Origin of the sequence: Luteimonas salinisoli, from assembly GCF_013425525.1 — a bacterium.
In the GTDB taxonomy this organism is placed as follows: domain Bacteria; phylum Pseudomonadota; class Gammaproteobacteria; order Xanthomonadales; family Xanthomonadaceae; genus Luteimonas; species Luteimonas salinisoli.
Genome location: NZ_JACCKA010000086.1, coordinates 1 through 57671, shown reverse-complemented (window position 1 = coordinate 57671; position 57671 = coordinate 1). Strand labels below are relative to the sequence as shown.

Below are 57671 nucleotides of genomic sequence, written 5' to 3'. Positions count from 1 at the left end.
TCTGACATATCATTCGGGACAGGCCCGCCGCGCGGTCCGCCTGGTTCAGGCGTCGGGCGCCTGATCAGGACTCACAGCAACGGGGGAGGCTATGGGCAGCTTCGACGTTTGGCACTGGATCGTCCTGCTTTTCATTCTTGGCGTTCCGGCTGCAATCATTGGTCTGATCGTCTGGCTGGTCGTTCGCGCTTCAAGAAGGCCGGTGTCCGCTGCAGGAGCTGCAGCACCGCCGGTCGGCCCGGCCGGGTCACCCTCGTCTGCGGAATCACGCCTCCAGGAGCTCGCTTCGTTGCGAGCCAGGGGGTTGATCACGGAATCCGAGTATGGGCAACGGCGCACCGCCATACTCGATGGCATCTAGGCGCATGGCTCACGATTGGTCGGCTCATCTCCAGGGTTGGAGCCTATGGAGCTGTCGGCATGAGCGCAAAGTTCGAAAGAAAGCTACTTCGGCGTTTGCTGGACCAGCGAGACCATCCCCCGCGCAAGCAGTGGTGGGGCGAGCTTCTTGGTCAGTCTCATCCTCTGGACACTATCGTTCTGCGTGCTGATGGTCCTTTTTTCGCTTCGGTCCGGATGCCCATTGGACGGATGCGCTGCTCGCGGTCTTCTGCATTGGCGTCGGGTTCTTCATTGCCCACGGAGCGTACAAGTCGATCTACGCGGCTCAATGGCCCTTGGTCTCGAGCTATCTGGACCGCGGTCGCATTGAGGAGCGACTTCGTGAGCTCGACATCTAGCATGCATTCCAGCCGAACGCGCTTCGCGGCTCCGCAAAAAGCATCGCGTTAGGGCGTTCTATGCGACCGTCTTGCCCCCACTGCAGAGAATCCGCGTTTTCGTACCGCGCTCTGCTTTCCGTACACCCCTACCCCGGAGAGTTCACTCCAGCATCCGTGGCCTGTCCTGCTTGCGGCAGCGCATTACGAGGCCGAGCGGATCCAGCTTGCCGAGGACATCTGGGGCAGTATCGTGGCTGAAAACCCCGAAGCCGCGACCCTGACACCCGCTCAGCTGCAGGAGGTTCGGGCGCGTTTGGGTGCTCACGAACAGGACCCGTCCTCAGCCGTACCGTGGGATCAGGTTCGTTCGGAGCTTTTTCAGCGCAATCGTTGCCGTGCTTCTCCATCGGCGTGATCCATTCAAGCTAACCCCTACTGGGGGAGTGACATGCCCACCCTCTCCGAGCTAGAAGCGCGTCTCGACGACCTGCAGAACAGGTTGCCCAGCATGATCGAGCAGCACCCGGACCCGGGCGCGTTCTGGATGGCCTTCATCGCCGAGGCGGACCCCATCGTGGAACAGGCCGGCGCGCACGCAGCGCTGGCATCCAGGCGCATCCAGGCCATGCTCGCCGAGCACGACCGCTACCTGGTCGACACCCAGCTCGACGATCCGGACGCGAGTTGACCGGCCATCGCGGCGGCCAGCCCGCCGCCCACACGCGCGGTGAGAAACGGCTCGCAACAGCAGGGAACACGGCGTTGATCAACTACGGGGACATCTTTTGGGTGGCGGCGGACGAATCGATCGGTGCCCTGTCCGGATCGCCGCATCCGCAGGTCGTGGTGCAGAGCGACGTCTTCAACCATTCCAGGATCGCGACGGTCGTGGTCTGTTCGCTCAGCTCCAACCTCAAGCGGGCGTCCGAGCCTGGCGTGGTTGTGCTGGAAGCGGGGGAGGGCGGCCTGGATCGGCAAAGCGTGGTGATCGCATCGCAAGTGTCGAGCATCGCCAAGGATCGCCTGGGGGAGCGCATCGGGTCGCTTTCCAGTCAGCGAGTGGACCAGGTGGTGGCCGCGTTGCGCTTCCTGCAGGCGTCGCACTTCCGCGGCCGCTGAGCTTCGGCCTTGCAGCGCATTTGCGCGGACCCGAGTTGCTTGCAAGCAGGCGGTCTGGTCTCGTGAATAAATGACACTAAAAAGATCCCTTTAGTGTCATTGATGATGTTCTGCCAACGGCCCGTGGCCGGTGTTTGCCTGGTGGCCGAACACCTGCCGTCCTGCCTGCGGAGGCGCCTGGTCGAGCTCGGCCAGCCCTTCGTCGTGCCCGGGTCACAGCTGTGCTGGCCCGCGATCGACAGCGGGAACGGCAGTCCCCCGTAGGAGCGGCCCATGGCCGCGAAAGCCGCGGTCGTCTCCGCCGGGAGCGGCGGTGATTCCTAGCATTGCCGACCGCGCGGGCCTTCGCGTGCATGGCATGCTCCTACAGGTAACGGCTCACCGCCAAGCACACCCGGTTTCACGCAATAAGCGCGACCTCCGGTCGTGCGCCCCCGGGGGCGCGACAGGATCAGTGTAGGCGCAAGCTGCGCGGTCGGCCGGTGCGTTCCGGCCGCCACACTGCGGGCAGTGGGCACGTCGGGTCGGGCCTGGCGCCCGTCGCCTGGCGCCCGGCAACGGCGCCGTACGCGGCGCGCGCTTCGCCAACGCCCACTCGCGGCTCAAGGCCGTTCCCCAGCCGCTGCGCCTCCACGTCGTCCAGAAGCGCGCGCACGGTGGTGGCCGCATCGTGGATCGCCTCGCCCAGGAACGGCACGGTGGGGTCGGCCAGGTCGGCGGCGCGGCCGGCCGCCAGCACGTCGCCGTGGGCGGCGATGGCCTGGACCAGGCGCTCGAGCGCGTCGATCTGCTCCACGGTCACGCCGTAGGCGAAACGTTCCGCGGCGGGACCGTAAGGCGCCGGCGCCGCGGACACGGCATCGCCCTCGCGCGCAGCCGCCTCCGCAGGCACGGCATCGCCCTCGCGCGTCTCCGCCGCCGCGGTGTGCAGGGCATTGCCCGCGTACGCCCGCGCCGCCGGCTCGCGCCGCGCGGGCCAGGTCACCTCGGCCAGCACCCGGTCGGTCTGCTCGGCCAGTAGCTCCAGGCAGAACGCCAGTTCGCCCATGTGCACCTCGGGTGCGGTTTCCCGCGTTTCGTCCGCCACGCGCGGCTGCGCCAGCCGTGCCAACAGCCTGATGTGATCGCCCAGCCGCACCAGCCGGAACTGGGCGTCCTCCGGCAGGAAATAGCCGGGCACCTGCGCATCGTTCGATTCTTGGTTCGACATCGTCGCCTCCTCCTTCCATGAAGTGGCCGCCCGCCGCAACGCGGCCGACGGGAAGTCGGGAGGCTAGAAACCGCAAACAGACGGCGGGCTTATTCCCCTTGCGGGTGTTGTATTCACCGCCCTCCCGACGCAGGCATCGCGTCGGTCGTGCCCCGGAACGTGCGGGCACAAAAAACCCACCGGGTTTTCGGAGGTGGGTACCGCTGTTTGAGGAGTTTCTAGGCTCCGTGACTCGAATTTGCTCCCCGCGCTTGCGCATGTCAAGCGTGCGGATCGCTGGCTGCGCCCGTGCCCGGCGGCGGCCGTCAGGCGCAGCTTGAGTGTCGGGTATTCGTCAGGTACGCAGCTTCAGCGTCGGCTCTTCGTCGAGGGTGCCGTCCTCGCGGATCACCACGTGGCGCGTCTCGTCCTGGTCCAGCAGCACCGGGATCGGCGCCTGGAACAGCGGCCGGCGCACGAAGGCCAGCCGCCAGCGAAAGATCTCCATCGCCTCCAACGTGACCTGCTGCGGCGGCGTGAGGCCGGTGCGCAGCGCAACCGCGCCTACTGCCGGTGCGCGCTTGCGGCGCTCCGGGGTGCGTGATGGCGCGGCGGGCCGGGGCGACGACCAGGGGCCGGCGACGACGGTACTGGCGCGTTGTTGGCTGTGTGGCATGTCGTAACTCCAGAACGGACCTTCCCGGGGCCCGACCTTGCGGGCGCGCCGGTCGGCAGGCACCTGTCACCGGCAAACCATGCAAAGCCCGTGCCCCAGCTCCGTGGGCTTCACCTTTCCCCCGAGCACGCGGAACGGGAATAGAGCGCGCAAGAAGTACCGGTTGCGTCACGAAAAGCACGCCACGCCCGGCCCGGGCGCCCCGCGCGAATGACAAGCGGCCCGCCGCTGCCTACAGTGCAGGCGCCCCTATTCACGAGGACGGCATGCGCCAGCGCCCGACCCTGCCACGCACCTACTGGGCCGACCGCAGCATCCTGGCGGTGCTGATCGCCAGCACCGCCTGGCTTTCGCTCACGCTGGCGCGCGGGCCGGGCGAACTGGCGGCGATCTGGGTGGGCAACGGCATCCTCACCGGCTGGCTGCTGTCGCGGCGCACCGCCACCTGGCCGGCCTACGTGCTGGTCGCGTTCGTGGCGGAACTGCCCGCGCGCATGCTGGCCGGCGATGAAGCCCTGTATGCCGTCGCCATCGCCGCCAGCAACCTGCTGGAAGCGCTGATCGTGGCCGGCGCGGTGCGGCGCCTGGTGCCGGACACCCGCGACCCGCGCAACTGGATGCGCCTGGGCGGCATCGCCACCGCGTCCACGCTGCTGGCCGCGGCGGCGGCCGGCGCGCTGGCCGCGGGCGTGGCCCACACCCTCAACGCGCAACCGTTCCTGCCCGCGTTGGGCAGCTGGTTCGCCGCGCACGTGGTGGGCATGGTGGTGGTGGCGACGATGACCCTGGTGGCGCTGCGCGAACGGCTGCGCGTGTTCGTCGCGCCCCACCGGCGGTGGGACCTGGTGGCCACGCTTGCGCTGCTGGTGGCGGTGGCGACTGGCGTGTTCCTCAATTCCCACGCCGTGCTGTTCCTGGCCTATCCGCCGCTGTTGCTGATGGCGGTGCGCCACCGGTTCGTGGGCGCGGCGCTGGGTGTGATCGCACTGGCGCTGGTGGCCGCCATCGCCACCACCCTGGGCCACGGCCCGCTGTGGCAGCAGGGCCTGGACGATGACGGCCGCATCGCCGTGATCCAGCTGTACATCGCCGGCGGCTGCCTGCTGACCATCCCCGTGTGCCTGGCGATGGCCGAACGCGACCGCCTCGCCGCCCGCCTGCGCGACAGCGAACGGCGCTACCGCATGCTGGCCGATCATTCGCACGACGCCATCACCCGCGTGCGCGCCGATGGCGAACGCACCTACGTCTCGCCCTCGGTCACCGAGATGCTGGGCTGGCAACCCGACCAGATGCAGGGCCCGCACTGGGCCATCGTCCACCCCGACGACCGCGAGCGCCAGCGCGAGGCGATGGCCGACGCGCTGGCCACCGGCCAGCCGCGCACCGACATCTACCGGCTACGCCACAAGGACGGTCAGTACGTGTGGGTGGAAGCGGTGTCGCGCGCCATCCCCGCCGACGACGGCAGCGGCCGCATCGACCTGATGATCACCGCGCGCAACATCGACCGCCGCGTGGCCACCGAACAGGCGCTGGAAGAAAGCCGGCGCGAGCTGGAACGCCAGTCGCGCGTGGACGCCCTGACCGACCTGGCCAACCGCCGCCAGTTCGACGAGCGCCTCTCGCTCGCGTGCAGGCGCCTGCAGCGCCACGGCAACCCGATCGCCCTGCTGTGCCTGGACATCGACCACTTCAAGGGCATCAACGACGGCCATGGCCACGCCACCGGCGACATCGTGCTGCAGGTCTTCGGCAAACGCCTGTGCGACAGCGTGCGCGACACCGACCTGGTCGCCCGGCTGGGCGGCGACGAGTTCGTGATCCTGCTGGAAGACGCCGCACCCGCCAGCGCCGAAACGGTCGCGCGCAAGATCTTGGACGCGATGGCGCGCCCGGTCGAGGCCGGCGACGTGCAGCTCACCGTGAGCACCAGCATCGGCATCGCCTGCACCGCGCAGCCCATCGATCCGGCCACCCTGCTGGCCCAGGCTGATACGGCGCTGTACGTGGCGAAGAATGCGGGGCGCAACCGGTATCACGTTGCTGGCGTGCCCTCATAACAAGCCCCCCACACTGGTGGACGACCGAACCGAACCGAGCCCGCCCCACCCCTCTCCCGCTTGCGGGAGAGGGGCAGGGGTGAGGGCAGCAGGTCAGGACACCGGCCGAGAGGCACTGACCAAGGGCGGTGAAGTGCACATGAGCCGAATAACGGAAGTATTCAGCTCACATCCATAGCGAAACGCGCGCCAGCCGGACGGGCTCCACCCTACCTGGTCAGTTTCCTGGCCGCTAGCCGCTCAACGCGCATCCCTGCGATGCGTTGCTTCAGCAAGGTGCGTACCTCCTCCCACGGGATGGCCTCCCCGGTCTCCAGGAACTGCGCATAGCGTTGCTCTGCAACCGCATGGAAATCGGCGCGCTGCTCGGCCAGCGTGATCTTCTCGGCGATCGCTTCCAGAATGAAGGCTTGTGAAGTGGTGCCGGCCGCCTTCGTCGCGCGGGCGAGGCGGGCCTTCAGTTCCTCGGGCAGGCGGATGGTGATCGTGCTCATTCATCTATCCCCAATCGCGTCGGGACGGTTCGCGCGCAGCCAGGTTTCGGTATGCGCCAGAAGCTTCGCCGCTTGCACCAGGGCTTCTGCCAGCGTGGCCTCCGACACCGGATCGCCCTCGTAGTCGGTCACATTGCGCTGCCGGCGCAAGGCGTCGAGCACGATGATGTCATCCCTGGCCACGCCCATCGTATGTCCCAGGCACTGGATCGCCGTCTGGTGGTGGCCCGGCTGGCTGGTGGAGGTGCGGTAGCCCCGTACCCACAGCCCGAGCATCGCGCACTGCATCACGCATTTGTATGCCGCATCGAAACGGTTGTCGGGGCTGATGCGGTCCACCCGCGCATCGGCCAAGTTGCGGCGAGCCGCCTCCAGCAGCTTCCGGATCGCCGCAGGATCAGCCGTGTGCGGCTGCAGCCGGCGGATCGCCAGCAGGTTCTCCAATGTCATCCTTGTCTCCGATCACCATCAGCTTCGGTCCGTCCAACAGCTGCCTGGCGAATGCATCGCCCGCTGCCAGCTTCCGCCTGAACTCCGTGGCCGAATACACCACGGGATTGATCTCCCGACCCAGCTCCGCCTGCGCCGGGTGGATGGCCCGGACCACGTCCGCGAACCCCGCTTCCCCGATCACGAACAGGTCGACATCGCTCCCCGCCACCTCCGCACCCCGGGCCACCGAGCCGAAGATCCAGGCTGCCTTGAGGGCAGGCGCCAGGGGCGCGAGCGCCTCTCGCAGCACAGGTACGGCACCATGGGTCTTGCGGAACATTGCTGCCAGCTCGCCGTAGAGCGCGGACGCCCGATCGGCCTGGTAGCGCACCTGGTTGCCCTGCTCGCGGCGCAGCACCAGTCCGGCGGCAACCAGCTTGTCCAGCTCCCGTCCGAGGGTGCCGGCATGGCTGCCGGTCAGCCGCGCCAGTTCGCGCAGATGGAAGCTCGCCTCCGGCTGCAGCAGCAGCACGGCCAGCACCGCCTGGCGGGCCTGGCCGAAGAGGAGATTCATCAGGGCGGTGTTGTTGCTCATTCGGCAATGATTGTTGCCCGTATGGCAACATCAAGCAACTGCCGTCAGCCGAGCACTCCGGCCGAACGCCCGAGATCTCACGCCCGATCCGCTCGTTGCGGTACAAACGGTCGCTGCCCTCGCCGGCATTCCTCCGGAGTCTCTGTCACGACTCGAGCGCGGCAAGCGGGCCGAACTCGGCTCCCGCAAACTCTTGCCCCTGCAGGTTGTACTAGGCGTGGAACTCCAGTTCGGCACAATCCGGGCGTTTCGCTCGCGGGACGCGCCTCGCCGCTCTGAGCGCGGTGGTGGTGCGTGAGCCCGTCCGGTCTACGTGTTCGGCCGCGAAGTTGCCTCACTGGAAGCGGAAGGCGACTTCAAGAGTTCGATGCCGTATCACCACGACGCCGCGGAAAGGGCCGCGCCAGAACGCGGCCATCTCGCTAGTTGTCGCGCGACACGCGATCCTGGCGCAGCAAACTTTCTAGTAGCGTACGATCACTGTGGCCAGCAGGCCACTGCCATCTCCCCTAGACGACGTCCGCGCGCAGAAATCTCTTCTTGTGTCCACACTTCTGCTTCAAGAATGTCTCGACTCAACTCCAGATGAGTGTTTCGCAGCTTCTCCTTCTTGGTGGAGAAGGGAAGATTGCCGAGCTCAGAGTTGTAGCCCGTCAACGTCAGATTTCCGAGGGTGTCGAGCCAGCGTTCGTGGATCGAGACATAGTCAGGACCCAAGTCATTCTTCCAAGGATCGGTCAACGCTTGGGGCATTACGTGTTCCATGGTTGAACTGGAAACATCCACCGGCTCCTTGTGCTTATGCGCACGTTCCAATGCGTCTAGCACGAAACGCGCGAGCTTTCGGCGAGGGTACAAGCGTTGGGTTAGCAACGCTTCGCGGAACTCGTCATCCCCCGGCCATCGCCTGCTGCCAGAGCCGCCCTGTAACCGCTCCCTCAGCCAGACATGCGGCTGCGCCTCCGGTAGGTTAGTACATAGCTCAAGCGTCATCTTGTTCAGCGCGTTTGTGGGTACACCACAAACAGAACGCCGAACATAGAATGACTCAAGCGTCGCCAGCGCCTTTGCCAAGTCGTCATCATTGATCACGCCATCTCGGCGGTTCTGATATAGCCGGATCAGCAGGGGATAAAACACGGTCGAGTCCAGCTCGAGGATCGCCCGGAGCCCTCGACGAAGCGACTCACTCGACTCGTCGTCAGGGTCAATGAAGGTCGCGTAGTCCTCTGCTGAGCGCTTCATCTCCTGGAGCCGCCAACGTACGCCGTCGACATCCTTGAGCTTCTCGAACTCCGCCTTACAAGCGGTGTAAATATCGCCCTTTCGCACGTTGCGCCCGCCCCGCATACCGTAGTGCCGTAGGAACTCCGGCATCGATGCGTCCAACAGCGCCTCCATAGGGCGCCATAGATCTTCATAGGCGACTTCCTGTTCACCGCCGGCCGCTGTGGAATGCTGGAAACGCATCAACACATAGTTGCGAACCAGATCAGCCTGATTCAACGGCTTACCCTTGTGGTTGAGACTCTCGAAGATCAGGTACGGATCGTCAGACTCGCCCAGATTGATCATCACGACCTGCAGGGCCTGCTGGATCGTCGCTAGGATCTCCCTCGTGGAGAGCGGATTCCCTTCGTCATCCATACCGTCCATCTTGCCGAGAAAATGGCGATACGCTTGAACAACGCGCGTTTCCTCGTGCGCTGCGAGATCCTTGCGAGAGACCACCGCGTTATAGGCTGCCCGATCAACTTGCGTGGGCACCAGCTTCAGGTCGTCCGGAGCCTGATAGTGTCGGTTGGTCAGAAAATCACCGATGATCCCTTCCGTGGGCGCATCGTTCTCAGAGGCCGCCTTGTCCCGAATGGCCGCCAACAACAACGACAGGGTTGTCAGCCGCTGCTGACCGTCGATCACTAGGTGCTTCCCGACGCCAACGGGCACCGATTTCACTGGCACTGTCACGATAGCTCCCATGAAGTGCGAAGCTCGATCGTCCGGGGCGTATTGGGCCATAAGATCGTCCCAGAGGGTGTTCCAGTCACGTGGCTCCCATGAGTAGGGCCTCTGGAATAACGGGATAAGTCCCTGTTTTGAACCATCGAAGTACTGAATAATGTTGACCGGTGCCGCTTCCATTGTCACGCCCCCTCTCTAGCGATTGGTTTCGCCAGCTCATCTGCAACGGACTGAAACCCCTCCAGCGCGGCCTGCAGGCTCTCGACGATATCCATTGCGATCACGTCGGGCGGAGGCAGGCTATCGATGTCGTCTAGGCTGTCGTCCTTGAGCCAAAAGATGTCGAGGTTGAGCTTGTCCCGTTTGAGTAGGTCGGCGACATCAAACTTGCGAAAGCGTTCGGTTTCCTTGCGCTTGCTTCGGTTGCCTGCCTTGTAGCAATCCCTAAAATCGCCCAGATCGGATAGTTTGAGCGGATTCTTCTTCAGGGTGAAGTGCAGGTTTGTCCGGAAGTCGTAGATCCACAGCGCCTTGGTGTTCGGCTTACGGTCTGCGCGTGGAGGGTGCTTGTCAAAGAACAACACGTTGGCTTTGACGCCGGGCTTATAGAAGATGCCGGTGGGCAGACGCACCAGGGTGTGGAAGTCGAACTGTTCCAGCAGGCGGCGACGGATGCCCTCGCCGGCGCTGCCGGCCTCGAACAGCACATTGTCCGGCAGCACCACGGCGGCGCGGCCATCACCCTGCATGATGGTCATGATGTGCTGCAGAAAGTTGAGCTGCTTGTTGGAAGTGGTGAATTTGAAGTCCTCGCGCTCGTAGTCCTCGCGCTCGGTATCCACTTCGCCGTCCTCGCCAATCACCTTGTAACTGGACTTCTTGCCGAAGGGCGGGTTGGTCAGGATCACGTCATAGCGGTCGCCTGAATCGAATGCCAGCGCGTCGCCAGCACGGATCGGCGACTCGCCGTTGCCGATGCCATGCAGGTACATGTTCATTGCGCAAAGCCGAACCACCTCGTCGACGATGTCCGTACCGCTGATGGACTTCTCGCGCAGCTTTCGCTGCTGCGCGCGGTCCTGCGCGTTGGGCTTCATGTGTTCGTATGCGGACAGCAGGAATCCGCCGGTGCCACAGGCCGGGTCGTGCACGTTCTCACCGACCTGCGGGTCAATGACTTCCACCATCACGTCGATCAGAGGGCGCGGCGTGAAGTACTGCCCGGCACCTGATTTCACCTCGGCTGCGTTCTTCTCCAGCAGACCTTCGTAGATCGCGCCCTTCACGTCCACGCCGATGCCGATCCAGGTCTCTCCGTTGATCAGCGACACCACGCGCTTGAGCTTGGCCGGGTCGGTGAGCTTGTTCTGGGCTTTGCGGAAGATGGTGCCGATCAGGCCCTTCTCCTTTGCCAACGCTTCCAGCGTGTGGCGGTACTGCAGTTCCAGCTCATCACCAGCCAGCGGTGCGAGCTTGGCCCAGCGCCACTTTGCAGGGATGGCCGACGGCTCGCCGAGGAGCTCGGTGCGCTCTTCGTCCATCTTCAGGAACAGCAGGAAGGTGATCTGTTCGACGTAGTCGCCGTACCCGATACCCTGGTCGCGCAGCACGTGCGCGAAGTTCCAGACCTTGGATACAAGGGAGGTGTAGTCATTTGCCATGTCAGTCTTTTCGCTTGTTGTTATTGCCTAGGCCACGCCACCAGTCACCCACCACCTTGCCAGCCTTCCCGGCCGCCAATGCAGTCCGCTCGGCAGCCTTGTGCGAAACCTCCGTCACCCGGTCAGCAGTGGATGGGCGGTGCGCAAACACTTCCGACATAGCAGAGAGTTCAGCCTGGTAGAGCGAGGGGTGTAGCGTGCTGGTGGTCAGCCAGCTCATGAGGCGGGTCGCGGAAACTTCCACCGCAGCTGTCTCGTCGTCACACATTGCCTTCAACCGGAGTCGCGCTTCGCGAAGAAAGGTCAGCTCGTCCTCGAGCCGCCACTGAAGATAGCGGGCCACCACAGCCTGGGAATCGGCCGGCTGCCGATCCCGCAGCAGTTCGGCTTTTGCACGGATCGCATCATCAGCACACCCGGCCAATGCAGCGGTCGCCTGTTCTGCCTCCTGGGCCCACTTGCGATACGTCTCGTCCTGAAGCAACTCGTCGAGCTTGCCCTTCAACCGGCCGGACTGCCGCTGGCTGAGAATGGGCATAACCGCGCCCAGCACCAGCGCACCAGCAGGCCCGAACAGCAGCAAACCGACGCCGACGCCCACATAATTGCCGGCAACCGCCAGTCCTGCCCGGGCACCCCCGTCGAGCAGCACCTCCTGAAAAGCTTGCGTTCCCGTGATCTCATCTCGATTGACTCGCTCGAGGTTGCGGATGCCGCTCAGCACCAGCGTGAACAGCGGCACGTCCGGGTGCAGCATGTCGCCACCGGCCTCGAATGAAGACCGGGTGACGTGTTCGACGACCTCGTTGCTGTACCCCTCCACGAAATGGATCTGGTCCGCCCATTCGGGCAGGTCATCGGCCGAACGCGCGGCCAGTTCGTCGGCAACTTCGGCGTTGGCAATCACCGGGTAGTCATAGCCACTGTCGAAGTGTTGCTGCAGACCGGCCAGAGAGCCCACGTCCTTGACCTGGAACCTGACGCCATCCACCGCGACATCCCATCCCGCCTCGTTCGACGCCGCCGGGAACTCGACCACGTGCCCCTGCTCGATGAGCCGGGCTGCAACTACCCGCTCCGCGACGTAGCCCTTCAGATTGCTGACCGCCCCCAGATGGGCGGATGCGTCCATGGACTCGATGCGGTGTGCGAACGCCGCGAACGCCACCGGGTCGTCCAGTACGTCGATACGGGAAAAGTCCGCCGCCTCCAGCACAAGGGGGTCAAGGCTGTACGCGTTGTAGGCGATGTCGCCCAGCGTCAGGCCTGCCAGCAAGACGGTGTCGCGCTGCTCGCCGATCAGCTCGCGTAGCCGATCAGAACCGCTGCCCACCCCTGTCGGCCGCTCCATGACGTTGACGACTGAATCGTCGATCACGGTCGCCTTCCGTCCTGCTGCGGCGATCCTGTTCCAGTCCGTCCGGTACCCGCCCAGCACAGCCGGCGCCAGGCCACCCGTCTGGCCGAGTTTTTCGAGACTGGGAAACGCAGCCAGCATCGCGCGGATACCGGCGGCGCCCGCCTCCAACCCATTGAGCGCGAGCAGCGAGAGGACCCGCACACCGACAGCGCCACGCACTTTCTGGTTGGCCGACCGCGTGGCCCACCAGCCCACGCTGGCGGTGGCCGCGATGATCGTGATCGGGTTGGACAGTACAGCCACCACCGAAACCAGCGCCGGCCCGCTTACCAGCGGAATGAAGGCCGATGCCTGGGCAGCGAGGATGTAAGCGGAGAAGCCGGCCAGGCTGACACTGGCGCCAAGGGCACCCAAGCCGCCGCCGGTGAGCAGGATTTTTCTCAGCGCGGCGTCGTTTACGCCATCCGCCTCCACTGCATGCATCAGCCGTTCCCGGTCTTCTGGCGGCAACAGGCCAACGCGGGCTCGGACCTCGGAAAGCAGGCGTTCGCGCGCCTGCACTGATTTGGCATCGTTAGCGTTGAAAAACGGTGCCATCAGTTCTTCCATCGTCTTGCGGGCCAAGGCATCCAGCGTGGCCGGCACCTCCTTGGCGCTCTTCAGTCCCCACTCCTGCGCGTACTTCGTTACCCGGCTGGGCTGCAGGGAATGCAGAGCGCGCGCTACCATGTCGTCCGCAGCCGTTGCCGCAGAACGACAGGAAGTGAACGTCACGGGCAGCAGGGCGAAGGCCTCACGCAGGTACATCCACAACAGCACGCGCAAGGCGTCGTCCGAGAGCGGCGAAGTCAGCCATGCTTGAGTCGTGCTTCTGATGGACGCGGCCGCTTCTGCATCCGTTGGGTCGGCAACGATGTTGATCTTGCTCGGCGACAGGCGGCCCATCGGGAAGCCGATACGACGTTGCAAGGTGCTGTCGTCGAATAACGCCAGACAAGCTGCCAGCAGATCGCGGGGGGCTGCGCCCAGCCCCGCCACAATATCACGCGAGGTCATGACCGGCGCAGCACCAATCGATCCCGAATCTGTGTTCATCTGGACTTCTTCTTTGGGCCGCGCGCGGGCATCGTTCTCTTAGCTTCGGCGCGCCCGACGGCGATGCGCTGAAGAAGAGTAGACGCCGGCTCATCTTCAGGATGCTGCGAAACCAGACTTCCCGAGAATGCAGACCTCAATATGGCCTGTCTGAGCGCGCCGGCTCGCTTCCGCGATTGACCCTGCTCCATTGACAAGCTTTCGACTTGAGACAATCGCTGGTCAATCAGAGATATCGCAGCAGCGCGCTCCTCGGACGGAGGGATCGGAATGGCGATTTCCGCAATGTCGCCCTGCGAGATCTTGTAGATGCCGGCCGTAGTCTTCGCTTTTCGCTCGATCTGCTCGCGAACAAGCCGCGACTGCCAAACACGTTGGAGCCAATATCCGACACCCAGCTCATCAGCGGGTCGGTACCGGATCATCGTATCTGGAAACACAACCAGCTCAGGCGGCTCTTGCGCAAGAACGGCACGACCAACGAGAGCCAACGAACCATTGGCGCGCGACACGAAGAAGTCACCCGCTTCTATGCGGAGCCTTTCGGCTTTGCTGTTCGCAATCGGGATGTATCGTCTGGCTGCGTAGTCGAACCCCGAGTCACCCAGGGCATCCAAACGCAAGGCCGGGATACCCGGCGGCGCATTCGCGCCTTTGACCGAGATTCCGTTGGTCGAAGCGACCCCACACAACATAGGAAGCGACGCCCAAACCCATCCCTCTGGCAGAATTGGGAGACCGGTTAGGCTAGGCTCCGACGGCTTGACATACCTCTTTTTCCACGCTTCATCCTTGGGCGTGATGCCATTGGCCTGCATCTTGGATAGCTCTGCGTTCTCCCAGGCTTCGCGGCGCACGGTGAGGATGCGGGTGAGCAGGGCTTCGCCGGATTCGATGGGCTGGCCAGCGGCCTTGCGCGCCTCGCGCCAGTCGCGGGTCAGTTCGCCGGTGACGGCGGCCTTGAGTACGGACTGGCGGTAACGCTCCACCAGCTTCGACACGCGCTCCATCGCGCGCTCGCCTTCGTCGATGCGGCTGAACAGCTCATCGATCTTGGAGACGATTCGCTTTTGCTCATTGAGCGGAGGCAGACTGATCGGGTGACGGTTAAACTTGGCCTTCGTGATGTGGACCATTCCAGATCCGTGGGCCTTCTTGTACAGGCCAGCCAAGGCATCCTTGAGGGCGTAGTAAAGGAAGGGCTTGGTGACGGCTCTTTCCTCAACTTCAACCCGGAAGATGTGCTGGTTGAGCCAAGCGGGCCCACGATTCCAGACATACACCCCAAGCGACGCCGCCCATGCCACCAAGAGGTCGCCATCGTCAACGCGATACTTCCCTTCGTGCTGTTGATCCGAATAGTTGAACTGAGCAGACTCATCGTTGAGATTCTGGATGCGGATGATCGGCAGGCCCGCCTTCTTCCATTCCTCCTTCTTGAAACCCCTACCATTGATGTATCGGCCAAGCGAGCCGATGTCGGTGAGCGCCCAGCCTGGCGGTAGCTCATCACTCATGCCACCAATGCCTCGGTCAACTCATCAAGCACCCCGTTGAGTTCGGTTCCAAACAGCTTGCGCGCCTCGATCACCCCGCCCCAGTCGGCGAACGGGTGGTCACGCATCAGGTCGGCGGGGGCAATCTCTACATTGGCGGCGAGATAGTCGCGGATGGCTTTGAGCCAATTCATCTGGTCCTCGTTGAAGTCGCGGCCGGCCTTCTTCTGGCGGCCGATCCAAAGATTGAATTTCTGTTCGACCCGGGCCGAGTACGGCTCCAGCAGGTCGGCCTGGCCGGTGGCGAAGCGCACCAGTGAGATGACGTCGGTGAGCACCTTGTCGCTGGGGGCACCCCGCACCAGCGTGGCTTCCAGCCGCTTGTAGGCCTGCCACACATCGGCAGTGGTGAGGTGAGTCGGTGGATCGGCCAGCGCCTGCGCCAGTTGCTTGACGCTGGCGTAGGTGAGCCGGCGCTTCGGGAAGGGCTGGTTGTAGAGTATCTGCAGGGCGAGCAACTCGTCCTTGTGCGTGTCGATGAACTCACGGAAGGAGGTGACGCGCTGCTGGGCCTGCTTCAGGTCGTAGCCGGCTTCGAGCACTTCATCGGTGGTGCCCTCGTCGATGACGATATCGGTCTTCTTCTTGATCGCCTTGATCAGATTGCGTAGATCGGCGTCATCCAGCGGAGCGCAGGCGTCTTCGCGCAGATCGGCCTCGACGGCTTCCACTTCCTTCTGCGTGGCGGCCTCGACACTGCCGTGGCGGTCATTGACGGCGGCCTCGATGATGTCGGGGCTGATGGACTGCAGCAGCTTGGCGGCCAGCGCCTTGAGGCTGGTGCCCTTGGCGACGGTGGCGATTCGCTGGCGGTCCTCGTCGTCGATCTGGCGGTCCAGCGCCGCCAGACGGCCGGCAAGACTGGAGATCGCATCCGGGTCGCGGCGACCCTGCGCGATCTGGTCGATCAGCTTGTCGAAACCGATGGCGCGCTTGCGCTCCAGCGGCTGCGAGACGGACTTCATGCCCTCGGTGACGCCCACGGCATCCACCAGCACGAAACGGGTCTTAGTCTGCGCGTCAGGGGTTACTTGCTGCAGGTCGGCGTTACGGATGGTGCGCACGCCCCGGCCCTTCATCTGCTCGTAGTAACCCTCCGACTTCACGTCGCGCATGAAGATCAGGCATTCCACGGGCTTGATGTCGGTGCCGGTGGCGATCATGTCGACGGTGACCGCGATACGCGGGAACGGATCGACGCGGAAGGCCTTGATCAGTTCCTTGGGCTTCTCGCTGGTCTGGTAGGTGATCTTCTTGGCGAACTCATTGCCCTGCCCGAATACTTCCCAGCAGGCCTGCACGATCTCCTCGGCGTGGTTGTCGTCCTTCGCGAAGATCAGTGTCTTGGGCACCCACTGTCCGCTGCGGCCGGGGAACAGTTCGGTGAACAGGTTGTCGCGGTAACAACGCAGGACGGCACGGATCTGGTTTGGAACGGTGACGGAGTTGTCCAGTTCTTTCTTCGTGTAGCCGAGGTCCTCGTCAAGCTGCTTGTAGCGGATGGCCCGGGTGCGGCGATCACGCACGGGCACCTTGTAGCCGCCTTCGACGGTGCCGCCTTCCTCGCCGACCTGGGTCTTGATGCGGAACACCTCGAAGCCGACGTTGACGCCGTCCACCACCGATTGCTCGTAGGGATATTCGGCGACGAGGTTGCTGTTGAAGAAGCCCAGCGTGTGCTTGCTCGGCGTGGCGGTGAGGCCGATCAGGTGGGCGTCGAAGTAGTCGAGCACCTGCCGCCACAGGCCGTAGATGGAGCGGTGGCACTCGTCGGTGACGATGAAATCGAAGGTTTCGGGCGGGATGGCCGGGTTGTACTCGACCGGGCGCAGTTCGCCTTCTTCGTTGGCCCAGGTCTCGAACGCCGAGCCTTCCTCGGCGGATTCGTCCAGCTCGTCGCCTCGCAGCATTGCGTACAGGCGCTGGATGGTGGTGATGACCACCTTGGCGTCCTTGTCGATCTGGCTGCCGTGGAGGTGCTGGACTATATAGGTCTGGGTGAACTTGCGGCCCGCACCGGGCGGTTCGTAGTTCTGGTACTCCTTGAGCGTCTGGTCGCCGAGGTTGTTGCGGTCGACCAGGAACAGGATGCGTTTCGCCTTGGCGTGCTTGAGCAGGCGCCAACTGAAAGTGCAGGCGGTGAAGGTCTTGCCGGCGCCGGTGGCCATCTGGATCAGGGCCCGGGGCCTGTCGTCCGCCAGCGAGCGCTCAAGGCCTTCGACGGCGTCGATCTGGCAGTCGCGCAATCCTGATGGGTCCAGCGTCGGCATGTGCCGCAGGCGCTTTCGCAGGGTGTCCTCTTCCTTCAGCCATGCGTGCAGTGTGGACGGCTGGTGGAAGGCGAAGACACGGCGCGAGCGCGGGGCGGGATCCGCGGCGTCGCGGAAGAAGGTTTCCTCGCCGGTGGATTCGTAGTCGAAGCGCAGGGTATTGGCCCAGCACGCGACGTGGTCAGGCAGTTGGGACAGGTAGCGGGCAGCTTGCTCGGCGACGCCGCTGAGCGTAATGCCGGCCTTCTTGGCTTCAATCACACCACAGGCCTTGTCGCCGACGAACAGGAGGTAGTCGCACGGGCCGGCCTTGGTAGCGAACTCGCGCACGGCAACGCCTTCCCCCGCTTTGCGGTTGAAGTCGGCGCTGTCCTGGATGATCCAGCCCGCCGCTTCCAGCAGCGCGTCGATGCGTTCCCTTGCCAGTTGCTCCGGCGTTAGCGGCGCCACTTGCGTCTCCCCTGAGAGGTCCAAGCCTACTCCCATAGGCGCCCGTCGCCCAAGTTCTGGGCGCTGCCCCAAAGTGCTTCCTGGGCCTGCTGGAACCACGCGGGCGTTCCAGCAATTCGACCCAGCAGGGCCTATCCACCGGATGCATATCCTGTACCACTCCACCCCCGTGGCGACACCCCATACCGCCTACGAAACGCCTTAGACAACGCCCCCGCCTCCGCGAACCCAAGCTCATGCGCCACCTGCTTCACCGTGCGTCCCTCGCGCAGGCGGGTGGCGGCCAGGCCCAGGCGCCAGTCGAGCACGTAGGCGGCGGGTGTGGTGCCCACGGCGTGCTTGAACGCGGCGGCGAAGGCGCTGCGCGACATGCCGGCCTGCGCGGCCAGGCGTTCGAGCGGCCAGGGCTCGGCGGGGCGTGCGTGCAGCGCGGTGAGCGCCCGGGCCAGCTGCGGGTGCGACAGGCCGGCGAGGGTGCCGCGGTCCACGCCGGATTGCGTCGGGTGATCAAGCGCCCAGCGCAGCACCTGCACCAGCAGCACCTCGAACAGGCGGCCGGCCAGCAGGCGCGAGCCGCAGCGCACGCGGTCGGCTTCGGCGAACAGCAGGTCGAGGGTGGGGGCCAGGCCGTCCACCGCGGCCAGCGGCACCGCCAGCATGGCGGGGAGCGACTGCACGATGGGGTTGCGCGCGCCGCCGTCGAAATCGAGCGTGGCGCAGGTGAAGTCCGCGCCGTCCACCGGGGCGTTGTGGAATTCGTGGTGCACCGGGCGCGCGAACAGCAGCAGGGTGGGCTCGGCAAGCGCGGTGCGCACCAGGCCGTGGGCGCCGCGGTGCACCACCTCCATCGTGCCCCGGCGCAGCACGTGCAGGAAGGCGCGCCCGGGCGCGGGGTCGAACACGTGCAGGCCGCACAGCGGGCCGGTGTGGAACAGCTCGGCGTGCACGTGGAAGCGATCGAGCAGGGCGGCCAGGCGGTCGACCGGTGCCGGACCGGCCGCGGGTGGCGTGGACGAATCGGCAGATTTCATGGACGTTTCGGCGCCATGCGTCCAGAACGGGCGCCTAGTCTAGCCGCTGCCGCCAATCCCGGCGGCCCACGCAAAGGAGCACCCCATGTCCCGCATCCCCCTGGTCGACCCGGCCACCACCACCCCCGACCGCCAGGCCCTGCTGGCCGAGATCCACGCCGCCTTCGGCGCCACCCCCAACATGTTCCGCGCGGTGGCCAATTCGCCCGCCGCGCTCAGGTCGATGTGGGGCGCGTTCGGCGCGCTGGGCGGCGGGGCCCTGCCGGCGCGGCTGGGCGAGCAGGTGGCGGTGGCCATCGCCAACCGCAACGCCTGCGAGTACTGCCTGGCCGCGCACACCGTGCTGGGCCGCAAGGCCGGCGCCAGCGCCGAGGAGATGAGCGAGGCGCAGGACGGCCGCTCCGCCGACCCGAAGACCGCCGCGGCGCTGCGCTTCGCGTTGGCCGTGGTGGAGCAGCGCGGCCAGGTGGACGCGGCCGAGGTGCAGGCGCTGCGCGCGGCGGGCTTCGACGATGGCGAGGTGGTCGAGCTGCTGGCGCACGTGGCGCTCAACCTGTTCACCAACTACGTGAACGTGGCGCTGGCGGTGCCGGTGGATTTCCCGGCGGTGCGGCTGCGCGCGGCGGCTTGAGCGACGAATGCAGGCGTGCGGCGGGCCGCGCGCCTCGCGGGAGAGCGGCGCCTGGTTGGCGCCGCTCTCGGAGGTCATTCCCGGGTGGTTCGCTCGGCCGATCGCTTGGGCGGAAAAGCAGCTCCCCCATGGTGCGCCGATTCGACGAGAGGCGTGGGGGCATTGCGGAGATGTACCGTCAGGATTGCAGGGTGCCGATCAGCGCGTCCCTCTTGGCGCAGCGCATGCGATTGGCTTCGGAAAACTGCGAGCGTGGGGCTCGGGCGGGTGATTCGATGCCCGTCAATGATAGTCCTCTTCCCGCTGATGCCGTGCCGCGAGCACCGTGACCGTCCGGTCGTCCTCGACCTCGAACAACAGCACGTAGCCGCTGGTGCCGAAGCCGATGACGAGTTCACGCAGGAAAGAATCGCCGCCGTCCGCCCTGCGGCAGCTGAGCGGCGCCAGCTGCAGCACCGTGATGCCGTCGCGGATTGCCTGCAGTGCACGATCGGCCACCGCACCATCGGCGCGCTCCAGTAGCCAGTCGTACAGGCGGTGGAGGTCTTCGCGCGCTTCCTCCGTGAAGCGGACGCGGAAGTTCATCCCGGGCGCGCCCGCTTTCTGCGTGCGGCCTTCAGGCGGGTTTCCAGTCCGGCCACGACCTCGTCCGCCTCTACGTAGTGACCGCTGGCGCGGGCGCGCTCGCGCGAGGCCAGGCCGCGGGAGATGAACGCTTCCTGCTGCTGGCGCAGCTGAACCTGCGCACGGACCGACCGCTCGACGAAGCTGGAGAGGGTTTCGCCTTCCTGCAGCACGGCTTCGGCGGCCTCGCGCAGTGCCGGTTCGACCCGGAGCGAGGGCAGCGATGCGGTCTTCATGCGGTACCTCGTGCGTTGCAATTGCGATGCATGATGGATTGGCGGCCTGAGGAATGCAAGGGGCCTGCGGCGCGTGTCTTGGAGCTGCTTGTGGGCCACAGGCCCGCTCTGGCGGAAATCGTGTCGCAATGTTGGGCACGTCGGACAAGCACCTGATTTTCATCCTGCTTGCCGGGAGCCCAGGCGATCTCGGCTAGGCTTGCAACACGGCCGGAGAGGCTGGCCGAACTGAGGAAAAAATCCATGCGCGGACCCTCGAAGAAATGGGCGTATTCGGTCGACCGGACGCTTGGGAAACCAATGAAGATCATCGCCGCGATCGCCGCATTGCTACTGCCGCTTCAACTCTCCGCAGGGCATCCGGCGGCCACGGTTCCGGACCGCTTCGTCGGTCATTGGGCCGGCAGCCCCGGTTCGTGCGATGCCCACATCGACGACTTGATCCTTCGGATCGCACCCAACCACATCTCCTACTGGGAAAGCGAAGGCCCGATCGAGGCAGTAGTAGTTCGTGGCGACGAGATCGCGCTCATCTCGGAGTTGTCCGGCGAAGGCGAAACGTGGCTCGCCACCGCGAAGTTCACGCTCTCGGCGGATGGGCGCAGGCTGATCGACAGGACGAGCGCGCCCGGCCGGGAGCTGGTGCGTCACCGGTGCGCAAGCGCCGGCGGTGCGCGGTCCGCCAATTCATTCAGGCCGGTGCCGCTTCGCGGCATCGCCTAGGTCAGGGGGCCAGCTTTCACAAGCGGGCGTTCGGCCACGTCAATCAGTTCCAGCGCGGCCCGGGGTGCCTGTCGCTTTCGTCGGAGCGTGCATTCCGCTGGGATCGCGAGTGCGATGCAATGCAGGCAGGACGAACCGCTCGGCCCACCATCGGAGGAGCAATGAAGAACGACCATCGCATGGCCACGATGAAGTTCTCGAAGGTGTATCCGCTGTACCTTGCGAAGGCGGAGCGCAAGCAGCGCACCCGGGAGGAGGTCGACCAGGTGATCCGCTGGCTGACCGGATACAGCGACAGCGGGCTGCGGCAGCAGATCGACAAGGAAAGCGACTTCCAGACCTTCTTCGCCGAGGCCCCGGCCATCCACCCGAACAGTGCGCTGATCAAGGGGGTGGTCTGCGGCGTGCGCGTGGAGGATATCGAGGATCCGCTGGTGCGCAACGTCCGCTGCCTGGACAAGCTGATCGACGAACTGGCGAAGGGCAAGGCGCTGGAGAAGATCATGCGGTGACGGCGATGCCGGAGATATTGGAAAGGCCGAAGCCTAGTTCCGCGGGAAGTCATTGTTGTCGCCGCTGGCGGCGGTCACGCGCACCCAGCCGATGCCGCCGTCCTTCGCCTCGAGGAACCGGTAGCTGGTGTTGCGCGGAATTGAAAGGAAGGTCTCGTCGCCGACGGGGACGAGCGCCTGCGCGGCCTCCGCGCCGGGTTCCCGGAGGAGGAGGAGCCCGCCCTGCGCCGGCGTGAACGACAGCCTGTCTCCGCCATCCTCTTCCGCGCCGTAGGTGCCGGCGAAGCGCTCCAGCGCGTCCAGGGGGACGGCGGTTTCCCGGTAGACCTCGGGTTCCAGCAGCGCCCAGCCATACTCCCGGGCCACCGCGCGGGCGATCGACGCCATCAGGTCGAAGCCCTGGTCGCTGTTGGTCATCACGACCAGCGCTTGCCGGTGCGGGAGCGAGCCGACCAGGTAGCTGGTGAAACCGGCGTTGCTGCCCCAGTGTTCGAACAGCAGTTCGCCCGGGCCCAGCTTCTTGGTGAAGCCCAGCCTGGCGTCGGAGCGGGCGAAGACCTCCGCCGCCAGCGCGTCCGAAACGATCCGGTTCCGGCCCGGTCCATGGTCGGCCATGAGGGTGGCCGCGAAACGTGCAAGGTCGCCGGGCGTGGACCACAGCCCGCCCGCGGCCAGGAAGGGGAACGACCGGTCGGGGTAGGGCTGCAGGTCTTCCGCGTAGCCGGTGGCGGCCTCGGCCCTCAACGCCGGCGGCAGCGGCTGCACGAAGGAGCTGCGCCGCATGCCGGCAGGCGCGAATACGATCCGATCGATGGCGGTGGCGAAATCCTGGCCGGTCGCGTCCTGTATCAGCTTCTGGACGATGGCGTAGCCGGGATTCGAGTACCGGTAGCGCTGGCCGGGAACGGACTCGACCACGGCCGGCGGATCCACCGAAGGCGCGGTGCCCGCGAGCATGGCCTCCACCGTCGGCAGCTCCGCGCCGGGCGCGTAGGACGACCACAGGTGGTTCTTGACGCCCGCGGTATGGCCGATCAGCCGGCGCAGGGTGACCTTCTCGGTCTCGGTGAACCGGTCGACGGGGATCTCCCAGCCGCGCAGATGCAGATTGACGTCGTCGTCGAGGCCGATCAGGCCGCGGCCCGCCAGATGCAGGGCCGCCATGGCCGCCACCGGTTTGCTCAGCGATGCCGCCGCGAACACCGTGTCCGGCGTGACCGCGGTGCCGCGCCGCAGGTCGGCGTAGCCGAACGCGAGCTGCCAGCCGATCTCGCCGTCGTCGATGAAGGCGATGCCGACCCCGGGGATGCCCTGCTCCAGCATCGCCTGCGGGATGGACTTGGCGGTGTGGTGGCCTTCCAGGTAGTGGGCAGGCAGCACGTCCTCGCGGATGCGTGCGGCCGCGGATTCCGGCCCGGGGCCCGCTGGTGCCGCCGATGCGGCGGCGGACGCCAGCGCCCAGAGCACGCCCAGGCAGGCAGCGAGGAGTTTCATGCGGCGGCTACCGGTGAAGGATCGGGGCAGGCTGACGTCGCCACGCACGTCGATCAACCGCGATGCGACGGAAACGCCGATAGCGCGGATGGGCGCCCGATCGGGGCGACGGTTGGCATGCGTCGGCCTGCTCGCGGCGGCTTGGAGCGAGCGGAGGCCTGTGTTGCGGCATCGTGCAGGGTCCGGCGTCACCGCCCATTTGAGTGGCGAGCCGGTTTGCAGTCCAATTGTGCCGGCGCAAGGCTCTGGACAGGAGCCGTGCCCTCAGGCTCTCCCGATCAGGTGCAGATCATGACCAAGGCAGCGAAGAAGCCGGCCCTGTTGTCCGGCGGCAACCCGCAGATCCCCAAGGGCGATGGCGACGGCCCGGTGCAGGCCTACATCGAGGCGATGCCCGGCTGGAAGCGCGAGGTGGGGGAACGCCTGGATGCGCTGGTGGAGAAAGCCGTGCCCAAGGTGCGCAAGGCGGTGCGCTGGAACTCGCCCTTCTATGGCGTGGAGGGGCGGGGCTGGTTCCTCAGCTACCACTGCTTCACCCGATACGTGAAGGTGACTTTTCTCAATGGCGCCTCGCTGCGGCCCACGCCGCCCGAGGAGTCGAAGCACGAGCAGGTGCGCTATCTCCACATCCACGAGGACGAGGAGCTCGACGAGGCGCAGCTGACCAAGTGGTTCAAGCAGGCGGCGAAGCTGCCCGGCGACGAACTGTTCTGACCGGCCTCGCCGGCATCCATCGGGCATCGGCCACCTGCGTCCGATGCGGTGAGGCCGCGGTAGGCTCCGGTTGGGTTGGCGGTGATTCCCTGTGGTGGCCGATGGCGCCGGCTTTCGCGTGCATGGCACGCTCCTACGGGATGGCGGGTTTCTGCGGGGCGACCGCGCCGGTAATGCGCCCCGGGGCAATGTGCAGGGTGCAAGGTTTTGCACCGACCTAGGGGTAACCCCAGATGTCTCGGCGCGTGGCAAGGCGCAGCATTCGCCCATGCGCGCGCCGCGCCCATGGTGCGCCTCCCCGCGGAGACAACGACATGGCAGTGATGATGCACGATGGTGGTGGTGGCTACGTTGCGCCGCCGCCGCCTCCGCCGCCGCCCACCCGGACCAACCTGCAGTCCGCGGATGCGGCCACCGCCGACCGTTCCATCGCGCAGATGACGCCGGAGCAGGAAGCCCAGCTGCAGGGCGAAGTGGACGCGCTGCCGCAGGCCGAGCGCACCGACCTGCTCAACGACCTGGCCAGCAAGCTGCAGGCGCCCCAGCTGGTGCGCCTGAACGACATCTTCGGCGCCGACGCGGTGCGCGAGGCGGTCGAGACCCGCAGCAGCGCGGTGGCGCGCGAGGGTTATCTCGAGACCACCGGTGCGGCGCCGGACCAGCCCGAGGCGCCGGAGGGCTCCGGCGACAGCACCGCCGAGCAGGTCGAGCGCGCGCAGTCGGACTACGAAGATCGGGTCGAGGGCCAGGGCATCCTGTCGCAGGGCCAGCTGGGCGAACTGATGATCGAACACCAGGGCGATCCCGCCTACCTGGCCGAGCTGGTGCGGCTGGCGCAGGAGGACGGCACCCTTGATGCGGTGGTGCACCCGATGTACGGCGGCCTCTACGAGAAGGAGGGCGACAGCTACGTTCGCAGCGGCGACTACGACGACCGCGGCGACGCGCTGCGTGCGGCCTTCGACACCGCGATCGCCGCCGCGCTCGACCGCGGCACCCTCACCGGCGCGCAGCTGCGCGAGCTGGGCGTGCACAGCAGCGGCTGGCAGGACGTTGCCGCGCGCGCCGGCGTCGGTCAGGTCGGCGCCACCGACGCCACCCGCACCACCAGCACCGAACTCGACGGGTTGGTCGACGGCTACGACGACGCGGTGGAAGACGTCGAGCGCCTGGACGAGGAGCTCGGCGGGTTGCTGGCGCAGGCGGGGCCGCTCACCCCCGAGCAGCAGGCCGGCTTCGTCGAGGCCTTCCGCAACGATCCGGAGCACAAGCCCACCTACGACGCCAAGATCGAGGCGACCCAGGCGCTGGCCGACTACGTGGCCGAGAACCGCGACGCGGTGCTCGACGCCGCAGTGCGCGACCCGGAGGTGGCGGAGCAGGTGCACGACGCGATCGTCGCGATGGCCACCGACGGCCACGGCGTGCAGGCGCTGGAGCTGCTGGCCGAGATCCAGCGGGTGCCGGATTCCGCGCTCGGCGAGGCCTTCGCCGGGTTCACCGATCTGTCGGGCGACGTGCTGACCGATGCCGCCTCCTCGGCGATGTCGGAGCTGCTGGCGCGCAACGACGGCAGCGTGACCGAGGCGCAGGCGCAGTTCACCACCCTGATGGCCGCGTTCGGCCAGGGCGCCCCCGGCTGGGGCGGCTACAAGGATTTCGCTGCGGGCAACCGGCTGCTCAACGAGTTCGCCGACGGCAACTTCAGCGCCGCCGACTTCTACAGCCACCGCTACAACGAAACCCCGCCGATCTTCCGCGCGTTCATGGCGGGCGGCGTGGTGCTGGGTGCGGTCTCGGCGGCGGAGGCCGGGCGCAACGAGGACTACGTCAACGCCATCACCGGCTTCGCCCAGGGCGGCGAGAACGCGGCGCGGCTGGTCGCCGGCGCCACCACCAGCCTGTCCGACACCGGCAGGCTGGCGCAGCATGCCGGCGACTTCGGCCGCTTCGCCACCCGGCTGGCGCCGGGGCTGGGGCTGATCGCCAGTTCCGCTTCGCTGGTCAACAGTCTGCAGCAGGCCTCCGACGGCAACGTCGGCTACGCGATCGCGGCCGCCGGCGACGTACTCGGCGTGCTGGGCGGCGCGATGGAGCTGGTGCCGGTGACGGCGCCGGCCGGCTTCATCGTCTCGGGCATCGGCGCGATCGTCAACGGCATCGGCTCGTTCATCGGCGAGGTCATCAACGGCAACGAACGCCGCGAGGACCTCGAGCGCTACCTCACCGAGGCCGGAGTGGATCCGCAGATCGTCGACGAGCTCGCGTCCACCGGCAAGGCGCTGTTCGAGATGAGCGACGCGCTGGGTATGACGCCGGAGCAGCTGCAGTCGCTGATCGCTGCGCATCCGGAGATCGCGGCTTCGCCCGGCCATGTCGGCATCTTCCAGGAGACCGCGGCGGCCGCGGGGCTGGAGGGCGGTGAGGTCAACACCCTGGCCGACCGCATGGCCGGCGACGACCCGAACTTCGCTTGGGAGCTGTTCGGCGTCGCCGGCATGTACACCAACCCGTCGGCCGAGCAGAAGGCGGCGTTCCTGCGCGACCAGCTGGAGATCCGTTTCCCGAGCGCCGCCGAATATGCCGAGTCGAAGTCGCCGGAGCTGTTCGGCGCCGCCGCCGAGCAGCGTGAGCGCGCGGTGGCCGACTACGAGCGCGACGGCTTCTCGATGAACTGGGAGATGTCGCTCGGCAACCAGCTGGCCGACAACACCGACCCGGCCTACCGCGCCGAGATGATCGGCAAGCTGCAGGAGGACGGCCGGCTGGAGATGTGGGCGCAGTTCCTCGGCGGCTACGGCGACCAGTGGGCCGATGCCGCGCGTCAGTCGCTGGCCGACGCGGTGGCCGCCGGCACCGTCACCCAGTCCGAGGCCGACGCCGCGCTGGCGCACTTCGGCTGACGGCGGATGCCGCTGCCGCCCCACGCGCGGCCGGCATCCCACGGGAGCGGTCTCTCCCCGTAGAGCGGCCGCCCCTGTAGGAGCGGCCCATGGCCGCGAAGGCCGGCGCCGCCACCGTCGCCGCGCAAGCGCTCAGGGCATGCGGTCCCCGCTCGCTCCGGGCGCGCGGTTCCCGTATCCACGGACTTTGCTAGCCTGCGCGGTCCGGGACGAGGCGCAGGGGAGCAGCAATTGAACGTCGTCGACAGCGCCAAGGATGCGGGCGACCGTGTGCGCGACACCCGCGACCGCTATCCCGACGCGCTGCGCGCCGGCGCCTTGCTGGTCGTCGTGCTCGGCCACTGGATCGCCACGCTGCCGCGGCTGGAAGGCGGCCGCGTGGTCGGCACCGACCATCTGCTGCGAGTGTGGGAGTCCGCCGGCGTGCTCACCTGGGTGGTGCAGGTGGTGCCGCTGTTCGTGTTCGTCTCGGCCGCGGTCAGCGCCGACGGGGTGGCGCGGCGGCTGGCGGACGGGCAGCGCCAGCGCCACTGGTGGGCGGGCCGGGCGCTGGGCCTGGCGCGACCCACCGTGACCTATCTGGCGGTGCTGGCGGCGCTGGCGCTGGCGGCGGCCATCGGCGACGGACGCCTGCTGGCGCCGTTCGACACTTCGCTCACCGTGCACCTGTGGTTCCTGGCGATGCTGCTCGGGGTGCAGGCGCTGCTGCCGCTGTGCGTGCGCGCCGACCGCCGCTTCGGGCTGAAGGCGGTGGTGGCGCTGGTGGCGGTGGCCGCCGCCACGGATCTGCTGCGCGCCGGCGTGCGTGCGCCCGGCGATCTGCTCGCGCTGGGCGCGCACGTGTCCGGGAGCCCGGCCGGGATCGGCTGGCTCAACATGCTGGTGGTGTGGTTGCTGCCGCAGCAGCTGGGCATCGCCTGGAAGCGCGGCCGGTTCGCGGGGGCGGGGGCCGGTGCAGCCCTGCTGTTGCTGGGCGCCGCCTGGCTGGTGGCGGCGATCGCCAGCGGTTATCCGGTGGCGATGGTGGGCGTGGGGCTGGCCGGCAACAACATGCTGCCGCCGACGCTGGCGCTGGTCGGGGTGATGTGGGTGCAAGTCGGGCTGGTGCTGCTGGCCGAGCGCCCCGCGCGGCATTTCCTGGATCGGCATCCGGTGGCGCGCGCCGTGGCGGTGCTCGGCGCACTCGGGATGCCGCTGTATCTCTGGCACAAGCTGGCCGAACTTCCGGCCGCCTGGCTGGGCGGCCGGCTGGGCGTGCCGATCGATGCCGGCGACCCGGGCGCGCCCGGGTTCTGGACCGGACGGTTGCTGTGGATCGCGCTGTGCGCGCTCGCGGTGGCGCCGGTGATGGCAGCGGTGGTCGGCTTCGAGATGCGGCGCCGGCGCGACGTGGCCGCAGCCGATGCCAGTGGCGCCATCGTGGCGGGCGGGCTGGCGCTGCTCGGCGGCCTGGCCGCAAGCCTTGCGCTCGGTGCCTGGCCGGGCGCCTTGATCGGCCTGGCCCTGGTGGGCGCGGCCTCGTGGCTGCTGCGGGCGCATCCGCAGCCGTCGGCGGATGCGCGTGGGTAGCGGCCGCGGGCGGACAAGGCGGCGGACCATCGCTGCGCTGATCGTCCCGACACTTCTGGCCTTGCCATACACTCCCGGCATGTCCAGCTTGGCTGCATCCGGCCCGCCGGAGATGGAACGCCATCCTTGCGTGGCCAGCCCGGAGCGCGCGCGGCGTTCTCGCCGACGTTCCCCGCATCCGTGGCGATCGAAGTAAGCTTGGGTCGATCCAGGATCGGAGCCAGCATGCCCCAGATGCCGCAGGACGGGCCGACGCCCGCGCAATCGAACGCTCCGGATGCCGCCTCACCGCCGGTCACGGCTGGAGCTGCGCTGGACGCGGCCCGGGTTGGCGCTTCGTCGCGGCCGGGGCAGGGCGCGGCGACCGTCGAGCTGATCGCGCTGGCCCAGCTGTGGGCGGACCAGTTCAGGCATCTGGCGACGGTGGGCGTGGCGGCGGCTGGTGGCGTGCTGATCCTGATGCAGTCGCAGCTGATCGAGGTGCAGACGAAATGGTGGTTGGCGCTGGGTCTGTTCGCGACGGGCGCGGTGCTGGCCATGCAAGGGCAGATGGGCGTGGTGGACGGCGCCACCGCCGGCAAGCCGCCGGGGCGCAGTGCCAGGATCGTTCGTGCCATGGCGGCCGCCAGCCTGGGTGGCGGCGGAGGGTTGGTGATCGGGATCCTCACCAGCGGCTGACCAGCGCGTGTCGCCATCGGCAAGCGGCAGGCCATCCGCGGCCTCGACGTCCCGCGTCAGGCGGTTGCTCCGAGGCGGGCGGCCTGGCTTCGATTCGATCGACTCGGTTCGCTCCGCCGCGCACGCACGCGGGCAGGCGCCCGCCGGTGGCCTTCACCGACGGTTGAGGCCGGTCCCCTGCATCATGCGCGCTCCGACGGTGCTGGAGCACGAGGATGGACGAAGCAGCACTCTGGTCGCTGGAGCGCGGGTTCTGGACCGGCGATGCATCGTTCTACGACGCGAATCTGGCCGAAGAGGCGGTGATGGTGTTTCCGGCGCCGGCCGGGATCATGGACCGGGCGCAGACGCTCGAGGCGATCCGTTCGGCACCGCGCTGGCAGCGGGTGGAGATGGCGGGGCAACGGCTGCTGCAGGCCGGCGACGGGGCCGTGGCCCTGGCCTACCGGGTGCGCGCCGAACGCGACGGAGACGACGGCTACGCGGCCCTGTGCGGATCGGTGTATGCGCGCACCGCTCAGGACTGGCGGCTGGTCATGCATCAGCAGACCCCCGCGAAATAGCGCGCGCCGCGGCCTGGCCCGAATGACGAGGGCGGTGCCGCGATGTCGACCCGCGGTCGGCGGCGGACGGGCAGGCGCCGGCGGTATGCTGTGCGGCCATCACCGCCGAGGAAACCATCCACCGTGACCGGAAAACCCCCGCTTTCGGAATACCTGGTGCTGTCCCGTGGCAAGTGGGACAGCGAGCTGCCGCAGGAAACGATCCAGGCCGCGATCGACGCGTTCTACGCCTGGTACGAGCGCTGCGAGTCCGAGGGCCGGATGGGCTCCGGGCAGCGGCTGCAGGCGCAAGGGCGCACCGTCTCGCGCAGCGGCGTGACCGACGGGCCTTTCGCCGAAAGCAAGGAGGTGATCGGCGGCTACTGGACGATCCTGGCCGGCAGCCTGGACGAGGCCGCGGCGCTGGCCGCGGAAAACCCTTGCATGGCCTGCGGCCTGGAGTACGAGATCCGGCCGATCGAGCCCGAGCGCGCTCGCGCCGACGTGCCGAGCAGCGAGACGCCGCTGCGCGGATAGGCGCCGGTCGCGTCGGACGGCAGCCGAAACGGCCTGTCGTCGAACCGGGTTCCGGCCCCGCCGGGCACGAAACCGGCGCCCGGCGGGAAGCCGGGTGCGCTCTGCGTTTCCCGCGCAACGGGCCCTAGGCCAGCCGTTCCTTCAGCGCCTGGCGGTAGCGCCGGCTCACCGCCACCACGCCGCCGCCGTGCATGTGCGCACGGGCGTCGCCGGTGTCGAACGGCTCGATCTCGCGGACCCGGTCGAGATTGACGATGGCGCTGCGGTGCACCCGCGCGAAGCCCCGGCCTTCCAGCCGCGCCTGGATCCCGGCCATGGTCTCGCGCAGCGGGTACAGGCGCTCGCCCACGTGCAGGGTGACGTAGTTGCCGGCGGCCTCGATCCAGTCGATGTCCTCCACCCGCACCAGGAACTCGCGGCCGAGCTTCTTGATCAGGAAGCGGTCCGTGACCGGTTCGGCGGGCAGGTCCTCGCGGCCCTCGGTGAGGAACTCCGCCTCGCCCTGCCAGCGCCGCAGCGCGAAGCGATACAGGTACAGGACGGCCAGGAAATAGCCGTAGGTGCGCACGTCCTTGAGGTATTCGTAGCGCAGGTACACCGACCAGTCCCCGAACCGGTAGTCCTGGCCCATCCAGGCGTAGGCCACCTCGCGCAGCGCCACCATCCCGGCCACGTGCAGCAGCGAGAACGGCACGCTGAACGCCAGGTGCGCCAGCGCGCTGCGCCGCATCCGGCCGCGCTGCAGCGGGAAGCGCCGGTCGAAGGCTGCCACGACGGGCACCAGCGCCAGCAGCACCAGGGCACTCGAACACTCCCAGACCCAGGGCTCCCAGCGGGCGATCGACAGGTCGGCGCGGGCCAGGTCGATATTGGTGGTGATGCTGTTGGCGACGGCGTGGACGCCCAGGATCAGGATCCAGAAGGCGGCCTCGTACAGGCGGCGGCGCCCGAGGTAGGTCTGCGGTTGCACGGCGGTTCCATCCGGGCGGCCCCTGGCCCGGCCCGCGCAGTCTAGCCCGGTGGTGCAAGCGGGCGCAGCGCCACGCGCCGGTCGCGGTCGTCGGCGCCGGCCGGCTGGCGGAGGGCGCCTGCCGCAATGCGCGCCGTCCGTCGCTCGCCGCTCGGCGGCCGCTTCTCGGCGAGATCCCGCAGACGGGGGACGCACCCCTCCGTCATGCGGGTCGGGAAACGGCGCAGGTCGCGCGGCCGCCGCCACTCGTCCCCGCCCGCCACCGTTCGTCCCAGCGGCCCCCCGCGGCGTCACTTCGCGCTTTTTCGGGGCCGCGCCGTCGCCCAGGCTGGCCGCTCCCGAACCGGAGCACGCCACCGCCATGTCCGCCAACCCCGTCCCCGCCCGGCCCCGCCGCCACGACATCGACGCACTGCGGGTGCTCGCCTTCGCCGTGCTGATCCTCTACCACGCCGGCATGTTCTACGTGGCCGACTGGGGCTGGCACATCAAGTCCACCTATCTCGCCGACTGGCTGAAATGGCCGATGATCCTGGTCAACCAGTGGCGCATGTCGCTGCTGTTCCTGATCTCCGGTGTGGCGGTGAACTTCCTGCTGCGCCGCAGCGGCCCGGGCGCGTTCGCCTGGAGTCGCACCCGGCGCCTGCTGGTCCCGCTGCTGTTCGGCATGGCGGTGGTGGTGCCGCCGCAGGCGTACCTGCAGGCGCTGTCGAACGGCAGCTTCGACGGCGACTATGCGCAGTTCCTGCTGCGCTACGTCACCTTCCAGCCGTGGCCGGCGGGGGCGTTCGACGGGTCGCACGTCGGCGTCACCTGGAACCATCTGTGGTACCTGCCGTACCTGCTTGCTTACTCGCTGCTGCTGGCGGCGCTGCTGCCGCTGCTGCGCGGGCGCGGCGGGCAGGCGCTGCGCGATCGCTTCCGCGGGCTGCGCGGCTGGCGGTTGTGGCTGCTGCCGGCGCTGCCGCTGGCGGTCGCCAGCTGGCTGCTGATCGGGCGCTTTCCCACCACCCACGACCTGATCGCCGACTGGCACAGCCACGCGATCTACTTCGCGATGTTCCTCTATGGCTACTGGATCGGCGCCGATACGGGGCTGTGGGAGGAGCTGAAGCGGCGGCGCTGGTGGCTGCTGGGCGCGGCGATCCCGAGCTTCGTCGCGATCCTCTGGCTGCTGTTCACTACCGGTCCGGAGTCCTCCACGCCCATGCACGCGCTGTTCGCGCTGGTGCAGCGGCTCAACGCCTGGACGTGGATCCTGGCGGTGCTGGCCTGGGGCCATCACCTGCTGAACCGGCCGTTCCGCTGGCTGCCCTACGCCAGCCAGGCGGTCTATCCGTGGTACGTGCTCCACCAGACGATCACGGTGGTGGCGGGGTACTGGCTGGCGAAGCTGGCGCTGGGCCCGGTGGTCGAGCCTGCGCTGGTCGTGCTGGTCACAGTGGCCGGATGCCTGGTGATCTACGAGTTCGCGATTCGCCGGGTCCGGGCGCTGCGGCCATTGTTCGGGGTCCCGCCCGCGGGGCGCACGCCGCCTCCGGACGTGGCGCGCGGCGCGTGCGCATCGGCTTCCTGATCGGGCGTTCCCGCAGGAGGGGATGCGGCGATTCCGGAGTCGCCAGCCGATGCGGGTTTTCGCGGCCATGGGCCGCTCCTACAGAGGGCGGCCGCGCCTACAGGGCCGCCGCTCCGGCGGCAACGCCGAGCTATCCGCGGCGCCGGTGGCCTGCATGGGCCCCGGCCCGGCGCCGCAGCATGGGCGCCGTCGCGCGCTCAGCCGCGCGGCTTCTTCGTGGCCTTGCCCTTCGGCTGCGCCGGCGCCGCGGCCACTGCCGGTTCCTTGACCGGCGTGGTCCGCGCCATGGTCCCGGGCGCCTTGCCCAGTTCGATGCCGGTGACGGGGTTGGCGGCCGGATCGGACGCGGTGCGCTCGGCCATCGCGGCGACCACGCCCTTCTCCTTGCGGCCGAGCTTCACCGAGGCGGTGCCATCCCCGCCGTCGGCGGCGGCGAAGCCGGCCGGATCGCCGTCGGCGTAGCGGAAGTTCTCGTCGCTGTTCCACGGGCCGCGCATGTCGCCGTCGCCCTGCGACGTGTTGACGTACATCTCCTCGAACTCCGGCATCCCCGCGAGCTTGCCGGGCGGGAAGTTCGGCTCCATCGCGTACAGCGCCTTTTCGAACGATTTCTGGTGCGACATCTCGCGGGTCATCAGGAAGCCGAGCGCCTCCTTCACCCCCGGATCGGCGGTGACGTTGATGAGCCGTTCGTAGACGATCTTGGCGCGCGCCTCGGCGGCGATGTTCGAGCGCAGGTCGGCGGCGGGGTCGCCGATGCTGTCGATGTAGCCGGCCGTCCACAGCATGCCGCCCGAGTTGGTGAGCGCCGGGCCGCCGCCGTACAGCACCTGGGTGACGTGCGAGTCGTTGCCGGCGCCCTGCAGCGAACGAAACAGCTCGGCTTCCTCCTCCACGCCTTCGGCCAGCCGGCCCTTGGCCCCCTTGTTGAGCATGGCGACGATGGTGCCGATCACTTCCAGGTGGCTGAGCTCCTCGGTGGCGATGTCGAGCAGCATGTCCTTGCGGCCCGGATCGTCCTCGGCCAGCGCCTGGGTGAAGTAGCGCATTGCCGCGGCGAGTTCGCCCTGAGGCCCGCCGAACTGCTCGAGCATGAGATTGGCCAGGGCGGGGTTGGATTCGGACACGCGGACCGTGTACTGCAGGCGCTTGTTGTGGGAAAACATTCGGAATCTCCGTCTTCGTCGGGGGCAAACGGTTGCGCGAGGACGCGCGTCGCTGCACGGTCGCTCGTCGGTTCGAGTGTTGGCGCACGCGGATCAACGCGCCGCGAATTGAACGCGGCTTTTTCTGAACGCGTCAGCTGCGCCGCGCCTGTCCGACGGCGGGCGCGCATCGGCGCCACGAGCGTCCATGCGTCGTCATCGGCGCGCGCTCCGATGCGGATACCACGGCCGGGCTCCGGTCCGGGAATGCGTTGCCGCGCGGGATCTCCCTGCACGGCGGCTGCGTTCCGACGACGGTGAACGCGTCTGCGGCTGTCGCGCGACCCGCTGCCGCAATCGCCCGGCCTGCGCAATGTCCGCGTCGCCTTTCGGAAGAACCCGAACGGTTGCCGTGATGCGGCTGCCGTACGTGCGATACGCGCTGCCGGTCACGAATACGCACATCCGACTGCCACGCAGTGCGCATTTTCGACCCTGCGCTCTTTAGAACGGACGCCGTTTGCCGATCTGCTTCACCGAGGACCTGGAGGCGACGGGGCGCGGTGGCGCTTCGGAGCGTGGCGGCGAACGGTGGCGAAGGCGGCGGCTGGCCGGCGACGCATGCCGGCAGCGGCCGCCACGGTCCGGCGGAACAACGATCCGCGTCGCCCGACCGGTGCCGGGCGGCAGGACCTCCAGTTGCAGTGCCGGGGAGCAGCGTCATGGTGTTGGAGTCCCAGAGGATACGCAGGAGTGCACTCGCGGTCGCGGTGGCGACCGTGCTCGCGTTCGGAGTGACCGCCTGCGGCGGTGGCGGCGGCACCCGCTCCGATCCACCGCCCTCGACGCCCAGTGCGCCCGACCCGGCTCCGCCATCGCCGCCACCCGCCCCGGATCCGGACCCCGCGCCGGATCCCGACCCCGCCCCAGATCCTGATCCCGCCCCGGACCCGGCCCCGGATCCGGATCCCGCCCCGACGCCCGATCCCGGTCCCACCAGCCGGCAGCCGCCCGCCAACGTGCACCTGGTCGGTACCGGCGTCGACATCGCCCGCGCCGCCGGTTTCACCGGTGGCGGCTCGGTGATCGCCGTGGTCGACAGCGGCGTCAGGAGCGACCATCCGGCGCTGTCCGGCCGCGTGCTGCACAACGAGGTCTACGTCGACCCGGACGGCAACGACCTGTCCGTCGACGATGCGATCGGCCACGGCACCTGGGTGTCGCAGGTGATGGCGGGCGCGCAGTTCGGCGAGTGGCCGGGCGGCGTGGCCCCGGGCGCCGGCATCGTTTCGGCGCGGATCCTCTCCGACGAGTCGGCCAGCAGCGTGCAGGACGTCTCCGGCGGCGACGCGCAGCACGCCATTGGTTCCCCGCAGTTCCTCGCCGCCATGCATGCCGACCTGATCGCGCGCGGCGCGCGGATCATGAACAACTCCTGGGGTGGCCCGACCTGGCAGATGGGCGGCAACACCGCACTGTACGCCGCCGCGTACGAACCGTTCGTGTTCGACAACGACGGCCTGGTGGTGTTCGCCACCGGCAACGACGGCGACGCCGACCCCGGCGACCTGGCGCGCCTGCCCAGCAAGGGCGGCGAGCGCGCCGCGGCCCTCGAGCGCGGCTGGCTGGCGGTGGCCTCGCTGGACAGCGCCGCCTTCGCCTACGACGGCGAGATGAAGCTGTCCGACTATTCCAACGCCTGCGGCGTGGCCATGCACTTCTGCCTGGTGGCCCCGGGCGAGGTGATCGTCACCGGCGTCAACGATGCCGCCGGCGAGCCCAGCTACTGGATCGTCTCCGGCACCTCGTTCGCGGCGCCGCAGGTCAGCGGCACCGCGGCGCTGGTGTGGGAAGCCTTCCCGTGGTTCGACAACGACTTGGTGCGGCAGACGATCCTCGGTACCGCCACCGACATCGGCGCTCCCGGCGTGGACGCGGCCTTCGGCTACGGCCTGCTCGACGCCGGCCGCGCGGTCGCGGGGCCCGGCCGTTTCGACTGGGGCGACGTGGTCGCCGACTTCGCGCTGCCCGACGGCAACGCCGTGTACTACTGGGACAACGACATCGCCGGCGACGGCGGGCTGGTCAAGCGCGGCAGCGGTGCGCTGGTGCTGACCGGCGACAACGGCTACCGCGGCGGCACCGCGGTCGAGGGCGGCGTGCTGGGGATGTACGGCAGCCTCGGGTCGGACGTCCAGGTCGGGGCCGGCGCCGGGTTCGTCGGGCTCGGCGCCGTCGCCGGGCACCTGCACAACGGCGGCCTGGTGGGCGTGGGCGGGTTGGCGTCGGAGCACGCCGCGTTGCGGATCGAGGGCGACTACACCCAGGCCTCCGACGCGGTGCTGGCGCTCGAGCTCGGCGTATCGCTGCAGGTCGGCGGCACCGCGACGCTCGACGGCGGCGGGCTGTACGTCGCTGGCGCGCGCCCCGGCTACACCCCGGCGGGCCTGGTCAACGTGCTGACCGCCGCGGGCGGCCTGGCCGGCACCTTCGATACCTTCGGCTACGACGCCGAGCGCATCTTCCTCGAGGCCGAGGTGGTCTACGGCAGCGACCGAGTGGACCTGCAGGTGGAGACCTTCGATGCGCTGGCGCTCTCCGCGCTGGGCGGTTTCGACGCCTCCACCACCGCCACGGCGCAGCGCGTCGAGGGCGCGTTCCGGTACCTGGACGCGGTGCTCGTGCGCGGCGACGCGACCGCGCTGCCGGACGGTTTCGTGCACGCCGCCGGCGCCGTGCAGGGGACCGCTTCGATGGCGATGGCGCAGGCCACGCTGCGGAGCCTGTCCGGCCAGGTGCACGCGGCAAGCACGGCCCTCGCGTTCGAGACGATCGACGCCAACTCGCGGGCGCTGTCCTCGCGGCTGGACGGCCTGCACCAGGGCGCGCGCGCCAGCGGCGGGTGGACGCAGTCGCTGGGACTGCACGGCGGCTACGGCGCGAGCCTCGACTTCGATCTCGACGGCAGTCTCTCCGGCCACGACGTGCGGGTCGGCGAGCATGGCTTCGCCGGCGTCGCCTACGGCCAGAGCCAAGGCCAGGCGCGGGGTTCCGCGGGTGGCGACAGCAACCGCGGCCGCGGCAGCTCGGCGATGGCCTACGCCGGGATCGGCGACCAGACCTGGTACGCGCAGGGCGGCATCGGCGCCGGGCGATTCGACCAGGACGTGCGTCGTACGCTGCAGCTGGGCACGGCATTCGACGGCGTCCGGACCAGGTACTCGGGCAGCATCGCCAGCGCCCATGGCGAAGCCGGCTACCGGCTGCAGCTGGGCGCCACGCGCCTGTCGCCATTCGTCGGCGTCCAGTACGCGCAGGTGCGCCGCGACGGCTTCGTCGAACACGGCGGCAGCGGCTTCGGGCTGCAGGCCGGCGCGGCGGAGACCGAGCGCTGGCAGGCGCTCGCCGGCGCGCGCGCCGCACGGACGCTGCGGCTGGGCGGCCGACGGGTCGACCTGGACGCGCATGCGCACTGGCAGCAGACGCTGTCGGCCAGCGGCGAGGCGTTCCAGGCCAGCTTCACCGGCATCGACGACTGGCGGCCGCTGGCGGCCGGCCTGCACGAGCAGGGCGGCCTGTTCGGGGTGCGGCTGAGCACGGCGCTTTCGGCCGGCGCATCGCTGCGGATGGACTACGAGCAGCGGTTCGGCGGCGAGGGTGGGGCGCGGATGCTGTCGGCTTCGTTCCGCTACGGATTCTGACCGCCCGCAGCGCGCGGCGCGCCGCGGCCGTGCCTGCGTCGCCGCGGCGTGGAGCGGCTGTCGCCGGCCCCGCCACCTGCGGCGGGAGCCATCGCCCGGTCGTCCGGTGCCGGGGCTGGCGGGGCTCTCGCGCCGGCGGCTACTTGGGGTGCCACTTGTCGTCGTCGCCCTTCTCGTACTTTTCCTTCACCGCCGACCAGGCCACCCGGTGCGCGGTTTCCTCGCGCGACGCGTCGCCGCGCCGCTCGTCCGGATCGGCGTACTGTTCCCAGGCGCTGTTGAAGGCTTCCTTGTAGATGTCCTGCGCGTGCGGCGGCAGGTTGTCGCGCACGGCGTCTGGCAATTCGCGAGTGCTGTCGTACGGCATCGCGTCTCTCCGGTCGCTGGGTGCGGCCGATCCTGCGTCGGCCGCGGTTAGGCCCCCGTGACCCCGCCGTGAATCACGTGCGTTCGACGTGGGCCGGCCTATCTTGCCCGTCCTTCCCCACGCCAGCGCGGTGCGCTTCGACGCGACCGGCCGCCAGCGCAGGCATCCAGACGAGGCCAGGTATGAACCAGCCAGCGCAGCAGCAGGATTATCCGGGAACCGACGCGAAGCTCGATCCGAAGGCCGACCACGGCGAGGACAGCTACAAGGGCAGCGGCAGGCTGGCCGGCAAGGTGGCGGTGATCACCGGCGGCGACAGCGGCATCGGCCGCGCCGTGGCGATCGCCTTCGCGCGCGAAGGCGCAGACGTGCTGATCAGCTATCTGTGCGAAGACGAGGATGCGGCCGAGTCGAAGCGCTGGGTGGAGGAAGCCGGCCGGCGCTGCGTGCTGGTGCGGGGCGACATCGCCGATCCCGCGCTGTGCCGTTCGATCGTCCAGCGGACCATGGACGAGTTCGGCCGCATCGACATCCTGGTCAACAACGCCGCCTACCAGATGTCGCGCGAATCGCTGGAGGAAATCCCGGACGAGGAATGGGACCACACCTTCCAGGTCAACGTCACGGCGATGTTCCACCTGTGCAAGGCGGCGGTGCCGCACATGAAGCCCGGCTCGACGATCCTCAATACCAGCTCGATCAACTCCGACAAGCCCAAGCCCACGCTGCTGCCGTACGCGGCCACCAAGGGCGCGATCGCCAACTTCAGCGCGGGCCTGGCCGGGCTGCTGGCCGACAAGGGCATCCGCGTGAACTCGGTGGCGCCGGGCCCGATCTGGACCCCGCTGATCCCCGCGACCATGCCGCCGGACGAGGTCGAGAGCTTCGGCCAGCAGGTGCCGCTCAAGCGCCCCGGCCAGCCGAAGGAGGTCGCGGCGGTGTTCGTGTTCCTCGCCTCGGACGAGGCCAGCTACGTCACCGGCGCCCGCTACGCGGTCACCGGCGGCGCTCCGATGCTGTAGCGGCGACGCCCGCGCCGGCACCGCGTGCCGGCCGGGCGTGACCTTTCCGGCCGCCGCAACGCGTGTGTAGCGGTATGTCCAACTCCATAGGGAAACCAGGATGAAGCCTTCAGGGACGATCTTGTTCGGCTGCTGTCTCTCCATGCTGCTGCTGGGGGCATGTACCCGCGGTGTCCCCGAGCAGGGGGAGGCCGGCGCCCCGGCACCGCAGGCGGGGACTGCGGACGGGACCGGGACCGCGGATGGCGTGGCGGCGCTGCCGGCGGGGCCGGCGGCGGGCATTGCGGAACTGCCGACGGGCACAGACGCGCCCACCGCGGAGCCAAGCGACGGGCCGCCGTGGGCAGAACAGGACTCCGGTGCCGGCCTCCCGCCCGCCGAAGCCGGACCAACGGACGGTGCGGCCGGCGGCAGCGAGGGCGAAGGCGCCTCGAGGTTCGTGGCCGCCGAGGTGCCCGAGAGCACCGCGGTGCTGCCGCCGTTCCCGCTGCTGGAGGCGCCGGAGGGCCTGCAGAGCGCGTACCGCGAGACCGAGCGGGAGATGGCGCACGACGGCCAGTACTTCCTCGCCGGCGACCGCGCGCTGCTGGTGGAGGGGCGCATCTTCCGCGACAAGTTCCATCTCGGTCGCGATCCCGAACGCCCCTACACCGCGCTGCAGTTCCATCGCCACTACGCCGATGCCGTCGCGGCGCTGGGCGGACGGCGCATCGACCGGGTGCAGTACACCCGCGATGTGGCGGCCGCCGCCGGCGGGCGCTCGGCGATCGAGAAGCACCAGCACGGTGCGGTGGCGGTGCCCGAATACCGCCACGACAGCTATCTGTTGCGCAACGGCGGGCGCGAGTACTGGATCGACGTCAGCACCGGCGCCATCCCGCTGCACGGCTACGTGGTGGTACTCGAGCGCGAAGCCGATGGCGCGGCAGGCGCCGGCGAGGACGAGTCCGGCGCCGAGGCCGGAATCGGCACCTCCGCGGGTCCGGGCGGCGGATAGCGCAGCCGCCGACCCTCAGCGGCGGTCCGCCAGGGCCTGGAAGGATGCGGCATCGGTGGTGGCGTGGCCGTGCGCGGTGTTGTCGAAGACCACCCAGGCTTCCGCATCGCCCGGGGTCGCGTGCGCGACGGCCGCCGCCAGTTCGCGCAGCGCCGGCTCGCCGTAGGCGCTGTAGTAGATGCGCGGCGCGCCGTGCCAGCGCCAGTAGCGCACCGCGCCTTCGCCGGTCGCGGCCGCCGCCTCCGGAACGCGCGCCGGATCGGCGGCGACCCGCGCGATCCGGTGGCGCGCCCACAGGGCATCGCGTTCCGGCGCGAACCAGCTGGGATGCCGCGGCTCGCACGCCACCGCACCGTCCCAGCGCCGCCGCAGCATGGCGAAGAACGTGGCGGCCGCGCGTGCATCGAACGCCAGGCTCGGCGGTAGCTGGACCAGCAGGCAGCCCAGCTTCCCGCCCAGCCCGCCGGCCTGGGCGAGGAAGGCGTCCAGCAGCGGCCCGGCACGCTGCAGGCGCAGCTCGTGGGTGATCGTGCGCGGCAGCTTGACCGAGAAGCGGAAGTCGTCGGGAACCGTGTCGGTCCAGCGCGCATAGGTGGCGTGGCGATGCGGGCGGTAGAACGAGGAGTTGATCTCCACGGTATCGAAGCGCGTCGCGTAGCGCGCCAGCATGCTGTCCCCCGCGCCGAACAGGTGTCGGTGCGCGGACGCGATCGACCAGCCGGCGCAGCCGATGCGGAGGCGGGCCGCGCTGCGGTGTGGAACGGATCGACGGGACATGCGGAGCACCTGCGGGCGGCACGGAGATGGCAGCCGACGCGCGGTGGTGATTGCGTGAAACGCCCGCCCCGGCGACCCGACTGCGGCGGGGAGACGGGTGCCGCGCGGTCGACGTCCGCCTCACCGGGGCGCCCGGAATACTGCGGCGATGCCGTAGGGCCCGGCGTCCATCCCGAAAGCCGCATCGGCGCGTTGCCGCCGCGCAAGCTGTCCGAACTGATCGACCAGGCGCGCGAGTACAGCTTCGATTTCCTGCGCTGGAAGCGCGAGTTCGTGCTGAAGAAGCACTACCAGGTGCATACGAAAACCATCTGCCCGCGCGACGGGCAGCGCCTGCAGTACCGCAAGCAACTCGGCCGCGCACAGCGCCGCGCATTCTGGTGCGCGGCCTGCCAGCGGCTCTACGAATAGCGCCGCTCCACCGGAGCCACCCGCGGCCTTCGCGGCCATGGGCCGCTCCTACAGGCCATGTGGCGCGACGCTCCCCCTGTAGGAGCGTGCCATGCACGCGAAAGCCGACGCGGCCGGAGACACCGGGAATCGCCGCCAGCCCGGCCGGAACCTCGCGCGGCGTTCCCGGCGCCGCGGCGCTTACGGATCAGTAGCGGGCGCCGGATCGGCGAGGACCAGGGATTCCCGCGCCATCCGCTCCTCGATGGCGGTGAACGCGGAATGCTCGCCCGGCGGCGCGTCTGGCATGCCGGTGACGAAGTAGGCCACGCCGGTGCCCGCGTCGCGATCCACCCACAGTCCGGACAGCAGGCCATAGGCCGATCCCGCGTGGCCGACGCGCGCCACGCCGTCGCCGAACGGATCGTCGCGGCAACCCTCGCGCGGCGTGGCCAGGATCTGCACCGCCAGCCCGTAGCGGCACTGGAAGCCCGGCCGCGACTGGCCGCTGTCGTCCTCCTCGAAGGTGGTGCCGTTGCCGGGCGCGGCGGTCCAGTGCGGCCGCACCAGCGCCTGCACGGAGTCCGGCGACAGCAGGCGCACCCCGTCGATGCTGCCGTCGCCGAGCAGCAGGCGCCCGATCCTGGCCAGGCCGGCGGCGGAGATGCGCAGGCCGCCCTGGGGCGCGAACATCGCGCCGTTGACGCCCAGGCGCCACTGCGAAAGATCGCAACTGCCGTCGTTCGCCGGCAGTACCGGGCAGTCGGGGCGCCCGCCGCGGTGGTCGTCGCGCACCGGGTTGCCGTCGCCGTCGTAGAGCACCACGGCACGCGCGGCGACGGCATCGTCGCAGCCGGCCCAGTTGAAGCAGCCGACGATGCCCAGCGGGTCCAGCACCAGGCGTTCCATCAGCCGGTCGAAACGTTCGCCGGTGGCGTTCTCCATTGCCGCGGCAACCAGCGGGAAGTTGAGGTTGGCGTAGCGGTAGTAGCCGCCCGGCGGGTGCGCCTGGTCCCAGGCGCGCGGATCCTGCGGGATGTCCCGCAGCGCGCCGTCCAGCGGCACCCCCCAGTAGCCGGCGGCGTCGGTGAGGCTGGAGCGGTGCGAGAGCAGCAGCCGCAGGCTGATCGGCCGGTCCGGAAACGCCGGGTTGCGCAGCGTCCAGCCGAGCAGGCCGGAGACGTCGGCATCGAGATCCAGTTGTTCCTGCTCGACCAGGCGCATCGCCGCGATCGCGACGACCAGTTTCGAGATCGACGCCACGCGCACCGGATCGTCGGCGTCGATCGCGCGCCCGGCGGCGACGTCCGCCAGGCCCTCGGTGCGGGTGGCGATGATGCCGTCGCGGTCGAAGGCGACGCGGACCGCCGCCACCGGCTCGCCGGCGTGCGCCGCGGACAAGGGGCCGGCAAGGGCGACGGCGAACAGCAGGAGGGGCAATGGGCGCAGCGGCACGGAGGGCCTCCTTCGGCGGGTACGGGGACGCGGCGGCGGCGGTCGCCGCGGATGGTCTCAACGATGGCCGCGGACGGGGCCGGGCGCAAGCCGCAGCCTGCGCCTGAGCGCGCGAGCGCCGCCGCCGCTCAACACGGGCGGCCGCGAGCAGCAGCTGAATGCCAGCCGAGCGGGGATGGATTCCGGTCGCAGGCGCGCTTGGCTTGCGGTCGGTCGTGGCTCAAGGTGTGTTCGTTGCCACCAGACCCGACCGGTCTGCAGCCAAGGAGCGATGCGATGCGAACGGAGATGACGACCGCGCTGATCTGCCTGCTGCCGTTGACGACGGCCTCGGCGCAGCCCCACATCGAGGAGCGTGTGTTCACCCAGGCCGGCGAGCTGTAGCACTGGTGCAGGGAAGAGGCCGAGGCCTGGTACGTCGGCCGCGGCATCACCCCCTACCAGTGGCGCGGTACCTACAACGATCGCGGCAACCTGCTGCAGGTGCGGGGACGCCTGCGCGCCGATGGCCAGGACGTGGAGGTGGAGTGTCGAGTGGCCCGCAACGCGCGCGAGCGCTACGCGTCGATCGCGATCGACGATCCGGAGTTCTGAAAACGCCGCGCCGCCGAGGGCGCGGCGCCGCTCAGAACGCGGTCACCGCTTCCAGCATCAGGTAGCGGTAGCTGTAGCTGCCGGCCCCGGTGCTCGTGGCCACCGGCGTGTCGGAATAGCCGGCGTCCAGCCGCAGCCAGCTCTGCTTCCAGCGCGGCGTCTCCAGCCCGACCTGGACCATGCGCGCGCGCTTCCAGTCGTCGTCTGCGCTGCGCTGGCGGCCGATGCCGGCGGCCGCTCGCCAGGTGTAGCCGCCGATCACGCGGCGCAGGGCCAGCACGCCCAGGGCCTCGCCGTACCACTCGGGCGAGTAGTAGTCGCCGGCGTAGGGCTCGCTGTTGCGGTAGTAGCGGGTGCGCAGTTGCAGGCTGATGCCCTGTTCCGGCAGCAGCGCATGCACCAGGTTGCCGCGCAGGTGGGTGCGCAGGTTGTCGTCGCCGAAGTCCTGCAGGCCCGCCAGCAAGGTGCCGCTCAGGCGCCCGCCGAGCGGCTGGTCGATGGCGGCGCCGGCGAAGGTGGACATGCGGCCGAGCTCGGTCCCGCCACGGGTCTCGAGCAGATCGCGCTCGACGAACAGTTCGCGGCGGTGCGGGCCCTCGGTGTGTAGCGATGCGCTGCCGATCAGGTCGTCGCCGTTGCTGCCCACCCGCGCCTGCCAGCGCCAGGTGTCGTCGGTGGTCTCGCCGGTGCCGAAGGTGCCGCCGGCGTTGAGGTACGCGCGCTGCTCGCTGTGCGACCAGCCGTCGCCCGAGAAGCGCGCATGCTCGACATCCACCCCGGTCCAGTGCTCGCGGTCGGTGCGGGTCCAGTCCCAGCCCAGCGAGGTCTTCCAGGTTTCGTTGCCGTCGGCGTCGGAGCTGGCGAACACACGCGGGCGCAGCGCCGTGAATTGGTCTTCGGCGAGCGCGGGCGCGTGCGGCAGCAGTGCGAGGGCCAACGCGGCCAGGAGCAGTCGACGGTCCATCACTTGGTCCCCCAGTTCTTGCGCAGGCGCAGCAGTTCGGCGGTGTAGCCCATCACGCAGACCGGCTGCAGCAGCATGGTGTAGCAGAGCGAGTACAGCAGGAATCCACGGATGTTGCGGCGGACCTTGAGGTTCTGGGACTTGAACATCCCCGACTGCACGCGGAAGATCACCAGGTTCCAGATCGCCGCCAGCGGCAGCACCAGCAGAGTCATCACGCCGGCGATCCAGTAGTAGCCGAACAGCGCCAGGACCAGGCCCGGCAGGAACGCCAGGGTGAAGACCAGGTCCAGCGGAAGGAACAGCAGGTTCCACCAGATGAACAGCGTGGTCATGCGCGGCTTCACCAGCAGGCTGCCGTGGCGCGCGAACGCCTCCATCAGGCCGCGCGACCAGCGCCGGCGCTGGCGCGCGAACTGCCGCACGGTGTCCGGCACCTGGGTGAACAGGCAGGCGTCCTCGCAGTAGCCCACCCGCGCGCCGGTGCGCAGCAGCGCCCACGACAGCACGATGTCCTCGCCCACGCATTCGGGCCAGGCGCCGACTTCGATCAGGGCGGTGCGCGTGTACAGCGAGAACGCACCCTGCGCCACCAGGGTGCCGTGGTACATGCTCTGCATCCGCTTGACCGCGGCGATGCCATGGAAGTAGTCCCATTCCTGGGCGCGGGTGAGCCAGTTCTGGCGAGAATTGCGCACCAGCACGCAGCCGGCCACGGCGACGGTGCCGGGCGGGTCGGACAGGAATCGCTCGACCAGCTTGCGCAGCGCATCGCGGCGCAGATAGGAATCGGCGTCGATGGTGACCACCAGTTCCTGGGTGGTCGCGGCCAGTCCGGCGTTGAGCGCGCGCGCCTTGCCGCCGTTGGCCGGCATCGCCAGCACCCGCTGAAGCATGCCCGGGCGCGATCGATGCCCGGCCTCGTCGCGGGCGATCTCCAGGCTGCCGTCGGTGGAGCCGTCGTCGATGACCAGCACCTCGACGTCGCCGGGGTAGTCCTGGTCGGCCAGGCTGCGCAGCGTGTCGGCGATGGTGGCGCGTTCGTTGTAGCTGGCCACCAGCACACAGAGATCGGGGTAGTGCGCGATCGTGCGCCGTGGCGGCCTGCGGTCGGCCAACATCGAGCCGACCAGGAAGGCGTTCATGAACCCGGGCACGTAGGCGATGAAGGCGATAATGAACAGCGCCAGCCAGAACCCGGCCACCGTCGACAGGCCGTCCAGCCAGGGGCGCGAGAGCCAGACGCTGAGTGCGGCCCAGGCCAGCGCCACCACCAGGATCAGCGCGAACTTCGCCGGCACCGGGACGTAGAACCGGCGCCGGGGCGCGACTTCGGCGATCGGGCCGGGCTCGGAAGGCGGCAGGTCCTCGACGAGAGGGGAGGGCGCGACGCGATCGAGCACGGCAAGCTCCGGAACAGGGATGGGGTTCCCGGTACATCCAAGAATCGTGCCAATTAGTGAGAACTACGTCACAGGCTCATCGGACGCCCCGTGCCCGACTTCCATACGTCGGCGTATGACGCACTGCGTCATCGGCGGCCGGCGAGGTGACCGTCCGCGGCACTCCGCGGGCGGGCGCCGGCTGCTAGGCTCGCGGCAACCAATCGAATCAAGGGCAGGCATGGCGGCGGCAACCCGGGATCTGGAACTGTTCGTGCGCGAGGCCCTCGGCAGGGGGGAGTCGCGCGAGGCCATCGCAGGGGCGCTGGCCGCGGCGGGATGGCCGCCCGAGCAGGCGCGGGCGGCGCTCGATGCCTACGCCGAGGTGGCCTTCCCGGTGCCGGTGCCCAGGCCGCGGCCGTACCTGTCGCCGCGCGAGGCGTTCCTCTATCTGGTGCTGTTCGCCACCCTGTACGTCTCCGCCTTCCATCTCGGCAGCCTGCTGTTCGACCTGATCACGCGGGCGTTCCCGGACCCCGCCGACGGCGAGTTCGTCGTCAACAGGCTTGCGCGTTCGATGCGGTGGTCCACCGCATCGGTGCTGATCGCGTTCCCGGTGTTCCTCTACGTCGCTCATTTGCTGGGCCGGGAGCTGGCGCGCAGCCCGGTCAAGCGGCTGTCGGCGGTGCGCCGCTGGCTGACCTACCTCACCCTGTTCATCGCCGCCGCGGTGCTGGTGGGGGACATGATCGCGCTGGTCTACAACCTGCTCGGGGGTGAGCTGACGACGCGCTTCGTGCTGAAGGTGCTGGTGGCGGCGGCGATCGCCGGCACGGTATTCGGCTACTACCTCGGCGATCTGCGCCGCGAGGAGCGTGAGCCTTGAAGGAGACGGGCTCCGCCGGTCGCACGCTGGCGATCGTCGCCGTTGCCGTCGTCGTCGCCACGGTGGCCGCCGCGATCCGGGTGATGGGCGGGCCGGCCGCCCAGCGCGAGGCGAAGCTGGACGTCCGGCGCGTGGACGATCTGCAGCGCATCGCGATGCTCGTGGACATGCGCGTCCGCCACGGCGAGGCGCTTCCGGCGGACCTTCCGGCGCTGGCGGTCCGTCCCGGCACCCGGGTGGCGCTGCTCGACCCCGCCGGCGTGCCCTACGAATACCAGCCGACCGGCGGCCGCGGCTATCGCCTGTGCGCGGACTTCTCCACCGATACCGCCATCACCCCGGAAGCCTGGCGGGGCGACGAATGGGCCCACGGCGCCGGGCGGCAGTGCTTCGAGCGCACCGCTCCGGTCCCGCGCGCCGACCGCACCCCGTAGGGGTGCCGAGCACCGCGCCTACGGGGAGCGGTCGTCGGCCCAGCGGGCCAGGTTCTGTTTCACCTTGTCGATGCCCGCCCACGGGTCCTTGCGTCGCCGCTTCAGCCGCGCCGGCACGTCCTTGATGGTGAAGGCGTCGCCGCACTTGAGCCGCGGCAGTTCGCTCCAGGCGAGCGGAAGCGCCACCGGGGCGCCGGCGCGCGCGCGCAGCGAGTACGAGGCCACGCTGGTGGCACCGCGGCTGTTGCGCAGGTAGTCGACGAAGATCTTCTTCGGCCGCAGCTTCAGGGTGGCGACGGAGACGAAGCGGCGCGGCTCGGAGCGCGCCAGCGCGTCGGCGAAGCCGTGCGCGAACCGCTTCACCAGGTCCCATTGGCAGCCCGGGTCCAGGGGCACCACCACGTGCAGGCCCTTGCCGCCGGTGCTGCGCAGGAACGATTCGAGCTCGAGCTGCTCCAGCAGTCTGCGCACGTGGGTCGCCGCGCGCTTGACCTCGGCGAAGGGCACTCCCGGTCCCGGATCCAGATCGAACACCACCCGGTCGGCCAGATCCGGGCTGTCCGCACGCGCCCCCCACGGATGGAACTCCAGCGCGTTGAACTGCACCAGCTCCATCAGCCCGGCAGCGTCCTCCACCACCAGGTAGTTGGCGTTGTTGCCGGCCTCCTCCTTGAGCCGCGCGAACGACACCAGCTCCAGCCCGGGCGTGTGATGCTTCTGGAAGAAGCACGGCTTCTCCGCGCCGCCGGGGCAGCGGATGATCGACAGCGGGCGTCCGGCGATCTCGGGCAACAGCCGATCCATCACCGCCAGGTAGTAGTCGGCCACGTCCTGCTTGGTGGCGCGGATGTCGGGAAAGATCAGCTTGCCCGGGCTGCTCAGCCGCGGTGCGGCGCGCGCCGGCGCCTTGCGCGACGCGCTTTTGCTCGTTGCGCCCTCGACCGAGCGGGCGGCGGCCTTGCCGCGGGTTCCTTGGGGGCCCTTTCGATGCGGCCTTGCCCCGCCGGGGCCGCCCCCGCCGCGATCGGAGTCGGCCAGGTCCGCGACGTCCTTGTCCGCCCGCACCGCCTTCAGCGACGGCTGGCGCAGCAGCCCCTGGCTGCCCGTCCCGCGCGCATACACCTCCACCACGAAGCGCGGCGCGAACCATTTCGCGGTGCGCAGGTCGGTGTCGTGCGGCGGCACGTGCACCGTCGGCTCGCTGCGACCGGCCTTGCCGATGCGTTCGCTCAGTTCGGCGATGAGTGCGTCGCTGAAGCCGGTGCCGACGCGTCCGGCATAGGTCCAGCCGTGTTGCGGGTCCGGCCGCGCCAGCAGCAGCGAGCCGAAGCCGTTGCGCCGGCCCTTGGGCGCGGTGTAGCCGACCACCGCATACTCGTTGCTGAGCAGCTGCTTGGTCTTGCGCCACTCGTCGCCGCGGCCCGGATGATGCGGGCGGTCGCCGCGCTTGGAGATGATGCCCTCGAAGTGGCGTTCGGCGGCCAGCGCATGGGCGGCCGCGCCGTCGCCTTCGATGTGCGAACTGTAGGCGAGGTGCGGCGGCGGTTTTCCCAGCACCTGCTGCAGCAGGGCCTTGCGCTCGACCAGGGGCGCGGCGGACACGTCGACGCCGTCGAGGTGCAGCAGGTCGAACAGCACATAGGCGAGCGCGCCCTGCTTCTCGCCGGAGAGCGTCGCCTGCAGCAGGCTGAAATCCTCGCGGCTGCCCTGGCCGGCGATCAGTTCGCCGTCGAGCGCGGCGGAGGTCAGCCGCAGTTGTTCGACCGCGGCGCGGATCTCCGGCACCTTGTCGGTCCACTCCAGCGCATTGCGCGACCACAGCCGCACCGCACCGTCGGCGACGGTGGCGAGGATCCGGTAGCCATCCCATTTCAGTTCATGCAGCCACTGCTCGCCCTGCGGCGGAGACTGGCCGAGACGGGCCAGCTGCGGCACGAACGGACCCTCCGGAGCGCGCGCCTTGCGCGCGCCCGGCAGCTTCGCCGCCGCCTTGCTCCAGTCGCGTTTGCGCCGGCGCGCTGCCGGCGCCACCGTGGTGTGGCGTTGCTTGGCCGGCTTGCCGGCGCCCGCGCGGCGGGCATCGGCCTGCGGCGGCGCGGTGACGTCGGCGAGCAGGTCATCGGCTTCGAGCTTGCCGGCGTATTCGTCCTCCGCCTTGAACAGCAGCCACTGCGGCTGCCGGGCCGCCTTGCCCGACCGCACCAGATGCCAGCCGCCCTTGAGCTTCTCGCCGAACAGTTCGAAGCGCAGATGGCCCTTGGCCAGCTGCGCCTCGGCGTCGCCCTCGGTGGCCCACACGCCGCGGTCGAAGCGGGCGACGTGGCCGCCGCCGTACTGGCCTTTCGGGATCTCGCCCTCGAAACCGGCGTAGTCGACCGGATGGTCCTCCACCTCCACGGCCATGCGCTTGACCTTGGGGTCGTAGCTGGGGCCCTTGGGAACCGCCCAGCTCTTGAGCGCATCACCGATCTGCAGGCGGAAATCGTAGTGGCGGCGGCTGGCATGGTGCAGCTGCACCACGAAGATCGCCCGCTGTCCGTTCGGCAGGCGCTTGCCGGGTTCGGGTTCGCGGGTCTTGCCGAACTGACGCTTGCGCCGGTACTCGGTCAGGCTCATGCCGTGCGGCTACCTGCGCTTCTGGTCTCCGCGATCGCCCTGGCCCGATTCGACGGTGGTCTTCGCCTTCTTGCGCACGTCCTGGGAGAGCGAGCGGCCGAGGTCGTCGCTTTCCTTGATGCGGCCCCGCTCGTCGCGGCGGATCAGCCGCTTGTCGCCGTTGGGCTCGATGAGTTCGCGCTTGGACGCCATGGGTCACCTCTCTTCGGAGAGCGGATGTGCTCCCACCGTGGCGCTGGCGGCATCAAGGAGGCGCGAAAGCCCCCGGCCCCGGCCGCGGCGCAGGCAGGAGGCGTTCAGGCGCGCCGCTTCGGTGCGCGCGTATAGGCGGCATTGAGCCGGCGCGCACGCAGCTCGGCCACGCGGCGGGTCTCGGCATCCAGGGCGGCCACCTTGTCCGGGTGGCACTGGCGGATCTGCCTGCGCCAGGCCGCGACGACCTGCTCGCGGCTGGCGTCCTCCGCCACCCCGAGGACCCGGTGCCAAGGCTCCTCGTCGGAATCGGAGGCGGCGACGGCCGGCCCGGTGTCCGCTTCTTCGGGCGCCGGGCCGGCGAGGAACGCCGACACCAGCCAGTAGCCCAGTCCAAGGCCGCTGGCCAGCACGAGCAGTTCGGTCAGGCCCACGGCAGGCTCTGCTGCAGGTGGCGCCGGCGCGCTTGCAGGCGCGCGCTGCCGTCGGCATGCCCGGCGATCAGGGCGATGCGGCGCTCGATGGCGGCACGCAGCCGCGCCCGTGCGGGGCCGGCCAGGGTGGCCGCTGCGAACGCCACCGGATCTCCGCCGAAACCGCGGCGCAGCCCGAGCCTGCGGACCAGGTTGACGGCATGCGGCGGGCACAGCAGCGCCTCGACCGCCAGCGCCGCGAGTTCGCGGCGTTCCAGCCCGAGCGTCGTGCGGGCGCGCGCCAGCAGCGCCAGCTGCAGGCCGATGGTGGCGTAGACCAGGAACAGCAACGCGGCCAGCAGCAACGCATGCGGGTAGAACAGCAGTGCCGCAGGCAACGCCGCCAGCAGTCCCAGCAGCGCCACGCAGGCCGCTCCGGGTGCGCGCAGCGCCGCCAGGAACGGTTGCAGGCGCTGCGCGTCGGGCGCACCGGCGTCCGCTTCCGCGCCCAGCCAGCTGGCGCGGAAGTGGACGCGTTGCGGCGTCAGCGGGTTGGGCAGGTACAGCTGCCGCCCGCCCAGCTCCAGTGCCGGGCCGATCGCCACGCGCCAGCCGCGCCCGGCCCGCGTCACCACCGCCTCGTCGTAGTGCAGCAGCAGTGCCGAGTCCTGCAGGTACAGCGCGGCCACGGCCACCGCCAGCAGCAGTTCGGCGCTGGCGCTCACCGCTGCCTGTGCCCGCCGGCGCGCTTGCCGAACAGCTTCCGCAACGCCACGCCGACGGCGACGATGCCCACCAGCACAAGCTTCCAGAACTTGGCCAGCGCCACGGCGATCGCCGCGAAGAACCCCTTCTTCGACGCCACCGCGGCGGCGCCGCCGGTGATCAGCGCCGCCAGACCGATTTCGGCGACGTGGTCGCCGGGGCGGAACTCGGCATAGGTCTCGCCGCTGGCGAAGCCGTAGCCGGGCATCAGCCGCTTGAAGTCGGCGATCGACCCCGCCAGCGACTCCGGCTCCGCGACGACGGTGACCTCCATCGCGCCGCGGCGGCCGAGCAGGCGGGTGTTGTAGTTGACCACCTGCGTTTTCGAAGACTCGGACTCGGCCAGGATCGCCCACTCCAGCGCGTTGATCTGCTCGTCGTACTTGGGTTCGAAGGACCATCCCACTACGCGCAGCGTGTCCCAGCCGCGCCGCCGGCGCTCGATGTTGCTGTGCTCGGTCCCTTCGCGCACCGAAGCCAGCAGCGCCGCGGCGTCGAGGTCCTCGTCGTCCTGGACGTAGCCGACCGCGTTGAATGCGAAGAACGCGATCCATTCCAGGTCGTTGGGTGCCACCGTGTACTGGTCGGCGTCGGTGGCCGGGTTCTCCAGCAGTTCGTCGAGCGCACGCGTGCCCTCGGCATCGAGGAAAGCGTAGCCCTCGGGCACCTGGATCGTCGCGCGTCCGGCGATCTCTCCGGTCGTCGGCCCGTGCTGCCACGGCAGGTTGTCGATCGGGTCGTCCTGGGCGAACGCCGCCGTCAACGGCACGAGCAGGGCCATCGCCGCCAGTGCGGCCGCCAGTCGATATCGCATCCTTGTTTCCCCCTGGGTCCTCGTGGCGCCGCCGCATCCGGAGCGCCTCGGTCGCGGACCCGGCATTCCCCAACGCCGCGGGTCCCGCGCCGCCGCGATGGCGCCGCCGGCGCATCTTAGCAGCCAACGCGGGATGCCCGGCGCGGCTTCGGAGCGATCGGCGCGGTGCCGGCTGCCGCCGCCGGTGGGCGGCCATCCGCCGCACCGGGAACCGGCAGCGAGGTCCGGCGGCAGCGCTCAAGTTCCGCGGCGTGCGACCGATAGTGGATGCGTCGCCTTCCCGCCGCTGTGGCGGCCGGAGGCCGGACATGGTGTCCGGAGCGCCCCGGCGGGCGGTCCGGGGGAGATGCGCGGGAATGGCGCGGAACGATCGAATCGCAACGCCAGCGCCCGGCCGCCATCGCCGGGGCGAATCCCTGCGCCGTGCGCCGTCGTGGCGCAGCGCCGCGGCGGTAATCGTCGTGGCGGTGGCCGCGCTGCTGTCGGCGCCGGCCGCGGCGCTCGATCCGGACCGCGCGATCACCCAGTACGTGCTCGACCACTGGGGCACCCGCGAGGGACTGCCGCACGACGTGGTGCGCTCGATCGTGCAGACCCGCGACGGCTACCTGTGGCTCGCGACCCAGGGCGGCCTGGCGCGCTTCGACGGCCACGCGTTCACCGTATTCGACCAGGCCAATACGCCCGAACTGGGCAGCGACGACATCCGCAGCCTGTTCGAAGCCGCCGACGGCACCCTTTGGATCGGGACCCAGGGCGCGGGACTGCTCAGCCTGCGCGACGGCGCCTTCACCCGCTACGGTGTGGCCGATGGTCTCGGCAGCGACCTGGTGCGTTGCGTCCTCGAGACCCGCGACGGCGATCTGTGGATCTGCACCAGCGTGGGGCTGACGCGCCGCCGCGACGGGCGGTTCCGCAACTATACCGCCGCCGACGGCCTGCCCGCGGATGCGATCTACTCGGCCAGGGAAGACGCCGCGGGCACGCTCTGGGTCGGCACGGCGGGCGGCATCGCCCGGATCGACGGCGAGCGCATCGTCGCCTATCGGGCCGGGGAGGAGTTGCCGGCGCGAATGTCGCTGGCGCCGGACATTTCGCTGGCCCGCGACGGCTCGGTGCTCGCCGCCACCTACGGTGGCGGCATCGCCGCGTTCGCCGACGGCAAGGTGCGCATGATCGACAAGCGCGACGCCGGACTGGCCGACGACCGGGTGATGAGCGTGCACGAGGACGGCGACGGCAATCTGTGGGTCGCCACCTACGCAGAAGGCCTGCAGCGCCGCCACGACGGCCGCTGGGAACAGCTCGACGCCACCCTGGGCCTGGCCACCAACCTGATGTACACCCTGTACGAGGACCGGGCCGGCAGTCTCTGGATCGGTACCGCGGGCGGCGGGCTGCACCGCCTGCGCGATGGGCCGGTGCGCACCTGGACCAGCGTCGAGGGTTTGCCGGACGACAAGGTGTTCGCCGTCCACGGCAGCGACGACGGCGGCATCTGGGTGGGGATGGAAGGCGGCGGGGTCAGCCATTTCGACGGCCGGCGCTTCCGCACCCTCACCAGCGCCGACGGGCTGGGCAGCGACAACGTGATTTCGCTCGCCTCGGCGCCCGGCGGCGGGTTGTGGATCGGCACCTTCAACGGCGGCCTCAGCCTGCGCGACGCCAGCGGAATACGCACCTGGACCACCGCCGACGGTCTGCCCGCCAACCAGGTGTTCTGCCTGGCGCAGGACGGCGATGCGCTCTGGGTCGGCACGATGAACGGTCTGGCGCGCATGCGCGACGGGGCGTTCCAGCGTTTCGGTACCGCCGAGGGGCTGGGCGCCAACCATGTCCGCGCGCTGCTGCGCGGGCGCGACGGCGCCATCTGGGTCGGTACCAGCGGCGGCGGCCTGTCGCGGATTCGCGACGACTCGGTGCGCACCTGGTCGACGCCGGACGGACTGCCGGGAAACTACGTCTACGCGCTGTACGAGGATGCGCGCGGCGTGCTGTGGGTGGGCACCAAGGGCGGGGGCCTGGCACGGATCGAACGCGGGAGGATCGCGGGCATCGGCGTCGAGCACGGGCTGGCGGACCAGTCGGTCTACGGAATCATCGGGGACGATGCCGGCAACCTGTGGCTGAGCGGGCCGCGCGGGCTGGCGCGCGCGGCGATCGCCGATCTGGACGCCGTTGCCGCGGGGCGGCTGCCGGCGCTGGTGGTGGAGCGTTTCGAGCGCGGTTCGGGCCTGCGCAGCGGCCACACGGTCGGTGGTGCGCAGCCGGCGGCCTGGAAGGACGGCGACGGCCGGCTCTGGTTCGCCACGTTCGACGGGCTCGCGGCCATCGATCCCACCATCCCCCGGACCGCGCTCGACGCGCCCGCGGTCTACATCGAGACCGTCACGGTCGACGGGACCTCCGTCGCGTTCCCGGCCGGCGCGGGTGCGCCCGCCCGGGCGCTGCCGCCGGGCAGCCACGACCTGGAGATCGCCTATACCGGCGTGGACCTGGCTGCGCCGGAATCGCTGCGCTTCCGCTATCGCCTGGTCGGGCTGGACAGGAACTGGGTGCAGGCGGGCAGCCGCCGCATCGCGTACTTCTCGCGCCTGCCCCCTGGCGCCTACCGCTTCGAACTGATGGTGGCGCGCGACGGCGGCCCCTGGCTGGAGACCGAGGCCGCGTGGAATTTCCGGGTGCTGCCCGCCTGGTACCGGACCTGGTGGTTCGCGGTGCTGGCCGCGCTGGCGCTGGGTGCGCTGGCGGCCGTGTCGTACCGGCTGCGGGTCCGGGTGCTGACCGCGCGCGCACGGATGCTGGCCGACCTGGTGGCCGAGCGGACCCGGGACCTGGAGGCGGCGCGCGCCCGCTTCGAGGAGATGTCGCGTACCGACGCACTGACCGGCCTGCCCAATCGCCGCGACCTGACGCAGCGCCTGGCAAGCGAATGGGCGCGCGCCCAGCGCAAGGGCCTGACGCTGGCCGCGGTGCTGGTCGACGTGGACCACTTCAAGCAGTTCAACGACACCCATGGCCACGCCGCCGGAGACGCCTGCCTGCAGCGGATCGCGGCGGTCCTGCGCGAGGGCGTGGGCCGCGGCAGCGACGTGATCGGGCGCTGGGGCGGCGAGGAGTTCCTGGCGCTGCTGCCCGATACCGAGGCCGAAGGCGCGGAAAGGGTCGGGCGCCGCATCTGCGAAGCGGTCGCGGAGCTGGCGATCCCGCATCCCGCCGCACCGGCCGGCTTCGTCAGCATCAGCGCCGGCGCGGCCGCGGTGCTGGCGGTGGCCGGCGCCAGTGCGGACTCGCTGGTGGCGCGGGCCGACGCCGCGCTGTACCGCGCCAAGGACGAGGGCCGCAACCGGGTGGTGGCGATCGGCGCGCCGCCGATCCTGCTCTGAGTTCCTGGGGCCTGCCGACAGGTCCTGGCGGACCTAGCGGAGCCAGCCGGCCAGTTCGCGGCGGTCGAGCCTGCCGTCCCCGTCGACGTCGACCGCGGCGAATTCGCCGTGCAGGATCGGATGCGCGGCGGCTTCGGCGCGGCCGAGGAAGCCGTCGCCATCGGTGTCGAGGGCCTCGAAGCTGATCCGGTACGCGGCTGACGCGCCCGGGTCGGGCTCGAACGAGCGCACGATGAATTGCTGCTGGCCGGGCTGGCCGAAGGTGACGATGCCGGTCTGGCGCGCGCTGTCGCGCGGCGCCAGGTCGGGCGGCGGCGGCTCGGGCAGCGGCTGGGTACTCACCTGCGCCGGGGCGGCGCCTGAGAGGACGAGCAGCAGGAGCGCGGGAACGAGGCGTCGGGCTTGGAGATCGTGCATGCGCCGACCATACCGTCACGCGTCCGACCAGGCCAGACCCGAGGTCCATGATCGCTCCCGTCCGGCCGGAGATTTCCGTGGCCTTCGCGGCCATGGGCCGCTCCTACGAAGAGCAGCGGCCCGCAAGTCTGTGTAGGAGCGCGCCATGCGCGCGAAGGGCGGCGCCGGCGGATGTACCGGAAATCGCCGCCCACCTTGCCGGAACCACCCGCGGCTTTCGCGGCCATGGGCCGCTCCTGCGAGATCACCGGAGCGATCAGAAGCGCGCCTGCAGGGTGACCCCGGAGAATGCGGACTCGCCGACCACCCGGATGTACCAGCGGCCGGCGGCGGGATGCGCGATGCGCACCTGTTCGTTGTTGCCCGGACGGCTGGAACGACCGTCGTGCCCGTCCGCGCCCGGCGGCTGGCCGTGGCGCAGCTCCAGGCTGACGTCGCCGCGGCCGCCGTAGCTCAGCGCGGTGAGCGCAGCCACGCCTTCCGGCAGCTCGATCGCGTAGATGCGCTCGTCGCCGGCGTCGCCGTCGGGCACCCGCACCGGCACGCGGTTGTCGATCGGCGTGGCGCCGCCGCCGTCGCCCGGGGCGAAGACGTGCACCCCGGAGGCGCCGCCGAGCGCGTACAGCCGGCCGTCCTCCAGCGCGGCCAAGCGCTGCACGCCCTGTTGGCCCAGCGCGGTGAGCCGGGTGCGCACCGGCGCGGTGGGATCCGAGACGTCCAGTTCGTGCAGCCCGTCGATGTCCGCGAACCAGGCACGGTCCAGGCGCTGGGCGACGCGGGTGTACTGATCGTCGCCGCCGCTGTCGTAGCGGCCCACCACCACCGGCGTGGCGGGCTCGGCGATGTCGATCACCTGCAGGCCACCGCCGCAGGCCAGGTACAGCAGCGAGACCTCGGCATCGATCGCCAGGTCGAAGGCGGAGCCGCAGCCGTCGTCAAGATGCGCAGCCTCGACCGGGCTGGCCGGATCCTCGAGGCTGTAGACGCGCAGGCCGCCGGTGGCTGTGCCCGGTTGCCAGCCCTCGGCCAGCCACGCGTGGCCGCCATGGATGCGCAGTGCGTAGGGCTGCGCGTCCAGTGCGCCCTGCCATATCAGCGCCGGCGCGTCCGGGTCGGACACATCGGCGACCCCGAGCGCCCCGCCGTTGGTCCAGCTGGCGACGTAGGCGTGGTTGCCGGCCACGTCCAGCACCGCGGCGAACGGAAACGCCAGGCGGCCGCGTTCGACCGGTGCGGCGGGGTCGGACAGGTCCACGGCGATCAGCCCGTAGCCCCAGGCCGCCAGCCAGGCGGTGTCGCCGGAGATGGCCATCTGCTCGAAGCTGCGGTTCTCGAGGCGCTGCGGCAGGTCCGCGTCGAGACGTGCGACCGGCACCAGGGTGGCCGGATCGTTGACGGTCAGGCCGTAGTTGGCCTGCAGCAGGGCGATGCGGTCGCCGAGCGCCACGATGTCGCGCGCGTCGACGCCGCCGGGCAGCCAGCCGGTGGACAGCCGCTCCGGCGCGGCCGGGACGGCGGTGTCGAGCGCGTGCACCAGGTCGGTCTCGCCCGGCAGCAGCAGCAGCCCGTCCAGGGCCAGGCTGCGACGGGTGCCGAGCGCGAGGATGTCCAGGTGGCCGGCCGCGTGGGGCGCGTCCGGATCGGCGATGTTCCACACGTCCAGGCCCTCGCCCCAGCCGAACGTGTAGACGTGGTCGCCGGCGCGCGCGCCGGCGATGGCCGGCGGGATGTCGATCGCGCCGCGCGGCTGCAGCAGGTCCGGGTCGGAGAGGTCGAACACCGTCAGCCGGTTGCCCACGCCGATCGCGCGCGCCGGCTCGGGCAGCAGGCTGAAGCTGTCCAGGCCGTCGGTGCCGTGGCTGGCGATGCGCCGGGGGGCATCCGGCACGCCCACGTCGTAGAGGTCGAGCACGGTGCCGCCGATCCAGTTGCGGCCGGTCGCGTGGATCGTGTCGCCGTGCGCGACGAGGCGGCTGTACTGGAACGGCACGCTGTCGATCGCGCTGCGGGTGAAGCTGGGCCGTGCCGGGTCGGCCAGGTCCGACACGAACACGCCGCGGTTGTTGTCGAACAGGTACAGGCGCTCGTTGGCCAGCACCAGCCCGAGCGCGAACTTCTGCGCGCCGTCGTCGTAGTCCTGGCTGTCGTCCACCAGCGCCGGCGCGGCCGGGTCGGCCAGCGACCAGGTGGCCACGCCGCTGCTGCCGTCGTGGCCGCGCCAGCTGGCGTAGAGATGGCCGTCGCGACGCACCAGGCCGTTGATCACGCCCCCGACGGGCTCCGACGTTGCCAGGCGCCGCGGCGCCGCTGGATCGGCGTAGTCCCAGGTGGCGACGGTGCGGCCGGTCGGGAAATACACCAGCCTTTCGCTGGCGACCGGGTCGGCCTGCAGTGCGCCACCGCGCAGCAGCGACAGTTCCAGCGGCGCCTGGGCGGCGAGGGCGGCGGGGGCGGTGGCCAGCAGGCAGGCGAGGGCGGCGGCGGGCAGGGTCCTTGGGCTCATGGGGGCATCCTTCGGGGTCGGGGGACGGTGGTCGCCGGCTGCGCGCGGGCTGGGGGAGGATGGCGGC

Annotated in this window: 48 protein-coding genes and 2 pseudogenes; 22 read left to right on the top strand and 28 right to left on the bottom strand. The window is 69.6% G+C overall.

The window, feature by feature from the left end:
* Positions 1–91 precede the first annotated feature (91 nt).
* The 4 genes from H0E84_RS15585 (at position 92) to H0E84_RS15570 (ending at position 1841) form a co-directional block, all read left to right on the top strand.
* Positions 92–361 carry an SHOCT domain-containing protein gene (locus H0E84_RS15585; RefSeq protein ID WP_180679564.1) on the top strand — a complete coding sequence of 90 codons (270 nt, stop codon included), beginning with the start codon at positions 92–94 and terminating at the stop codon, positions 359–361.
* Between the two features lie 545 nt (positions 362–906).
* Entirely contained in the window at positions 907–1137 is a 231-nt protein-coding gene (locus tag H0E84_RS20895; protein WP_180679639.1) for an addiction module protein, read from the top strand.
* 33 nt (positions 1138–1170) lie between these two features.
* The gene (locus tag H0E84_RS15575; protein WP_180679563.1) at positions 1171–1410 is read left to right on the top strand and encodes a hypothetical protein; all 240 of its coding nucleotides are present in this window, start codon (positions 1171–1173) and stop codon (positions 1408–1410) included.
* Positions 1407–1841 carry a type II toxin-antitoxin system PemK/MazF family toxin gene (locus H0E84_RS15570; RefSeq protein WP_219339775.1) on the top strand — a complete coding sequence of 145 codons (435 nt, stop codon included), beginning with the start codon at positions 1407–1409 and terminating at the stop codon, positions 1839–1841. The genes H0E84_RS15575 and H0E84_RS15570 overlap by 4 nt, the downstream gene beginning before the upstream one ends.
* A 451-nt stretch (positions 1842–2292) precedes the next feature.
* Here H0E84_RS15570 and H0E84_RS15565 read toward each other — a convergent pair whose 3' ends face one another.
* Together H0E84_RS15565 and H0E84_RS20550 are read right to left on the bottom strand one after the other, a co-directional pair.
* Positions 2293–3051: an XAC0095 family protein gene (locus tag H0E84_RS15565; RefSeq protein WP_180679562.1), complete on the bottom strand. Its 759-nt coding sequence runs from the start codon at positions 3049–3051 to the stop codon at positions 2293–2295.
* 334 nt (positions 3052–3385) lie between these two features.
* A complete protein-coding gene (locus tag H0E84_RS20550; RefSeq protein ID WP_257644247.1) occupies positions 3386–3706 on the bottom strand; it encodes a hypothetical protein in 321 nt (106 codons plus the stop codon).
* A 266-nt stretch (positions 3707–3972) separates the two neighbouring features.
* Between H0E84_RS20550 and H0E84_RS15555 the strand changes: the two genes are divergently transcribed.
* Positions 3973–5769, top strand: a complete 1797-nt coding sequence (locus tag H0E84_RS15555; RefSeq protein ID WP_180679561.1) for a sensor domain-containing diguanylate cyclase — start codon at positions 3973–3975, stop codon at positions 5767–5769.
* Between the two features lie 209 nt (positions 5770–5978).
* Here the strand turns inward: H0E84_RS15555 and H0E84_RS15550 are convergent, their stop codons facing one another.
* The 9 genes from H0E84_RS15550 to H0E84_RS15510 all read right to left on the bottom strand — a co-directional run bounded on the left by H0E84_RS15550 (position 5979) and on the right by H0E84_RS15510 (position 18675).
* Complete coding sequence (locus H0E84_RS15550; protein ID WP_180679560.1) at positions 5979–6263, bottom strand: DUF6290 family protein; 285 nt, start codon at positions 6261–6263, stop codon at positions 5979–5981.
* Entirely contained in the window at positions 6264–6713 is a 450-nt protein-coding gene (locus H0E84_RS15545) for a UBA domain-containing protein (RefSeq protein ID WP_180679559.1), read from the bottom strand.
* Positions 6661–7290: a nucleotidyltransferase domain-containing protein gene (locus H0E84_RS15540; RefSeq protein ID WP_180679558.1), complete on the bottom strand. Its 630-nt coding sequence runs from the start codon at positions 7288–7290 to the stop codon at positions 6661–6663. Before H0E84_RS15540 ends, H0E84_RS15545 begins: the two co-directional genes overlap by 53 nt.
* Before the next feature lie 477 nt (positions 7291–7767).
* Positions 7768–9432: a DUF262 domain-containing protein gene (locus H0E84_RS15535; RefSeq protein WP_257644255.1), complete on the bottom strand. Its 1665-nt coding sequence runs from the start codon at positions 9430–9432 to the stop codon at positions 7768–7770.
* 2 nt (positions 9433–9434) lie between these two features.
* Positions 9435–10913 carry a type I restriction-modification system subunit M gene (locus H0E84_RS15530; RefSeq protein WP_180679556.1) on the bottom strand — a complete coding sequence of 493 codons (1479 nt, stop codon included), beginning with the start codon at positions 10911–10913 and terminating at the stop codon, positions 9435–9437.
* A 1-nt stretch (position 10914) separates the two neighbouring features.
* Positions 10915–13368 carry a hypothetical protein gene (locus H0E84_RS15525; protein ID WP_180679555.1) on the bottom strand — a complete coding sequence of 818 codons (2454 nt, stop codon included), beginning with the start codon at positions 13366–13368 and terminating at the stop codon, positions 10915–10917.
* Positions 13365–14885 (bottom strand): restriction endonuclease subunit S, encoded by a 1521-nt coding sequence (locus H0E84_RS15520; RefSeq protein WP_180679554.1) that lies wholly within the window; start codon positions 14883–14885, stop codon positions 13365–13367. The genes H0E84_RS15525 and H0E84_RS15520 overlap by 4 nt, the downstream gene beginning before the upstream one ends.
* Positions 14882–17644 carry a type I restriction endonuclease subunit R gene (locus H0E84_RS15515; RefSeq protein WP_345776331.1) on the bottom strand — a complete coding sequence of 921 codons (2763 nt, stop codon included), beginning with the start codon at positions 17642–17644 and terminating at the stop codon, positions 14882–14884. Before H0E84_RS15515 ends, H0E84_RS15520 begins: the two co-directional genes overlap by 4 nt.
* A gap of 131 nt (positions 17645–17775) precedes the next feature.
* Positions 17776–18675: an AraC family transcriptional regulator gene (locus H0E84_RS15510; protein ID WP_180679552.1), complete on the bottom strand. Its 900-nt coding sequence runs from the start codon at positions 18673–18675 to the stop codon at positions 17776–17778.
* Positions 18676–18760: 85 nt separating this feature from the next.
* Between H0E84_RS15510 and H0E84_RS15505 the strand changes: the two genes are divergently transcribed.
* A complete protein-coding gene (locus H0E84_RS15505) occupies positions 18761–19306 on the top strand; it encodes a carboxymuconolactone decarboxylase family protein (RefSeq protein WP_180679551.1) in 546 nt (181 codons plus the stop codon).
* A 282-nt stretch (positions 19307–19588) separates the two neighbouring features.
* On the opposite strand, the gene H0E84_RS15500 is transcribed toward H0E84_RS15505, so the two are convergent.
* A complete protein-coding gene (locus tag H0E84_RS15500) occupies positions 19589–19891 on the bottom strand; it encodes a type II toxin-antitoxin system RelE/ParE family toxin (protein WP_180679550.1) in 303 nt (100 codons plus the stop codon).
* Positions 19888–20166, bottom strand: a complete 279-nt coding sequence (locus H0E84_RS15495) for a YlcI/YnfO family protein (protein ID WP_180679549.1) — start codon at positions 20164–20166, stop codon at positions 19888–19890. Before H0E84_RS15495 ends, H0E84_RS15500 begins: the two co-directional genes overlap by 4 nt.
* 300 nt (positions 20167–20466) lie before the next feature.
* Between H0E84_RS15495 and H0E84_RS15490 the strand changes: the two genes are divergently transcribed.
* Entirely contained in the window at positions 20467–20889 is a 423-nt protein-coding gene (locus H0E84_RS15490; RefSeq protein ID WP_180679548.1) for a hypothetical protein, read from the top strand.
* Positions 20890–21050: 161 nt separating this feature from the next.
* Positions 21051–21401: a DUF2200 domain-containing protein gene (locus tag H0E84_RS15485; protein ID WP_180679547.1), complete on the top strand. Its 351-nt coding sequence runs from the start codon at positions 21051–21053 to the stop codon at positions 21399–21401.
* A 33-nt stretch (positions 21402–21434) separates the two neighbouring features.
* Here H0E84_RS15485 and H0E84_RS15480 read toward each other — a convergent pair whose 3' ends face one another.
* Positions 21435–22895, bottom strand: coding sequence for a serine hydrolase domain-containing protein (locus H0E84_RS15480; RefSeq protein ID WP_180679546.1), 1461 nt, complete (start codon positions 22893–22895; stop codon positions 21435–21437).
* 291 nt (positions 22896–23186) lie between these two features.
* Between H0E84_RS15480 and H0E84_RS15475 the strand changes: the two genes are divergently transcribed.
* The 6 genes from H0E84_RS15475 to H0E84_RS15450 all read left to right on the top strand — a co-directional run bounded on the left by H0E84_RS15475 (position 23187) and on the right by H0E84_RS15450 (position 29838).
* Positions 23187–23609, top strand: coding sequence for a DUF1801 domain-containing protein (locus tag H0E84_RS15475; RefSeq protein ID WP_180679545.1), 423 nt, complete (start codon positions 23187–23189; stop codon positions 23607–23609).
* Between the two features lie 314 nt (positions 23610–23923).
* Positions 23924–26512 (top strand): hypothetical protein, encoded by a 2589-nt coding sequence (locus H0E84_RS15470; protein ID WP_180679544.1) that lies wholly within the window; start codon positions 23924–23926, stop codon positions 26510–26512.
* A gap of 231 nt (positions 26513–26743) precedes the next feature.
* Positions 26744–28081 (top strand): acyltransferase family protein, encoded by a 1338-nt coding sequence (locus H0E84_RS15465; RefSeq protein WP_180679543.1) that lies wholly within the window; start codon positions 26744–26746, stop codon positions 28079–28081.
* Between the two features lie 225 nt (positions 28082–28306).
* A complete protein-coding gene (locus H0E84_RS15460; protein ID WP_180679542.1) occupies positions 28307–28759 on the top strand; it encodes a hypothetical protein in 453 nt (150 codons plus the stop codon).
* A 215-nt stretch (positions 28760–28974) separates the two neighbouring features.
* A complete protein-coding gene (locus H0E84_RS15455) occupies positions 28975–29322 on the top strand; it encodes a nuclear transport factor 2 family protein (protein WP_180679541.1) in 348 nt (115 codons plus the stop codon).
* Between the two features lie 123 nt (positions 29323–29445).
* Positions 29446–29838, top strand: coding sequence for a YciI family protein (locus tag H0E84_RS15450; protein WP_345776330.1), 393 nt, complete (start codon positions 29446–29448; stop codon positions 29836–29838).
* 124 nt (positions 29839–29962) lie between these two features.
* Here H0E84_RS15450 and H0E84_RS20545 read toward each other — a convergent pair whose 3' ends face one another.
* Positions 29963–30808 carry a LytTR family DNA-binding domain-containing protein gene (locus H0E84_RS20545; protein ID WP_345776329.1) on the bottom strand — a complete coding sequence of 282 codons (846 nt, stop codon included), beginning with the start codon at positions 30806–30808 and terminating at the stop codon, positions 29963–29965.
* Between the two features lie 361 nt (positions 30809–31169).
* On the opposite strand from H0E84_RS20545, the gene H0E84_RS15440 reads away from it, so the two are divergent.
* Positions 31170–32384 (top strand): acyltransferase family protein, encoded by a 1215-nt coding sequence (locus tag H0E84_RS15440; protein WP_180679538.1) that lies wholly within the window; start codon positions 31170–31172, stop codon positions 32382–32384.
* 263 nt (positions 32385–32647) lie between these two features.
* Here the strand turns inward: H0E84_RS15440 and H0E84_RS15435 are convergent.
* Positions 32648–33550 (bottom strand): annotated as a pseudogene (locus H0E84_RS15435) (manganese catalase family protein); the annotation flags it as partial.
* Positions 33551–34548: 998 nt separating this feature from the next.
* Between H0E84_RS15435 and H0E84_RS15430 the strand changes: the two are divergent.
* Positions 34549–37230, top strand: a complete 2682-nt coding sequence (locus H0E84_RS15430; protein WP_345776328.1) for a S8 family serine peptidase — start codon at positions 34549–34551, stop codon at positions 37228–37230.
* Positions 37231–37369: 139 nt separating this feature from the next.
* On the opposite strand, the gene chaB is transcribed toward H0E84_RS15430, so the two are convergent.
* Positions 37370–37597, bottom strand: a complete 228-nt coding sequence (chaB, locus tag H0E84_RS15425) for a putative cation transport regulator ChaB (protein ID WP_180679535.1) — start codon at positions 37595–37597, stop codon at positions 37370–37372.
* A gap of 182 nt (positions 37598–37779) precedes the next feature.
* On the opposite strand from chaB, the gene H0E84_RS15420 reads away from it, so the two are divergent.
* Positions 37780–38619 (top strand): SDR family oxidoreductase, encoded by an 840-nt coding sequence (locus H0E84_RS15420; RefSeq protein ID WP_180679534.1) that lies wholly within the window; start codon positions 37780–37782, stop codon positions 38617–38619.
* A gap of 100 nt (positions 38620–38719) precedes the next feature.
* On the top strand, positions 38720–39616 hold the full coding sequence (locus H0E84_RS15415) for a hypothetical protein (RefSeq protein WP_180679533.1): 897 nt from the start codon (positions 38720–38722) through the stop codon (positions 39614–39616).
* 15 nt (positions 39617–39631) lie between these two features.
* On the opposite strand, the gene H0E84_RS15410 is transcribed toward H0E84_RS15415, so the two are convergent.
* Positions 39632–40393, bottom strand: a complete 762-nt coding sequence (locus H0E84_RS15410) for a DUF72 domain-containing protein (protein ID WP_180679532.1) — start codon at positions 40391–40393, stop codon at positions 39632–39634.
* A 165-nt stretch (positions 40394–40558) separates the two neighbouring features.
* Here H0E84_RS15410 and H0E84_RS15405 point away from each other — a divergent pair.
* Positions 40559–40804: pseudogene (locus H0E84_RS15405) on the top strand (endonuclease); the annotation flags it as partial.
* A gap of 180 nt (positions 40805–40984) precedes the next feature.
* Here H0E84_RS15405 and H0E84_RS15400 read toward each other — a convergent pair.
* The 3 genes from H0E84_RS15400 to H0E84_RS15390 form a co-directional block, all read right to left on the bottom strand.
* Complete coding sequence (locus H0E84_RS15400; protein ID WP_345776327.1) at positions 40985–42238, bottom strand: serine hydrolase domain-containing protein; 1254 nt, start codon at positions 42236–42238, stop codon at positions 40985–40987.
* Positions 42239–42863: 625 nt separating this feature from the next.
* Positions 42864–43796, bottom strand: a complete 933-nt coding sequence (locus H0E84_RS15395) for a hypothetical protein (protein ID WP_180679531.1) — start codon at positions 43794–43796, stop codon at positions 42864–42866.
* Entirely contained in the window at positions 43796–45199 is a 1404-nt protein-coding gene (locus tag H0E84_RS15390; protein WP_345776326.1) for a glycosyltransferase family 2 protein, read from the bottom strand. The genes H0E84_RS15395 and H0E84_RS15390 overlap by 1 nt, the downstream gene beginning before the upstream one ends.
* Positions 45200–45419: 220 nt before the next feature.
* On the opposite strand from H0E84_RS15390, the gene H0E84_RS15385 reads away from it, so the two are divergent.
* Together H0E84_RS15385 and H0E84_RS15380 are read left to right on the top strand one after the other, a co-directional pair.
* Positions 45420–46064, top strand: coding sequence for a DUF5671 domain-containing protein (locus H0E84_RS15385; protein ID WP_180679530.1), 645 nt, complete (start codon positions 45420–45422; stop codon positions 46062–46064).
* Positions 46061–46498, top strand: coding sequence for a hypothetical protein (locus H0E84_RS15380; RefSeq protein WP_180679529.1), 438 nt, complete (start codon positions 46061–46063; stop codon positions 46496–46498). The genes H0E84_RS15385 and H0E84_RS15380 overlap by 4 nt, the downstream gene beginning before the upstream one ends.
* An 18-nt stretch (positions 46499–46516) precedes the next feature.
* On the opposite strand, the gene ligD is transcribed toward H0E84_RS15380, so the two are convergent.
* From ligD to H0E84_RS15355, 5 genes are all read right to left on the bottom strand, one after another.
* On the bottom strand, positions 46517–49114 hold the full coding sequence (gene ligD / locus H0E84_RS15375) for a DNA ligase D (protein WP_180679528.1): 2598 nt from the start codon (positions 49112–49114) through the stop codon (positions 46517–46519).
* Positions 49115–49123: 9 nt separating this feature from the next.
* Positions 49124–49306 carry a hypothetical protein gene (locus H0E84_RS15370; RefSeq protein ID WP_180679527.1) on the bottom strand — a complete coding sequence of 61 codons (183 nt, stop codon included), beginning with the start codon at positions 49304–49306 and terminating at the stop codon, positions 49124–49126.
* 104 nt (positions 49307–49410) lie between these two features.
* Positions 49411–49740, bottom strand: coding sequence for a J domain-containing protein (locus H0E84_RS15365; protein ID WP_180679526.1), 330 nt, complete (start codon positions 49738–49740; stop codon positions 49411–49413).
* The gene (locus tag H0E84_RS15360) at positions 49731–50444 is read right to left on the bottom strand and encodes a hypothetical protein (RefSeq protein ID WP_180679525.1); all 714 of its coding nucleotides are present in this window, start codon (positions 50442–50444) and stop codon (positions 49731–49733) included. The genes H0E84_RS15365 and H0E84_RS15360 overlap by 10 nt, the downstream gene beginning before the upstream one ends.
* Positions 50441–51298: a DUF2167 domain-containing protein gene (locus H0E84_RS15355; RefSeq protein WP_180679524.1), complete on the bottom strand. Its 858-nt coding sequence runs from the start codon at positions 51296–51298 to the stop codon at positions 50441–50443. The genes H0E84_RS15360 and H0E84_RS15355 overlap by 4 nt, the downstream gene beginning before the upstream one ends.
* A gap of 356 nt (positions 51299–51654) precedes the next feature.
* On the opposite strand from H0E84_RS15355, the gene H0E84_RS15350 reads away from it, so the two are divergent.
* On the top strand, positions 51655–54684 hold the full coding sequence (locus tag H0E84_RS15350) for a ligand-binding sensor domain-containing diguanylate cyclase (RefSeq protein WP_180679523.1): 3030 nt from the start codon (positions 51655–51657) through the stop codon (positions 54682–54684).
* A gap of 33 nt (positions 54685–54717) precedes the next feature.
* Here the strand turns inward: H0E84_RS15350 and H0E84_RS15345 are convergent, their stop codons facing one another.
* Both H0E84_RS15345 and H0E84_RS15340 read right to left on the bottom strand, forming a co-directional pair.
* Positions 54718–55101, bottom strand: a complete 384-nt coding sequence (locus H0E84_RS15345) for an EF-hand domain-containing protein (RefSeq protein ID WP_180679522.1) — start codon at positions 55099–55101, stop codon at positions 54718–54720.
* Between the two features lie 256 nt (positions 55102–55357).
* Positions 55358–57604, bottom strand: a complete 2247-nt coding sequence (locus H0E84_RS15340) for a pre-peptidase C-terminal domain-containing protein (protein WP_180679521.1) — start codon at positions 57602–57604, stop codon at positions 55358–55360.
* Positions 57605–57671: the final 67 nt, after the last annotated feature.

Bases quoted from the DNA above. Each gene is read 5' to 3' on its own strand.
- H0E84_RS15525 (WP_180679555.1), bottom strand. From the start codon at position 13,368: ATGAACACAGATTCGGGATCGATTGGTGCTGCGCCGGTCATGACCTCG.
- H0E84_RS15550 (WP_180679560.1), bottom strand. From the start codon at position 6,263: ATGAGCACGATCACCATCCGCCTGCCCGAGGAACTGAAGGCCCGCCTC.
- H0E84_RS15370 (WP_180679527.1), bottom strand. From the start codon at position 49,306: ATGGCGTCCAAGCGCGAACTCATCGAGCCCAACGGCGACAAGCGGCTG.
- H0E84_RS15540 (WP_180679558.1), bottom strand. From the start codon at position 7,290: ATGAGCAACAACACCGCCCTGATGAATCTCCTCTTCGGCCAGGCCCGC.
- H0E84_RS15530 (WP_180679556.1), bottom strand. From the start codon at position 10,913: ATGGCAAATGACTACACCTCCCTTGTATCCAAGGTCTGGAACTTCGCG.
- H0E84_RS15340 (WP_180679521.1), bottom strand. From the start codon at position 57,604: ATGAGCCCAAGGACCCTGCCCGCCGCCGCCCTCGCCTGCCTGCTGGCC.
- H0E84_RS15555 (WP_180679561.1), top strand. From the start codon at position 3,973: ATGCGCCAGCGCCCGACCCTGCCACGCACCTACTGGGCCGACCGCAGC.
- H0E84_RS15470 (WP_180679544.1), top strand. From the start codon at position 23,924: ATGGCAGTGATGATGCACGATGGTGGTGGTGGCTACGTTGCGCCGCCG.
- H0E84_RS15585 (WP_180679564.1), top strand. From the start codon at position 92: ATGGGCAGCTTCGACGTTTGGCACTGGATCGTCCTGCTTTTCATTCTT.
- H0E84_RS15460 (WP_180679542.1), top strand. From the start codon at position 28,307: ATGCCCCAGATGCCGCAGGACGGGCCGACGCCCGCGCAATCGAACGCT.
- H0E84_RS15575 (WP_180679563.1), top strand. From the start codon at position 1,171: ATGCCCACCCTCTCCGAGCTAGAAGCGCGTCTCGACGACCTGCAGAAC.
- H0E84_RS15535 (WP_257644255.1), bottom strand. From the start codon at position 9,432: ATGGAAGCGGCACCGGTCAACATTATTCAGTACTTCGATGGTTCAAAA.
- H0E84_RS15505 (WP_180679551.1), top strand. From the start codon at position 18,761: ATGTCCCGCATCCCCCTGGTCGACCCGGCCACCACCACCCCCGACCGC.
- H0E84_RS15415 (WP_180679533.1), top strand. From the start codon at position 38,720: ATGAAGCCTTCAGGGACGATCTTGTTCGGCTGCTGTCTCTCCATGCTG.
- H0E84_RS15520 (WP_180679554.1), bottom strand. From the start codon at position 14,885: ATGAGTGATGAGCTACCGCCAGGCTGGGCGCTCACCGACATCGGCTCG.
- H0E84_RS15345 (WP_180679522.1), bottom strand. From the start codon at position 55,101: ATGCACGATCTCCAAGCCCGACGCCTCGTTCCCGCGCTCCTGCTGCTC.
- ligD (WP_180679528.1), bottom strand. From the start codon at position 49,114: ATGAGCCTGACCGAGTACCGGCGCAAGCGTCAGTTCGGCAAGACCCGC.
- H0E84_RS15565 (WP_180679562.1), bottom strand. From the start codon at position 3,051: ATGTCGAACCAAGAATCGAACGATGCGCAGGTGCCCGGCTATTTCCTG.
- H0E84_RS15475 (WP_180679545.1), top strand. From the start codon at position 23,187: ATGACCAAGGCAGCGAAGAAGCCGGCCCTGTTGTCCGGCGGCAACCCG.
- H0E84_RS15395 (WP_180679531.1), bottom strand. From the start codon at position 43,796: ATGGACCGTCGACTGCTCCTGGCCGCGTTGGCCCTCGCACTGCTGCCG.
- H0E84_RS15510 (WP_180679552.1), bottom strand. From the start codon at position 18,675: ATGAAATCTGCCGATTCGTCCACGCCACCCGCGGCCGGTCCGGCACCG.
- H0E84_RS15355 (WP_180679524.1), bottom strand. From the start codon at position 51,298: ATGCGATATCGACTGGCGGCCGCACTGGCGGCGATGGCCCTGCTCGTG.
- H0E84_RS15455 (WP_180679541.1), top strand. From the start codon at position 28,975: ATGGACGAAGCAGCACTCTGGTCGCTGGAGCGCGGGTTCTGGACCGGC.
- H0E84_RS15385 (WP_180679530.1), top strand. From the start codon at position 45,420: ATGGCGGCGGCAACCCGGGATCTGGAACTGTTCGTGCGCGAGGCCCTC.
- H0E84_RS15440 (WP_180679538.1), top strand. From the start codon at position 31,170: ATGTCCGCCAACCCCGTCCCCGCCCGGCCCCGCCGCCACGACATCGAC.
- H0E84_RS15495 (WP_180679549.1), bottom strand. From the start codon at position 20,166: ATGAAGACCGCATCGCTGCCCTCGCTCCGGGTCGAACCGGCACTGCGC.
- H0E84_RS20550 (WP_257644247.1), bottom strand. From the start codon at position 3,706: ATGCCACACAGCCAACAACGCGCCAGTACCGTCGTCGCCGGCCCCTGG.
- H0E84_RS15480 (WP_180679546.1), bottom strand. From the start codon at position 22,895: ATGAAACTCCTCGCTGCCTGCCTGGGCGTGCTCTGGGCGCTGGCGTCC.
- H0E84_RS15350 (WP_180679523.1), top strand. From the start codon at position 51,655: ATGGCGCGGAACGATCGAATCGCAACGCCAGCGCCCGGCCGCCATCGC.
- chaB (WP_180679535.1), bottom strand. From the start codon at position 37,597: ATGCCGTACGACAGCACTCGCGAATTGCCAGACGCCGTGCGCGACAAC.
- H0E84_RS15545 (WP_180679559.1), bottom strand. From the start codon at position 6,713: ATGACATTGGAGAACCTGCTGGCGATCCGCCGGCTGCAGCCGCACACG.
- H0E84_RS15485 (WP_180679547.1), top strand. From the start codon at position 21,051: ATGAAGAACGACCATCGCATGGCCACGATGAAGTTCTCGAAGGTGTAT.
- H0E84_RS15410 (WP_180679532.1), bottom strand. From the start codon at position 40,393: ATGTCCCGTCGATCCGTTCCACACCGCAGCGCGGCCCGCCTCCGCATC.
- H0E84_RS15500 (WP_180679550.1), bottom strand. From the start codon at position 19,891: ATGAACTTCCGCGTCCGCTTCACGGAGGAAGCGCGCGAAGACCTCCAC.
- H0E84_RS15420 (WP_180679534.1), top strand. From the start codon at position 37,780: ATGAACCAGCCAGCGCAGCAGCAGGATTATCCGGGAACCGACGCGAAG.
- H0E84_RS15490 (WP_180679548.1), top strand. From the start codon at position 20,467: ATGAAGATCATCGCCGCGATCGCCGCATTGCTACTGCCGCTTCAACTC.